The organism is Kribbella sp. NPDC003557 (assembly GCF_040610805.1).
Taxonomy (GTDB): domain Bacteria; phylum Actinomycetota; class Actinomycetes; order Propionibacteriales; family Kribbellaceae; genus Kribbella.
On sequence record NZ_JBEXMY010000002.1, the window covers coordinates 1,164,579 to 1,209,018 of the forward strand.

A 44,440-nucleotide genomic window follows, 5' to 3' on the forward strand; every position below is an offset into this window, starting at 1 on the left:
ACACGTCCGTGCCGCCCGCGCCGATCACCGCACCGGTGTCGGACGTCGAGTCACGCCACGTCATCGGGTCCTCGCCCGGCTTGGTGATCGACGGCGGGGCGTCGTTGCGGCCGGTGCCCCACTTGGTCGGCTGGTCGGTCATCTCGAACTCGATCTTGCCGCCGTTCGCGATCAGGTCGTGCGGCAACGCCGTCGACGTCCACAGCTTCCCGTTGACCCGGACGCTCTTCACGTAGACGTTGCGGGAGCTGTTGCCCGGTGCGCTGACCACCAGCTTCTTGCCGCCGGCCAGCCGGACGGTCGCCTTGGTGAACAGCGGCGAGCCGATCGCGTACGTCGGCGAGCCGACCTGCAGCGGGTAGAAGCCGAGCGCACTGAACAGGAACCACGACGACATCTCGCCGTTGTCCTCGTCGCCCGGGTACCCCTGCCCGATCTCCGAGCCCAGGTACAACCGCGACACCGCCTCACGGACGAGCGCCTGCGTCTTCCACGGCTGACCGGCGAAGTCGTACATGTAGGTGATGTGGTGCGACGGCTGGTTGCTGTGGCCGTACTGCCCCATCCGGACGTCACGCGCCTCGAGCATCTCGTGGATCGTGCCGCCGTACCCGCCGGTGTGCAGCGCGTCCTCCGGCGTGCTGAAGAACTCGTCGAGCTTCTTCGCCAGACCGTCGCGCCCGCCGTAGATCGCGGCCAGGCCGGCCCCGTCCTGCGGCGCCGAGAAGGCCATGTTCCACGCGTTGGTCTCGGTGTAGTCGTGACCCCAGTCCCGCGGGTCGAACGTGCTCGGTGAGTTGCCCCAGACACCGTCCGGGCCCTTGCCCTGGAAGAAGCCGACCGTCGGGTCGTACAGCGTGACGTAGTTGCGGGCCCGGTTGAGGAAGTACTTGTAGTTGTCCAGGTACTCCTGCTTGCGCGGGTCGTTCTTCTTCGCCTTGTCGTACAGCGCCTTCGACAGGTTCGCGATGCCGAAGTCGTTGATGTAGCCGTCCATCGACCAGCTGAAGCCCTCACCGGTGGTGTTGGCCGTGTAGCCGTTGAACGTGGCCAGGTCCATGCCCTTACGGCCGACGTTCTGCGACGGCGGGACGACGGACGCGTTCTTCACCGCGGCGTCGTACATCGCCTGCACGTCGATCCCCTTGATGCCCTTCAGGTACGCGTCCGCGAAGGCGACGTCGGACGACGTGCCGACCATCAGGTTCGCGTAGCCGGGGGAGGACCAGCGGGAGATCCAGCCGCCGTCCTTGTACTGCTGGACGAACCCGTTCACCAGCGCGGCCGCCTCGTCCTGGGCGAACAGCGAGTACGCCGGCCACACCGTGCGGTACGTGTCCCAGAAGCCGTTGTTCACGTACGTCTGGCCGGCCACGATCTTCGAGCCGGTCGTGGTCGGCGTGTCGGTGCCCACCTTCGGCGAGGTCGGCGACGCGTACTTGATCACCGGGTCCTTGGCGGTGCCGGTGTTCTCGGAGCCGTTGTTCGGGTAGAGGAACAGCCGATAGAGGTTCGAGTACAGCGACGTCAACTGGTCGGCCGTCGCGCCCTCGACCTGGATGGTGCTCAACTTGGCATCCCAGGCAGCCTGCGCCACGTCCTTGACCTTGCCGAACTTCGAGTCCGCCGGGAGCTCCTCCTCCAGGTTCTTGCGGGCCTGCTCGGTGCCGATCAGCGAGGTGGCCATCCGCAGCTGGACCTGGGTCACCTTGGGGTCGAAGGAGAAGTAGCCGCCGACGTTGGCGCCGCCGCCGTTCGACAGTTTGCCCGAGGCAAGCACCTTCTGGTCGACCACGCCGTACACGAACAGCCGGCCGGCGCCGGTGGACAGTCCGCTCTTGACGTCGGAGTAGCCCGTGACCACGCCGGTCGCCGGGTCGAGCGTCAGCCCGCCGTTGTTGTTCACGTTGTCGAACACCAGCGACGCCTTGCCGGCCGGGAAGCTGAACCGCAGCAGCGCGGCGTGGTCGGTCGGCGCGATCTCGGCCGCGTTGCCGTTGTCGAACGTGACGCCGTAGTAGTACGGACGCGCGGTCTCGTTGTCGTGGCTGAACGACCAGGCGCGGGCCTTGCGGTCCGCGGTCGGCGTCGCCGCGATCGACGGCATCACCTGGAACGTCTGCCGGTCACCCATCCACGGGCTGGGCTCGTGGCTGATCGACAGCGCCTGCATGGTCGGCCGGTTGGCCTCGTTGTTGCCCTTGGCGTAGTCGTACAGCCAGGAGGTCGACCCGGCGTTCGTGACCGGCGTCCAGAAGTTGAAGCCGTGCGGTACGGCGGTGGCCGGGAAGTTGTTGCCCCGCGAGAAGCCGCCGGTGGCGTTCGTGCCGCGGGTGGTCAGCGCCAGGTCCGACGGGTGCTTGGCCGCGGTCTTCTGCGCCGCGCGGTCCGGGTTGATCGCGGCGGCGATCCGGATGTCGTCGAGCCAGCCACGGAAGTCGGCCGGGCCGGACGGCTTGTCGTACCCGACCAGGATCCGCGTGATGGTCTTGCCGGCGGCCACCTTGCCGAGGTCGGCCTCGACGTTGTTCCACTGGTTCGTGTAGAGCGCCTTGGAGTCGCCCTGGCCGCGCGGGCTCAGCTCGAAGCCGTGGTGATCGCGAGCCTTCAGATCACTCAGGTACGTGCCGTCGTCGAACGCGAGGTCGAGCGCCGCGTACGTGCTCGGGTAGCTGAGGTCACCCTCGACGTGCTCGGGGAAGATCTTGTACGACAGGCGGGTGTCCTTGCCGACCTTCAGGTCGACGTCGGAGATCTTGTTCCACGTGTAGCCGCGGCCCTCGCTCTCCTGGTGCCCGGCGTACCGGAAGGACTTCACGCCGGTGAAGCCGACACGGGCGCGGGCGTTGTAGGCACTGGTCGGGCCGGAGTCCAGCCGCGACTCGGCGACCGGGCCGGGCTGCGGCAGCGGGGCGCCGTTCGACAGGTACCAGTCGGCGAGCTGGACGATGTTCTCGCCGTGGTTCAGCGTGATGTCCAGCTTGAAATACGTGTACGCCGTGTCGTTGGCGAAGCTGTACTCCTTGGTCTGGAACCGGTTCTCGAAGCTCTGGCCGGTCCGGGTGTCCAGCGTGGTCCAGGTGGTGCCGTCGTTCGAGCCGGACACGGTCCAGTTCTGCGGGTCGCGGCCGTCGGCGTCGTTGGCCGAGGTGAGCGCGTACTTCTTGATCACGACCGGGGCCGAGGTCTGATAGACCAGCCAGCCGGTCGGCTCGAACACCAGCCACTTGGTGAACTTGTCACCGTCGGCGGCGTTGGTGGCGATCTCGCCGCCACCGGTGTTCTCGCCGTTCGCGGTCACCTTGGTGACCTTGTCCATCTCGCTGCCGCCGATCCCGGTCGGCGTCGGCCCGCGGACCCCCTCGGCGCGCGGCTTCCCGTCGGCGCCGGTCTCGACGGCGTCGGTATAGCCCGGCTGCGGTTGCCCGGGCTCGAACGAGGTGAAGTACGACGAACCGCTCACCACCGGCTGCTCGGAGGCAGCAGGTGACGCGGCGTGCGCTGGCGTCATGGCAACAGACATTGTCACAACCAGCGCGAGAGACGTGACGAGCCCCAGTGGGCGGCGGAGATTCATCCACGCTCCTTGCACATCCGGCCGGCACCACGGGACGCCCCCGTCCACCGGTGTGGGTACGCGGCCCCGATGACAAGGTTGTCAGCCCGCGTTCGGGGACGATCCTGCCCAGCGATGTCACCGCCGGTCAATAGTTCGTAGCGCACTGTCGACACATGGTGGTGGATCGACACCCCGGAGGTAGGTTGATGGCCATGGACGAACGTGTGCTGGTCACCGGGGCCTCGGGGTTCATCGGGCGGGCTGTGGTGGGGGCTCTGCGGGAGCGTGGGGTGCCGGTAACGGCGGTCGATCGGGAGCCGCCGGATGCTTCGTGGGACGGCGGGGTGCACGTGGTCACCGGGGATCTGGCCGAGCAGGAGACCTGTGTCGCGGCGTTCGAGACGCGGCCCACCAGCGTGGTGCATCTGGCGGCGTTGACGTCGGTGCTGCGGTCGGTGGACGCGCCGATGCAGACGTTCGCGCAGAACGTGACGATCACCCAGGTGTTGCTGGAGTTGAGTCGCGGCAGCGGGGTCGAGGCGTTCGTGCTGGCGTCGACCAACGCGGTGGTGGGCAATGTCGGGACATCGGTCATCGACGTCGACCTGCCGCTGCGGCCGTTGACGCCGTACGGCGCGACGAAGGCGGCGTGCGAGATGCTGTTGTCGGCGTACTCCGGGAGTTACGGGATGGCGACGGCCGCGCTGCGGTTCACCAACGTGTACGGGCCGGGCATGTCGCACAAGGACAGCTTCGTGCCGCGGATGATGCGGGCGGCGCTGAGCGGCACCGGCGTGAAGGTGTACGGCGACGGGCAGCAGCGGCGGGACCTGGTGTTCATCGACGACGTGGTGAGCGGCGTTCTCCGGGCGCTCGACACCAGGTACGACGGCCGCGCGATCATCGGGTCCGGGCGGTCGGTGTCGGTGCTGGAGATGATCGACACGGTGCGGGCGGTGACCGAGCAGCCGGTGCCGGCCGAGCACATCGAGGCGCCGGCGGGCGAGATGCCGGCGGTGGTCGTGGACGTCACCAACGACCTCGGATACGAGCCGACGGTTTCGCTCGAGGACGGTCTGGCTCGGACGTGGCGCTACTTCCGAATGCAGTGAGGAAGCTGCGAGGAGCGGTGCGGAAGCACTGGCTGCTCGCCGTCTTCCTCACGCTGGGTCTGATCCTGCGGGTCCTCGCGACCGTCGCCTACACGCCCGCGATCGTCTACACCGACTCCGTCCAGTACCTGACGAACATGGGCAAGCTGAGCCCTGATCAGCTCAACCCCATCGGGTACGACTTCGTGCTCGGCCCGTTGGTGGCGATCGGCGGACTCACGTTCGTCGTCATCGTGCAGCACCTCGCCGGGCTCCTGCTCGGCGTCGCGATCTACGCGCTGGCGCGCAGGCTCACCGTCTACCGCTGGCTGGCCGCGCTCGCCGCGGCGCCGATCCTGCTCGACGCGTACCAGGTGCAGATCGAGCAGAACATCATGGCCGAGACCACGTTCGACGTGATCCTGGTGGCGATCCTCTGGCTTCTGCTGGGCAAGAGGGCGGCGCCGGGCTGGCGGCGCGCGGCCGTCGTCGGTGTGCTCGTGGGCGCCGCGTTCACGGTCCGCGCGATCGGCATGGTCCTGCTGATCGCCGTCGTGCTGTACCTGGTCGTGGTCGGCAACGCCTGGCGCAAGCGTCGCATGGACGTCGTACGCCGGACCGCTGCCGCCGTGGCCGGTTTCGGTGTCGTCTTCACGGCGTACGCCGGGTACTACCACGCGGAGACGGGCCGCTGGGGATTCACCGGCGCCGAGAACCAGATCCTGTACGGGCGGACGGCCACGGTCGCGAACTGCGACAAGCTTCCGCTCGACGAGGGCACGCGGCTGTTCTGTCCGAAGGAACCGCTCGGCCAGCGGCTCGGCGTCGACAAGTACGCCCACAACCACTACGGCGACCCGAACTGGCCCGGCCCGTTGCCGCCGGGGACGACGAAACGTCAACTGGCGACCGAGTTCGCGCATCTCGTGATCAAGCACCAACCGCTGGACGTCACGTGGGCGGCGCTCAAGGACTTCGCGAAGGGCTTCGCGCCGACGCGCACCAACTCGCCCAACGACGTACCGCTGGACCGCTGGCAGTTCCAGCTCACCTACCCGAACCTCAAGGACCCCAACACCGCGAAGGCCGCGGTGAAATGGGGAGGGTCCGAGCCGCACGTCGCCCATGGACCTGCCGTCGTCCTCCGCGGCTATCAGCTGCATGGCGGCTATACGTCAGGCACACTGCTGGCCCTGTGTGTGCTGATCGCGTTCGCTGCGGTCGCTCGTGCCAAAGAGCTCCGGTCGGCAGCACTGTTCCCGGCTGCGGCCGGCGTGATCCTTCTGCTCGGCTCAGCAGCGTTCGAGTTCTCGTGGCGCTACCAGCTGCCCGGACTGATCTTCTTCCCCTTGGCAGGCGCGATCGGGCTCCGCGCTCTGCTCGGCAAGGATCAGGCGCGGCCTGCGATGGCGGACTACCCGGACGCCGTCGATTCCGAAGCCGTCAAAGCCTTCGAGCACACGGAATTCGCGCCGGTCGTCGTGGTCATCGCGGCGTACAACGAGGCCGGCGGCATCGGCCCGGTCCTCACCGACATGCCGCGTACGTGCGCCGGCCTGCCGGTCGACGTCCTCGTCGTCGTGGACGGCGCCACCGACGACACCGCCGATATCGCCCGTGACCACGGGGCCCAGGTGTGTGTTGCCCCGAGCAACCGCGGGCAGGGCGCCGCGCTCCGGCTCGGGTACCACCTGGCCGCGGAGGGCGGGGCGAAGTACGTCGTCACCACCGACGCCGACGGGCAGTACGACAACGACGAGCTGGAGACCCTGCTGGAGCCGATCCTGCTCGACCGGGCCGATTTCGTCACCGGGTCGCGCCGGCTCGGGGCGGAGGACGCGGACAGCCGGCTGCGGTGGGTCGGGGTCCGCGTGTTCGCCGTACTCGCGTCGATCCTGACCCGGCGGAAGCTGACCGACACGTCGTTCGGGTTCCGCGCGATGCGGGCCGACCTCGCGACGGCCGTCACGTTGCGTGAGCCGCAGTACCAGTCGTCGGAGCTGTTGCTCGGTGCGCTCGCGCTCGGCGCCCGTGTGGTCGAGCTGCCGATGACGATGCGCCGGCGCGGCGACGGGAGCAGCAAGAAGGGACCGGGCGTCGTGTACGGCGCGAACTACGGCCGGGTCATGACGACGACGTGGTTACGGGAGTACGTACTGCGCCAGAGGCGGCGGGCGAGCTCTTGGCGAACACCAGCCGGTCGAACAGCACGAACTTCACGATGAACAGCACCGCGTAGGTCCCGAAGTACGAACCGGTCACCAGCAACGTCTTCAGCGCGTGCGAGTCGACGGGCTGGGCCAGGTGGTCGGTCACCGACGTGACCACGGCGGCCGTGACCGCGGACCCGATCACGATCATTGTGTACGGCAACTTCTGACCGCTGCGGCCCCAGGTCCAGCGGCGGTTCAGCACGTAGTTCGGCACTGCACCGGCCAGCCACGCGACCAGCGTGGCGACGATCGCCGCCGCCCCGAACCAGTAACACAGAGCGAACGCCAGCTGGCTGACCACGGTGGCGATCACGGAAGATGCCGAATACTTCGCCCACAGCAACCATCTGCCGCGGCGAGACCTGATCCTGGTGAGAACGCGCATCGCGGTCTATTCTGCACCTCCGCACCGGCCCGCGGCAGTGCGGAGGAAATTCTCAGGCGATTACCAGCGAATAGGTGGGGCCGGTCACGTTACTGGAGTGGGTACTCGGGATAGGAAGGACTGTGACGACGTTCCCTGACGGAAGGCGGCCGAGCCGTGCGCGTACTCGTCCTTGGCGGTGACGGCTACCTGGGGTGGCCGACCGCGTTGCACCTGTCCGACCGCGGTCACGACACGGCCGTGCTCGACAACATGGCCCGTCGCGGGTACGACCGCGAGCTGGGCGTCCAGAGTCTGGTCCCGATCGAGGATCTCGAGCAGCGGGTCGCGGCCTGGGAAGAGGTGTCCGGCCGGCGGATCCCGGCGTACGTCGGGGACCTGCTCGACGCGGACTTCGTCTACCGGGTGGTGCGCGAGTTCGCCCCGGACGCGATCGTGCACTTCGCCGAGCAGCGCGCCGCACCGTACTCGATGATCGACCGCGAGCACGCCGTCTACACCCAGCACAACAACGTGGTCGGCACGCTGAACCTGATGTACGCGATCGCGGAGACGAACCCGGACATCCACCTGGTCAAGCTCGGCACGATGGGTGAGTACGGCACGCCCAACATCGACATCGAGGAGGGCTGGCTGGAGGTCGAGCACAACGGCCGCAAGGACCGGATGCTCTACCCGAAGAAGCCGGGCTCGTTCTACCACCTCAGCAAGGTGCACGACTCGCACAACCTCGAGTTCGCCTGCCGGATCTGGGGGATGCGCGTCACCGACCTGAACCAGGGCGTGGTGTACGGGCAGCAGACCGACCAGACCGTGCAGGACCCGCGGCTGGCGACCCGGTTCGACTACGACGCCGTGTTCGGCACCGTCCTCAACCGGTTCGTCATCCAGGCCGTGCTCGGCGAGCCGCTGACCGTCTACGGCACCGGCGGGCAGACCCGCGGGTTCCTGGACATCCGGGACACCGTCGAGTGCATCCGGCTCGCGGTCGAGAACCCGGCGGACTCCGGCGAGTTCCGGGTCTTCAACCAGATGACCGAGAGCTACTCGGTGTCCCAGCTGGCCGAGCTGGTCGCCGAGTGCTTCCCCGGCCCGGTGCAGGTCGAGCACTTGGAGAACCCGCGCGTCGAGCTGGCCGAGCACTACTACAACGTTAAACACACCGGCCTCGTCGGCCTGGGCCTCCAGCCGCACCTGCTCTCGGAGACCCTGATCGGGTCGATGTTCGACATCGTCTCCGCCAACAAGGACCGCGTCGATCCGGCCGCTCTCCTACCGACCGTCCGCTGGCAGGGCCACCTCAAGCGGTGAAGAAGCAGAAGATGTGACCGACCGGGTCGGCGTACACCCGGACGTCGGGCTGCGGCTGGAACTCCATCAGCCGCGCCCCGGCGGCCAGGGCCAGTTCGTGCGCCGACTCCAGGTCGTCCAACTGGATGTCCAGGTGCAGCTGCATCTGCTGGATGCTCTGCTCACTGGGCCAGGTCGGCGGCTGGTAGTTCGGCTCGAGCTCCCGCGGGTCGGGCGCGTCCAGCACGACACCTTTCAACGCGTATTTGTGGCTCATCCACGACACGCTAGCGGCGGCCGCCGACAAGAAGCGTCGGCAGCACGGCGAGGAAGCGGTCCCTGCGGCCGCGACCGGCCTGCTCGGCGAGCCAGGTGTCGGCGTCGTCCTGCGTGATCAGGGCCTTCTCGACCGCGGCCCCGGCGGCTGCCTGCAGTTGCGGGCCCATCAGCTCGTAGTCGGTGACGACCTCGGTGTGGACCGCGACCTCGACGTCGTGGAAGCCGGCGTCGAGCAGCAGGTCACGCAGGGTACGGGTCGCGCGCGGCGACACCGTCCGCGACTCGAGGCCGAGGCGGATCACGTCGGTCAGGTCCTGGTCGGAGCTGTCGATCAGGACGAAGCCGTAGTCCTGCCCGCCCACCACGATCCGCCCGCCGGGCCGCAGGACGCGGTGCGCCTCGGCGATCGTCGGCACCGGATCCTCGAGCAGATGGAACAGCCGCAGCGCGCGGTACCCGTCCATCGACTCGTCCTCGAGCGGCAGCTCGCCGGAATGTGCCACGTGAAACATTGCCCCGGGCGCCCGCTCCCGGGCCGCCTCGATCGCGTCGGGATCGCTGTCGATCCCGGTCACCTTCAGGCCCTTGCGCGCCAGCTCCGCGGCCGCATGCCCCGCTCCGCAGCCGACGTCGACGCAGGTCGCGCCCCGTTTCAGCGCCAGCATCCGGTACGACGTCGCGCGCAGCTCCGCCGCACCGGGCCCTTCCTCGATCCGTTCCAGAAACCTCATACCGTCCACGCTGCAACTTCAGGTGGACCTGAAGTCAATCCATCGACACCTTGTCGAAGGTCGTCGTGGTGTAGCGGACGTCGAGGTCGATCACGTCGCCGACCGCCGGCGGGGCCACCGACGACGGCAGGAACAGCATGCTGGCCTGCATGTGCGGCGGCTCGGCGAACCAGCGCTGCTTGCCCTCGATGCTGAACGGCGACAGCGCCATACCGGCCGCGTCCAGGCTGCCCTTGGCCATCGCGATCGCGCGCTGCCGCACGGTCGCCGCCGCGGTCGGGGCCTCCAGGCCGACGCCGTGCGCCGTACCGCCGGAGACGATCAGGATGTGGCCGTCGCCGCTCACCCGGCGCTGCCGGTAGCCGACGCGCTCGCCGCGCCGGACCGAGTGCACGTCGAGGACGGTCGCCTTGACCGACAGCGCGCCGCGGTCGCCGAGCCACAGGCCGGTGCCCATTCGCAGCTTCACGTCCGGACCGATGTCGGCGAGCTTCTGCGCCGGTACGTGCGACACCCACAGCGTGCCCTTGCGGACGTCGAGCGCCGCCTTCGCGAGCTGCTGCGCCTCGCGGAGGTTGGCCGACGTACCGCCGGCGCCCATCGGGAAGTGCAGCGACCAGCCCTCGAAGCGGATCCGGTCGAGCGCGTTCAGCAGCATCGTGTGCCGCAGCTCGCGGGCGCCGATGCCGTGCCGGCGCATCGAGGTCATCACCTCGATCAGCACCCGGCTGCCGGCCGGGATCGAGACCAGGTCGGCCAGCCGGCTGACGGTGTGGATCACGTTCTTGCTCTGCGGCACCTCGAGGAACGGCCGCCACGGCGACAGCACCACGACGTCCTCGCGGGGGTCCGCGGGGACCTCGAAGTACGTGCCGACCGCGACCGTCCGGGCGCCGAGCGCGCGGGCCTCGGCGAACAGCCGGTGGTTGCCGAACCCGTACCCGTTGCCCTTGGCGACCGGGACGATGTCGGGGTTCCACGTGGAACGCAGGTGTTCACGCCATCGATCGGAATCGACGTGCAGGACTAGGGGCATGGTGTCAACGCCGTCTCATGTAGAGGTCGAATGCGGTGTAGAGCGCCTTGTTCAACGGCAGGTCCCACTCACCGACGTACTCGACGGCCTCGCCGCCGGTGCCGGTCTTGAACTGGATCAGCCCGACGTGCGGGTCGTTCGGGTCCAAGGTGTCGGTGATGCCCCGTAGGTCGTACACGGTCGCACCCGCCGCGAGTGCGTCCGTCATCATGCGCCACTGGATCGCGTTCGATCCGCGCACGTCGCGTTTGGCGGTCGAGCTGGCTCCGTAGGAGTACCAGGAATGACCGCCGACCCGGACCCAGATCGTCGACGCGACCAGGTCGCCCTCGTGGTGGGCGTTGTAGATCCGGAAGTCACAGCAATCGGCCGGCTGGTGGGCCATCGCGGCGTACATCTTCTCGAAGTACGGCAGCGGGCGCGGCGTGAAGTGGTCGCGCTGCGCGGTCTCGACGTACAGCGCGTGGAACGCCTTGATGTCCTCGGTCCCGCCCAGCGTCACCTCGACGCCGAGCTTGTCCGCCTTCTTGATGTTGCGCCGCCAGAGCTGGTTCATGCCCTTCAGCAGGTCGTCCTGGGTGCGGCCGGCCAGCGGCACCTGGAAGACGTACTGCGGTTGGCCGGCCGCGAACCCCTCCGCGATCCGGGGCGCCTTCCAGCCGAGCTTGCCGAGCTTGTCGGTGACCGTGGCGCCGGACGGCTCGATCACGTCCGGCCGGACGTCGCCGAGCCGCGGCTGCTGCCCGCCCGCGATCGCGTCCTTGATCGTCTGCGCGGTCCATCGCCGGGTCGCCACCGGCGGACCCATCCGGATGCCGAACGCGCCGCGCTCCTGCAGGTGCGCCGCCAGCGGACGCAGGTAGACACCGAGGTCGATCGCGTCCCAGTCGATCACCGGGCCCTCGGGCAGGTAGGCGAGGTACCGCTTCACCTTCGGCATCTGCCGGTAGAGCACCAGTCCGACGCCGACCAGATTGCCGGGGTTGCCCGGTTCGTACCAGCCGAGCGACTCCGCCTTCCACTCGCTCTTCACCGCCGCCCACCCCGGGGTCTGCAGGAAGCTCGCCGACGGCTGGGCCGCGATGTAGGCCGCATGCTCGTCCGTCGAGATGGTCCGGATGCTCAAGTCACTCACGGTCGGTCAGGTTACCGGCCCAGCGGCGGGAACCGTAGCTGAGCCGGTGCGGTGATCAAACCTGGGCGAGCAGCTGCTCCGACAAGTCCCACAACCGAGTGGCCGACTCCGGATCGAGCGCGTACTCCGCGACGCCGCCGAATTCCTGACCGGTGTTGGGTACCGCCTCGTTGTTGTCCTCGAAGTAGCGGCCGGTGACACCGGCGACCAGCGGCGACGCGGCCAGCAGGACCGACGTCGACGCGCCCTGCTCGGTCGTCTTCCACTGGAACCTGTCCCAGCCCTTCTGGAGCTCGGGGTCCACGTGCCGCTGCAGCGCCGTGCGGATACCGCCCGGCATCAGCGCGTTGGTGACGATCCCGTCACTCGCCCAGCGCTTGGCTGCCTCGACCGCGAACAGCACGTTCGCCGTCTTCGACTGGCCGTACGCCGCCCACTCGTCGTACGGGCGGTTCTCGAAGTGGATGTCGTCGAAGTGCACGTCCGAGCGCAGATGGGCGCTCGAGCTGACCGAGACGATCCGGGCGTCGCCCGCCGCGGCCAGTGCGCCGTGCAGGCCGAGGGCGAGCCCGAAGTGGCCGAGGTGGTTGGTGGCGAACTGGTGCTCCCAGCCCTCCGGCGTCCGGTTGAGCGGCTCGGCCATCACCCCGGCGTTGTTGACCAGGATGTGCAGCGGGCCGTCCCAGGTGGCGGCGAAGGCGCGGACGGAGGCGCGGTCGGCCAGCTCGATCGGGGCGACGAAGACGTGGTTGTTGCCGGTGCTCTCGATGATCTGGGCCGCGACACGTTCGCCGGCCGCGGTGTTCCGGACGGCGAGGGTGACCTCGGCGCCGGCCGCGGCCAGGGCCCGGACGGTCTCGACACCGATCCCGGACGCGCCGCCGGTGACGACGGCCCGGCGACCGGTCAGGTCGACGCCGGCGACGACCTCGGCCGCGGTGGAGTCATGCGTGAAAGGAGTGGTGATCCTGCTCATCAGGTCGGTCCTGTTCTACGAGCTACGCTGTAACCGGAGGGGCCTCCGGTAATTCCAGTTAACCGGAGGTGCCTCCGGTTATCAAGTCCGCTATTTTGTGAGGCCACGGAGGGAGGGGGAGATGAGTACCAGTGAGCGTCCGCTGCGCGCGGACGCCCAGCGCAACCGGGACCAGATCGTGGCGGCCGCGGGACGCGCGTTCACGAAGTGCGGCCTGGAGGCCACGCTGGAGGGGATCGCGAAGGACGCCGGCGTCGGCATCGGCACGCTCTACCGGCACTTCCCGACCCGTGAGCTGCTGATCGAGGCGGCGTACCGCAACGAGTTGGCCGCGGTCTGTGATGCGTCACCGGAACTCCTGGCCAAGCTGCCGCCGGACCAGGCGCTCCGGGCGTGGATGGACCGCTTCATCGACTACATGGCCCGCAAGCGCGGCATGGCGGACGCGCTGCGTGCTGTCTTCGCCTCGGGCGCGAACCCGTACGCCCACAGCTTCGAGCTCCTCGTCGGAGCGGTGCAGCCGCTGCTCGACGCCGGCGCGGCCGCCGGCCAGATCCGCGCGGACATCTCGGCCAAGGACCTGCTGGCCAGCATCGGCGGTGTCGGCGGTGCCGCGGCCGACGACCGTGAACAGGCGGGCCGGCTGCTCGACCTGCTGATGGACGGCCTGCGGTACGGCGCATGAAGGTTGCTCTGGTGACCGGCTCCGTGTCCGGCATCGGAGCCGCGACCGTACGGCGGCTGGCGGCGGACGGCATGACCGTCGCGGTGCACTCGCGGTCCAGCCGCTCCGCCGGGCAGGAATTGGCCGCGGAGTTGGGTGGCTCGTACCACCAGGCTGACCTGTCGGACGACGCCGCGGCCCAGGCGCTCGTACCGGAGGTTCTGCGTGAGCACGGGCGTCTCGACGTACTCGTGAACAACGCCGGCATCAGCTGGCCGGTCCCGCACGCGGACCTCGACGGGCTGACCGCTGACGACTGGCGGCGGTTGCTCGACGTCAACCTGATCGCGCCGTGGCTGCTGTGTACGGCGGCCCTCCCGGCGCTCCGCGAGTCCGGCGGATGCATCGTCAACGTGACCAGCCACGCGGGCGTCCGGCCCAAGGGCAGCTCGATCGCGTACGCCGCCTCGAAGGCCGCGCTCAACCACGTGACGAAGCTGCTCGCCGCTGCGCTCGGACCGGACGTCCGCGTCAACGCGGTGGCCCCCGGCCTCGTCGACACACCGCTCACCGCGTCGTGGACCGACGCCCAGGACCTGTGGAAAACCTCGAGCCCGATGCGTCGCGCCGCGCAGCCGGCGGACGTCGCCGACCTGATCTCGGCCGTTGTCCACAACAGCTATCTGACCGGCGAAGTGATCCTGCTCGACGGCGGCCTGAACCTGCGCTGATTCTGCGCCGATTCTGTCGGTGCCGCTCTCTACGATCGCGGGATGTCTTTGGGTCGAGACTTCCGGCGGTTGTGGGTCGCGTTCACGGTCAGCGCGTTCGGATCGGCGGTCGGGCTCGGCGCGCTGCCGCTGGTCGCCGTCCTGGCGCTGGACTCCAGCACCTTCCAGGTCTCGATGCTCGCCGCGTTGTCCGCGGTGGCCGGTGCGGCGCTCGCGTTGCCGCTGGGCGACGTCATCGAGCAGCGGCGCAAACGCCCGGTGATGATCGCGTCCGACCTGGTGCGGTTCGCGGCGCTGGTCTCGGTGCCGGTCGCGGCGGCGTTCGGCGTGCTGACCTATGCGCACCTGTGCGTGGCGGGAGTGTTCCAGGCGGCCGGGACGATCGCGTTCCAGTCGGCGAGCGGCGCGCATCTGAAGGCGCTCGTGCCGGCCGCGGGCCGCGCCGAGGCGAACAGCCGCTTCGAGCAGACCAACTGGGTGTCCCTGAGTGTGGGGCCGGCGCTCGGCGGTGTGCTGGTCGGTCTGGTGGGCGCGACCGTCACGCTGGCGGTCGACGCGGTCTCGTTCCTCGGGTCGGCGCTCGGCATCCGGCGGATCCGGCAACCCGAGCCGGAGCCGGTGAAGCGGGACGGAAAGCGCGACATCACCGCCGGCTGGCGCTACATCCTGCGGCACCGCGGCCTACGCATCCTGTTCTGGAACTCGCAGCTGTTCGGTGGGCCGGTGATGATGACGTCGCCGCTGCTGACCGTCTTCATGCTGCGGGACCTGGGGCTGTCGGCGTGGAGCTACGGCGTGTTCCTCGGCATCTCTTGCATCGGCGGCGTGATCGGCGCACGGATGGCGCCGCGGCTCACCCGCAAGTACGGGCTGCAGTGGATGCTGCTGGTGTTCGGCGTACTGCGCGCGCCGTGGCTCCTGCTGTTCCCGCTGGCGCCGCACGGGTGGGGCGGGTTCGTGCTGCTCACGGTGGCAGAGACCGGGCTGCTCGTAGGGGCCGGGGCGTTCAACCCGTCGTTCGCGACGTACCGGATGGAGGTGACCGAGGACGGGTTCATGGCGCGCGTGGTGGGGTCCTGGTCGATCAGCTCGCGGTGCGTGCAGCCCGCCTTCATGGCCCTCGGTGGTGTGCTCGCGACACTGATCGGGATGCGCGGCGCCCTGTGGGTCGCAGGCATCTGCTGCACACTCAGCGCCGTCCTGCTGCCGTGGCGCGCGGCTAAACCAGCTGCATTGCCTGAGCCAGTCTGACGATCGAGCCCACCTCTTCGGGCTGACCGTCGAGATACTCGGCGGCCTTCCCGGGCGGCAGCACCAGTACCTCGGTGACCTGCTCGCCGTCCTCGGGGTTGGTCGGCTCCTGCTCGATGACGACGTCCGCGACGTAGTTCGCCCAGTACGACACCGGGTGCGGCAGATGCGGCCGGTACGGCGCTCGGCGGCGGTGGTCGGCGCGGTGGGCGCCGAGCCAGGTGAGCGGTCCGGTCAGCCGGGCGCCGGCCTCCTCGAGCAGCTCGCGGTGGACGAGCTCCTCGATCGTCTCGCCGGGTTCGCGGGTCCCGCCCGGCAGGAAACGCCAGCCCAGATCGTTGGTGCAGACAACGACCCCGCCGGTGGTCCGGCAGACGACGTGGACATTGCTGATCAGCTCGTCCGGCGGTTCGTCGACCGTGTAGCGGACGTCGAGCTCGCCCCACTCCCAGTAGCCCGGTGCGAACAGGTCGGGAAACCGCTCCGCCCAGGTCTGCATAACCTCATTCTGCGCTACCGTCGCTGCCATGGCGCAGTCAGACCCCGAGCCCGAGCCCACCGCGGCCGCCGAAGCCGCAGTGGAAGCCGAGGCTGCCGAGGACAGTGGGGACGACGGGGTCGAGGCCGAACCGGAGCCGGATCCGGAGAAGGCCGAGCGGACGATCGAGCGGCTGATGTGGTCGAGCGCCTGGCTGACCGTGCTGGTCGGCGTGTTCCTGGTCGTGGGTGTCGCCCGGTCCGACAGCCACTACAGCGTGTTCGCCTGGCTCGGTGCGGTGGTGGCGATGCTCGGCCTGCTCGCGCTGGCCGCGACGTACTTCGCCTGTGCCCGCAAGCGCATCACGCTGCGGACCCGCCTGCGTGGTCCCATCGACGTGTTCAAGGGCAGCACCGTGGTCATGGCGATCGTCGTGATCTGCGGCGTACTCGTGCCGACCGACAACACGCCGGCACTCGCAGTACTGCTGCCGTGGGCCGTGACCTACTGGCTCTACGGCCTCGACAAGACCGAGGCCCCTACGCCGTGAGGTGCGCCCGCAGGTAGTCGAGGTCGGCCTTCTGGCCGTTGTCCGCGTTCGGCGTCTCGACGACGACCGGGGCGCCGGCGGCCTGGACGACCGCGACGATGTCGGCCGGGTCGATGTGCCCGTCCTCGAAGTTGCTGTGCCGGTCCGCGCCGGAGCCGAACTCGTCGCGGGACCCGTTGGCGTGCACGAGGTCGATCCGGCCGGTGATCGCCAGCACCTTCTCGACGATCGTCGGCAGCTCCTCGCCGGCCGCGTGGAAGTGGCAGGTGTCCAGGCAGAAGCCGACGTTCTCCAGGCGGTCGTTGCCGGACGCCTGCACCGCGTCCCACAGCCGGGCGATCCGGTCCAGCTGCCGGGCCATCGCGTTCTCGCCGCCGGCCGTGTTCTCGATCAGCAGCGGCACCGGCAGCTCGGCGCGCTCGATGCACTTGCGCCAGTTGTCGAACCCGGCCTCCGGGTCGTCCTCGTCGCCGACGTGCCCGCCGTGCACGATCACGCCCTTGACGTCGATCTCGGCCGCCTTGTCCAGTGTCTGCTGCAGCAGCTTCCGGCTCGGGATCCGGATCCGGTTGTTCGTGTTCGCGACGTTCAGCCGGTAGGGCGCGTGCACGTAGAGGTCGACGCCCGCGGCGGCGGCGCGCTCCTTCAGCGCCTCCTCGCCGTCGGCGTACGCGAGCTTGGGCGCCTTGTAGTCCTGCGGGTTCCCCAGGAAGAACTGCACCAGGTCGGCGCCCCGGTCGGCCGCCTCGGCCAGCGGGTCTTCCTGGTCCACGTGCGCACCGAGCTTCACAGTCATACCCACCACCCTAGAACCGTCCGCCGACAGTTCTGGATACCTCCCCCACCCCACCGCCCCGATCTCCCGGACCCCATCCGGTCGAGCGGGTCACCGTGCGCTGCGCGGCCGCGGGCGGCTGGACCGGGCGGCCCTCGAACTCGGTGGACAGCACGATGTGGGTGTTCATCTCGCCGTGCTCGCCGAGCCGTTCGAAGAGCCCTTCGAGGTGGTGCATCGAGGTCACGCGGACGCGCAGCATCGAGCACGAGCTGCCGCTCAGCTTGTGGATCTCGAGGACCTCGGGGAAGTCCTCGGCGCGGGTCGTCTTGAGCAGGCAGCGGCCCGTCGTGCACCGCATCTGGACGAACGCGGACAGCGGCTGCCCCGCCCTGGCCGGGTTCACCTCGGCCCGGTAGCCGGTGATCACCCCGGCCTCCTCCAGCCGCCGGACCCGGTCGGCGACCGCGGGCGGCGAGAGATTGACCCGCTTGCCGAGCTGGTTGAACGACAGCCGCCCGTCGGACTGCAGCGCCGCCAGGATCTGCCAGTCCGTGGAGTCCAGTTCGCGCTCCTGAAAGGTCATACTCCCAGAACACCTTCGATGTCGATCGTCCACAAGGCCGAACGCCTTACGTCGTGCATTCAGGCGGAGCGCGCACCTTCCTACCGTGGTGGCCATGCTGCTTCCCGTCGTCCTCGCCGCCGCCCTGATGAACGCGGCGATGATCGCCGCGAGCGCGGTCAGCACCATCCTGACCGCCGACGAGCTCGGGCCCAGCCTGGCCGGTGTCCCGAACACGGCAGGCGTCCTCGGCACCGCTGCCGGCGCGATCGCGGTCGGCCGGTGGACGACCCGCCTCGGCCGCGCGTACGCACTCCGCCTCGGGTACGGCGTCGGCGTTGCCGGTGCGGCCTTGACCGTCCTTGCCGCGGTCGGCGCACCGGTCGGGCTGCTGTTCCTCGGCATGTTCCTGCTCGGCGCCGGGAACGCCGCGAGCCTGCTGTCCAGGTACGCCGCCGGCGAGGCAGTACCCGAAGCGCGCCGGGCGTCGGCGATGAGCGCCGTCGTGTGGGCCAGCACCGCGGGCGCCGCGGGCGGGCCGTTCCTGCTGGCGCCGTCCCAGTCCTTCGCTTCCTGGCTGGGGCTGCCCGCCGTCGCGGGTCCCTTCCTGCTCGCTGTCGCGGCGGTGTTCGGTGCACTGGTCGCGTCGACGTACATCCGGACCGTCCACGTCGCCGAGCAGCCGGCCCGTGCGCAGCACGAGCAGACCGCGGCATCCCGGCGTACGTCGGTGCTGCTGGCCGCCGGTGTGATGGTGGCCGGGCACCTGGTGATGGTCGCGCTCATGTCGGCGGTTCCTGTGCACACACACCAGCACGGCGACGGTCTCGGGCTTCTCGGCGTGATGCTGTCCGCGCACACGCTCGGCATGTTCGCCCTGTCGCCGCTGACCGGCTGGTGGATCGACCGGACCGGACCGCGACCGGTGATGCTCACCGGCCTGCTCCTGCTGATCGTGGCCGCCGTCCTGACCACTCAGTCCGGACCGGCCTTCACTCCGGCGCTCTTCCTGCTCGGCTACGCGTGGAATCTCTGCTACCTGGGCGGCAGCGCCCGGCTGCTCGGCACACCGTTCGAGAGCAAGGTCGAGTCGTCGATCTGGGCGATCTCGGCGCTGGCCGCCGCGAGTTCGCCGTGGCTCTACACGCTCGGCGGATACCCGCTGCTGACGGCGATCTCGGCCGTTCTCGCCGTACCGTTGCTGTTGTTCGTGCTGCGGAGTACTGCTGTGCGCGTCACGCCGCGGTGACGGAGAGTCGTCGCAACAGGCCTGTGGATATGGTCAAGTGGCCGTCCGAACGCTGGTACTCTTTTGGATGTGGCCCGGTCCATCGACCGGGCTCGTTGCTTGGCGACGGCGGCAAGTGCCGTCGCGGAGCAGACCGCATCGCCCTCCTGCCACGGAGAGACCGTGGCCGCCAAGTCCGAAGGAGGTGGAGTTCGCGCATGCGTCGTTATGAAGTCATGGTGATCCTCGACCCGGAGCTCGATGAGCGCACCGTGGAGCCGTCCATCGACCAGTACCTGAACATCGTCCGCAAGGAAGGTGGCACGGTCGAGAAGCTCGACATCTGGGGTCGTCGCAAGCTTGCCTATGACGTGAAGAAGAAGTCCGAAGGCATCTATGCCGTCGTCGACCTGACCGCCGAGCCGGCGGTTGTGAAGGAGCTCGACCGTCAGCTCACGCTGAACGAGTCGATCCTGCGCACGAAGGTCATCCGGCCGGACCAGCACTGAGCCTGGGGTCGTCAGCAGTCATCGGAACTGTCGGCTCCGGCCGATACCACTAGCTGCAGACGCAGTCACACCCGATAGCAGGAGGAACGGCAATGGCAGGCGAACCACCCATCACCCTGATCGGCAACCTGACGGGTGATCCGGAACTGCGGTTCACACCCTCGGGCGCCGCGGTGGCCAATTTCACCGTCGCGTGCACCCCGCGGACGCTGGACCGGCAATCCAACGAGTGGAAGGACGGGGAAACCCTCTTCATCTCGTGCGCGGTGTGGCGCCAGGTGGCCGAGAACGTTGCCGAGTCCCTGACCCGTGGTTCCCGGGTCGTCGTGACCGGGCGCCTCAAGGCGCGCAGCTACGACGACCGCGACGGGAACAAGCGGACCGTCTTCGAGTGTGACGTCGAGGAGATCGGCGCCAGCATGCGGTACGCGACGCTGAAGATCTCCAAGACCTCCCGCTCCGACGGCGGCGGTTTCGGTGGCGGCGGCAACCAGGGTGGCGGCGGCTACCAAGGTGGCGGCAACCAGGGCGGCGGCTACGGCGGCGGCCAGGGTGGCGGCCAAGGTGGCGGTCAGCAGAACGACCCCTGGGCGACCCCGCAGGGCGGTGGCGGCCAGTCCGCCCCGCAGAACGACCCCTGGGCCAGCCAGGGCGGCGGCTCGATGGAGGAGCCCCCGTTCTGATCGGCCCGCAATCCAGTCAGTGACCATTCCGGCACCCGTGCCGGGCTCTGGAAATAGGAAGAGAGCACCACAATGGCCAAGATCATTCGGAAGCCGAAGAAGAAGGTCTGCGGCTTCTGCAAGGACAAGGCGACGTACGTCGATTACAAGGACACCGCGCTGCTGCGCAAGTTCATCTCGGACCGCGGCAAGATCCGCGCCCGCCGGGTGACCGGGAACTGCGTGCAGCACCAGCGCGATGTCGCGACCGCTATCAAGAACGCTCGTGAGGTGGCCCTGCTGCCGTACACGAGCACCGCTCGCTGAGGGAGGCGCGGACCATGAAGCTCATCCTGTCTCAGGAGGTCGAGGGCCTCGGAGCCCCCGGCGACATCGTCGAGGTCAAGGACGGCTACGGCCGTAACTACCTGGTCCCGCGCGGCCTGGCCATCGGCTGGACCCGCGGCGCCGAGAAGCAGATCCAGACGATCAAGCGGGCGCGTGACGCCCGGGCGATCCAGGGCAAGGAGCACGCGAGCGAGGTCAAGAACCAGCTCGAGCAGCTCTCCGTCACCCTGGCCGTCAAGGCCGGCGACACCGGCCGCCTGTTCGGCTCGGTCACCCCGGCCGACATCGCCGCGGCGATCAAGTCCGCCGGCGGCCCGCTGGTCGAGAAGCGCGCGATCGCGATCGCGTCGCCGATCAAGACCACCGGCAAGCACCAGGTCGCCGTCCAGCTGCACCCGGAGGTGGCCGCCACGGTCCGCCTCGAGGTCGCGGCCGGCTGATTCCGGCACCGACGCACCAAGGCCCGCGTTCCCCGTTCGGGGGACGCGGGCCTTCGTCGTTTCCGGGGACGCGGTGCCTCAGGGCTTCTCGGGGGCCGGCCACTCCACCGGCTGCGGCTCGACCGGCTGTCCACCGCTGCTCGGCGCCTCGACCGTGGGCCAGTCGACCGGCTCCGGCTCGACGCCGTCGGCGAGCGCCCGGGCCGGCGCCAACAACATGCCGATGGCAACCAGTGCGGTCGCGATCCGCGCCGCGCGACGCGTAGGTCGGCTCATTTCGACGGGTCCAATGCGTAGAGGACGGAGTTGTACACGAGGACGGCGCGCTTGCCGGCCACACCCCACGGCCGCGTGGTGCCGTCGTTCTGCGCGTAGGTGTTCCAGTTCGGCGAGACGGCGGTCAGCTTGCTGCTGATCGTGCCGTAGAGCATCGATCCGCTGACCGACAGCGGCTGGAAGCCGGGCAGGATCCGGGTGTTGTTCTTGGTCAGCGTGAGGTTGACGAGGCACTCACCCCAGGCGGCGAACTTCCGGTTCGGGTCGGGCACCCAGTCCCAGCCGTCGTTGTCGCCCTTGCGGATCGACCCGCAGCTCGCGACCATCTTGCCGCTCGCCGACGAGTGCACCGACGGGATGACCTCTTCCGGGTTCTTGGCGTTGGCCCACAGGGCCTGGACGTAGTCGGGGCTGGCCGAGACCACCTGGATGATGGCGCCCGCACCGCCCGGCGGCTGCAGCTTCACCGGCACCGTCTCCTTGTCCGGCTGCGCCCAGAAGAGCGGGCCGTAGTACTGCGCCATCAGCGTGCGGTCGCCCTCGGCGAGCAGGATGGTGGAGCTCCGCGGCTTCTCCGGAACCGTCTTGAGGACGCCGCCCGAGATCACCATCGCCCCGGACTCGTCGGACAGCATGACCAGCGGCGACTTGCCGAAGAACTGCACCTTGGCGCTGTCCGGCAGCTCGATCGTCTTCGCCTCGGCGCCACCGCCCGCCCAGTAGTACAGGGTGGTCGGTGTGGTGAGCGCCAGCACCAGCTTGCCGTCGACAGTGGTATAGACCGGGCTCTCGGCGTCCTTCGGCACCTTGTCCTGCCACAGCACCTTGCCGTTGCTGTCGAACACGGCGACCTTCTGGTCGGTGGTCAGGATCGCGACCTCGGTGCCGTCGGGCTTGATCGCCGGCGTGCTGTCCTTGGCGATGTCGACCGTCCAGCTCGCGTGCGTCGAGTAGCCGAGCGGCTGGGTCCTCGGGGGGAACTCGTCGGCGTGCACGGGCGGTGCGGGCAGCTCAGGCAGCTTGGGTGACTCGGTCACCTGCGGCTTGCCGTCGCCGAGCTTGCTGAAGACCGTGATGTACAGCGTCGTACCGGCGATCAGGACGACCGCGACGGCCATCGCGACGATGATCGGCCAGATCGGCTTCTTGCCCTTGCGGGGGTCGGTCTCGATCGCCTCCACCTGGCCGTCCGGGTGGATGATCAGCGGCCAGGAGGCGCCGTCGGCCTCGACCGCGGTCGCCTTCACGGCGCGGCCGAGCTGGGCGGCCTGCTCGCTGACGAGCTGGACCGCGGCCTGCCGGGGATCGTGGTGGTTGATCGGGTGGCTACGGCCGGCGATCTTCACCTCGGCGTTGTGGTCGTCGTACAGCCGGATCGTGACCTTTGGCCAGGACGGGATCTTCTCAGCCACGATGACCTCTCATTCCCGCCACAGATCTCCCTCGCTCAACCGGTTACGTCGTCCTCGTTCTAGCATGTCCCCCGCACGAGGCATGCCAGGGATTCCGGGCAGGCAGAAACCACGCGAGCCCGGCGGCTCGACTGACCCCGACAAGGGGGTAGAAACATCCTCGCCTGTGGATGGGTCACGAAAGTACACCCGGAAAGCGAGAGAATACTGTGGGCGACAGCCTGTGACGCACCGCGAGAGGAGGGGCCATGACGCAGAACCCGTGGACACGAGAGCAGTCTCCGGGTCCGCAGCAGCCGTCACCGGGCCCGACTTCTCAGCCGGACATCACCCCGCGGGGGCCGTCCGCGCCCCAGCACGGGGTGCCGGCGCCCGCGGAGGACCAGCGCCTGCCCAAGTTCGCGATTCCGGCGGCCGACACGCTGTGGTGGGTCGGTGTCCACGGCGGCGCCGGCGAGACCACGATGTCGGTCCTGCTCCCCGGCACCAGGGCGGCCAACCATCGCTGGCCGATCCCGCCGCCGCCGGTGCCGACGCCGGTGATCCTGGTTGCCCGGACCCACGGGTCCGGCCTGCGCGCCGCGCAGCGAGCCGCGATCGAGTGGGCCTCGGGTGTCGTCCAGGGTGTCGCGGTGCTCGGCCTGGTGCTGATCGCGGACGCCCCCGGCCGGTTGCCCCGGGTGCTCGACGACTTCGCCGACATCGTCGGCGGAGGTGTTCCGAGGGTCTGGGACATCCCGTGGATCGAGGAGTGGCGCAGAGGGGAGGCTCCCACGCCTGACAACACGCCGGACGAGGTTTTCGAAGTACTTGAATCCATCTACGCACTTCGCGCGTCAAACCCAGCGGACTATCCCGCCCCGTACTGAAAGGCACCAAGACAATGATGTTGCTCCACCTGGTTACCGAGCTCCCGAACACGCTGCCGCTCGAGCCGCCGCCTTCGGAGGTCACGGACGGCCTGAACAAGGTCCTCGGCTGGGTCAAGTGGATCGCGTACCTGATCTGTGCCCTCGGCATCATCATCGCCGGCGGCATGATGGCCATCGGTCAGCGTCGCGGTGAGGGTGGCGAGCACGCCGCCCGGCTCGGCTGGGTCCTCGCGGCCTGCATCGTCATCGGTGCGGCGACCGCCCTCGTCGACGCCCTGAAGTGACCCGGGCGCGCGGAGAGTGGCTCGGAGGCTGATCGTAGGTGGGACTGTTCAGTAGGAACCAGGACTCCGGTGACGATTCCGACGGCGAAAAGACCAGCTTCCTCGAGGAGCGTGGCTTCATCGCGTCGGCGATCGTCATCGGAGCAGTGCTGATCTGCCTGGTGGTCTGGTTCTTGGCGGGAGGCCGTTCGGACACACCGACGGCCGACCCGAGCCAGTCGCCGAGCACGGTCGCTCCTACCGGACAGCCCACCGAGGAAGAGTCCAACGAGCCGCCGCCCGCGTCGCCGACCGAGGTACCGACCGCGACCCGGACCACGCCACCACCGCCCACCAGCACCACCGGTGGCTGCCACGCCAAGAACCCGAACCAGGCGATCCCGCGGCTCGCCGCGCCGCTCGCGGTCTCGTGGCAGTTCGAGGGGAAGATGCTGATCCCCATCCAGGCCGCCTCCGGGCCCGCCGCCACCAGCCCGAGCGGTGTGCGGTCCTGCTTCGCGCATTCGCCGACGGGTGCGGTGCTCGCGGCAATGGTCCTGCTCGGCCAGATCCAGAACCCGGAGGTCAGCATCGCCGCACTGCACAACCGGGTGTACCCGGGTCCGGGCCGGGACGCGGCCATCGCACAGGCCAGGCAGACGGCCAAGACGCCGTCGACGGTGGCCGGTGACGTGCAGTTCGCCGGGTTCAAGATCCTGGACTACCCGCCGAACGCGACCCGCACCATCATCCAGATCGTTGCCGACCTCAACAACAAGGCGTACGGCGCGATGCCGATCACGATGCGGTGGTACCGCGGCGACTGGTACGTCGAGCTGCAGCCCGACGGCAGCTTCAACGGCTCGGTCGAGCCGGACATCCTGACCAGTCTGAGCGGCTACGTCAGGTTCAGTGGTGCGGCATGATCATCCTCGGATGCTCGGGCTGGCCCTGGGACTGGGACGACTGCTTCAAGGAGGGCCTGCAGACCGCGCTGGAGTGGGCCTTCGGCAAGTTCTTCGACTTCATCTTCGAGGCGATCGCCAGGGTCGTCATCCACGCCGTCGAGGCGGTCATGAAGGCCGTCGGCCTGCTCTGGGTCTACATCCCGACCCCGAACATCGCCGAGAACACCCCGGCCGTGTGGATCCAGCAGCACACCAACTTCATCATGGTGTTCATCGCCTCGCTGGCGGTCGTCGTCGGCGCGATCCAGATGGCGGTCTCGCACCGCGGTGAGCCGGCCAGGGACATCCTCAAGTCGCTGGTCACCCTGGTCGTCGTGACCGGGTCGGCCACGGTGTTCGCCGGCACGCTGATCTCGGCCGCGGACGGGTTCTCGTCGTGGATCATCAACGCCGCGCTGAAGAAGGACGACCACAACTACGCGAAGAACCTGCTCGACGTGATGGACGAGCCGTTCGGCTGGTTGCTGGTCATCTTCGTCGGCATCCTGATGGTGATCACCGCCATCATCCAGCTGGCGCTGATGATCGTCCGGTACGGAATGCTCGTGCTGCTGGTCGGGGTACTGCCGCTGACCGCGGCGGCGACCAACACCGAGATGGGCATGATGTGGTTCAAGCGGGCCCTGGCCTGGCTGGCCTCGTTCATCATCTATAAACCGGTGGCCGCGATCATCTATGCCACCGCGTTCAGCCTGATGGGATCGGAAGGCACGAACCACATCCTCAACGTGATCATGGGCGTGACGCTGATGATCGTGGCAGTCGTCGCACTGCCGGCCATCCTTCGATTCGTCTCACCGAGGACATCCTGACGTGATTCCGCTCGATGTGATCGACTGGGCGATCGACCTCATGAAGAAAGCCCTCGAGGTCGTCTTCGCCCCTGTCATGGAACTGGTGATGAAGTTCGTGTTCAAGCCAATCCTCGAAGCCATCGGCTCGGCGGTCGGAACTCTGATGAGCACGATCGCCACGTTCTGGGTCTACGTTCCGACGATCTCGGTCGGAAACGATCAAGGCAAGCCGGCCAACGGCACCGTCGACTGGGTGTGGCAGCACACGCAGTTCATCGCCCTGTTCATCGCCGCCATCGGGCTCATCGTCGGCGCCATCCAGATGGCCTGGACGCAGCGCGGTGAGTCGGCCCGCGAGCTGCTCCGTTCGATGATCACGCTCGCCGTCGCCGCGGCGTTCTCGATCGCTGTCGCCCAGGCGCTGATCACCGCCGGCGACATCTTCTCCAGCTGCATCATCAGCACCGCGCTGGACTCCAAGAACGCCGGCTGGGTCGACGGCTGCCAGAACATAGCCTCCGGGGACTCACAACACTTCGGCGAGGTGATGGGCGCGGTCCTCGGCTTCGGCGCGGTCGTGGCGATCGCCGGCTCACCGCTGCTGATCGGGATCATGATCGCGGTCGGCATCCTCTGCGTGATCGCCAGCCTGATCCAGATCGTGCTGATGGTCGTCCGCAGCGCCATGCTGGTGCTGCTGCTCGGCGTCCTGCCGATCGCGGCCGCGGCGACGAACACCGAGATGGGCCGGACCTGGTTCAAGCGAATAATTTCCTGGCTGCTCGCCTTCATCCTGTACAAACCGGTGGCCGCGATCGTCTACGCGACGGCGATCCGGCTGGTCTCGAACAACGGCGACCCGCTGCACTTCGACGCCAGCAACCCCGACGACATCGGCAGCCTGGTGATGAACGTGGTCACCGGTCTGACGATGCTGGTGCTCGCGCTGTTCGCGATGCCGGCGCTGATGCGGTTCATCGTGCCGATGGTCGGGGCCACGGCAGGTGGCGCCGGTGCCGGCATGATCGCGGCCAAGATGGTCGGGGCCGACAAGGTCGGCGACATGGTGAGCAAGGGCGCCGAGCAGGGATCCGACGGCGGCGGTGGCGGCGGCGACGGTCCGTCCGGTGCGCAGAACGTCGGCCGCGCGTCGCAGCAGGCGCCGAGTGGCGGCGGTGGCGGCGGAGGCGGCGGTGCTCAAGGCGCGGCGGCCGGCGGTGAGGGCGGTGCCGCAGGTGCCGCTGGTGGAGCCGGTGGTGGAGCGGCCGGTGGCGCGGCAGCCGGTGGCGGCGGAGGCGCGGCCGCGGGCGGTGCGGCCGCCGGAGGTGGAGCCGCGGCTGCTGCCGGGCCGGCCGCCGTCGCGGTGGTCGCGGTCAAGGCCGGCGTCGACGCGACCAAGGCCGTCGGCCAGATGGCCGCGTCCGAGACGATGGGCAACGACGAGATGGACCAGGGCTCCCAGGGCGGGGGCGGCGGAGGCGGCGGTGACGGCGGCGGCCCCAGCGGCAGCGGCGGGGGCGGCGACCTGAGCCGCGAGCGCGACCGTGCGCCGCGCGACTATCGCGACGACGACCGCGACAACTACCAACCACCACCACCGGACGGACCAAGTGGCAGCAGCTGAGAACGTACGACGCGCTCCTCGCACCTACGGCAACTGGCGCCGGCCCGCCTCGGCCGGCATCGCCGGCCTGGGCATGCTCGGCACCGGCATCATGATGGGTGGCCTGCTGCTCGTCGTGATCGCCACGATGGCGGGCGGTATCAAGGCCGCCCTCATCAGCTTGCTGATCGTGGGCGCGGCACTCGGCCTGCTGGTCACGAAGGACAAGCACGGGTACTCCACGCTGCAACGGCTCTCGACCCACATTGGATGGCAACGAGCAAAGATGGCTAAGCACAACATTTACCGCTCCGGACCGCTCGGCCGGACCGCCTGGGGCAAGTTCCAGCTCCCCGGGCTGGCCGCCGCTTCCCAGTTGAGCGAGTACCAGGACTCGTACGGACGGCCGTTCGCGCTGCTCTACTACCCGAGCACCCGGCACTTCACCGTCGTCATCAACGCCGAGCCCGACGGCGCCTCCCTCGTCGACGAGGAGCAGGTCGACGTCTGGGTGGCGCACTGGGGCCAGTGGCTGGCCTCCCTCGGCCACGAGCCGGGCATCGTCGCCGCGTCGGTGACGGTGGAGAGCGCCCCCGACACCGGGATCCGGCTGCGCCGCGAGGTCGGCAACAACATGGTGGACGGCACCCCGGCGATCGCCCGGGCGATGCTCACCGAGGTCGTCCAGACGTACCCGGAGGGCTCGGCGCTGGTCTCGGCCCGCGTCGCGCTGACCTTCAAGGGCACCGACCGCAGCGGCAAGCGCCGCAAGGAAGACGACATGGGCCGCGAGCTCGCGGCCCGGCTGCCCGCGCTGACCCAGAGCCTGAACGCGACCGGTGCGGGCGCCGCCCGGCCGGTCAGCGCCCAGGAGCTGTGCGAGGCGATCCGGATCGCGTACGACCCGGCGTCGGCCGCCCTGATCGACGAGGCGCGCGCCCAGGGCATGCCGCCGGAGCTGCAGTGGACCGATGTCGGCCCGGCCGCCACCCAGTCGTTCTGGGACAAGTACCGGCACGACTCCGCCTGGTCCGTGACGTGGCAGATGTCGCAGGCCCCGCGCGGTGAGGTGTTCTCGTCGGTGCTGTCCCAGCTGGTCGCGCCGCACCCCGACATCGACCGCAAGCGCGTGACGATGCTCTACCGCCCGCTCGACGCCGGTACGGCGGCCCGGATGGTGGAGGCGGACAAGCGCAACGCGTCGTTCCGCGCCACCGCCTCCGCCCGGCCGAGCGCACGGAACCTGGCCGAGGCCCGGGCCGCCGATCGTTCCGCACAGGAAGAAGCGCGGGGCGCCGGCCTGGTCAACTTCGGTATGGCCGTCACCGGCACCGTGATGACGGCCGAGCAGATCCCGGACATGATCGCCGCGATCGACAACCTCGGCGCCACCGCGCGGGTCCTGCTGCGGCCGGTGTACGGCTCGCAGGACTCGGCGTTCGTCGCCGCGCTGCCGCTGGGCATCGTCGTCCAGAACCACCTCGCGGTTCCGGCGGGGCTGCGGGAATCCCTATGATGAGTCTTCGCACAGTGACACCTGGGGGGTCACAGTGAGCAAGAAGCAGAAGAAGCCGGTCGACCCGAGCCGCCGCGGCCGGCGGCCGATGCCCCGTGGCTGGCCCGGGATGGGCGCGGGCTACTCGACGTACCTGCAGGCGCCGCAGGAATGGCGCGGTACGACGGTCCAGGTCTGCGGCATGTGGCCGTTCTCGGCCGGGACCGGCAGCCCGATGGTCGGCGTGCCGATCGGCCGGAACATCCTGTCCGGCGCGACCATGTGCTGCGACCCGATCAGCTGGTTCATGCGGGCCAAGCTGATCTCGAACCCGTCGATGTTCGTGCTCGGCAAGCCGGGTCTGGGCAAGTCGACGATCACCCGGCGGATGGCGCTCGGCATGGCCGGGTACGGCGTGATGCCGCTGGTGCTCGGCGACCTCAAGCCCGACTACAAGGACCTGATCGAGGCGCTCGGCGGCCAGGTCATCCAGCTCGGCCGCGGCCGCGGACACCTGAACGTGCTCGACCCGGGCGAGTCCCGGGAGGCCGCGCTGCGGCTGACCGGCAAGGCCCGTGAGGCGATCCAGGCCGACGCGCACGGCCGCCGGCAGACGATGGTCTCGGCGCTGATCGCGATCATGCGGAACCAGAACCCCAACGACCGCGAGGAGACCATCCTCGACGAGGCCCTCAAGGTCCTCGACGAGCGGTTCCAGGGCACGCCGGTGCTCAAGGACCTGCTGCAGGTGATCCAGGACGCGCCGGACCGGGTCCGCAACGTCGCCCTGGACCGCGGCAGCCTGGACCGGTACCGGCAGATCACCGAGGGCCTGGAGGCGTCGCTGATCGGTCTGGTCGGCGGTGGCCGGCTGGGCGAGATCTTCTCCGCGCCGACCGACAACCCGATGCAGATGGACCGCCCGGTGGTGTTCGACGTGTCCAACGTCGACGACTCCGAGACCAGCCTGCAGGCCGCCGTACTGCTGGCCTGCTGGTCGTACGGGTTCGGCGCGGTCGCGGTGTCGCAGGCGCTGGCCGACGCCGGCCTGGAGCCGCGGCGGCACTACTTCGTCATCCTCGACGAGCTGTGGCGGGTGCTGCGGGCCGGCAGCGGCCTGGTCGACCGGGTCGACGCCCTGACCCGTCTGAACCGGCAGCGCGGTGTCGGCATGGCGATGATCTCGCACACCATGTCCGACCTGCTCGCGCTGCCGAACCCCGAGGACCGGATGAAGGCGAAGGGTTTCGTCGAGCGGTCCGGCATGGTCATCTGCGGCGGTCTGCCGCGGGCCGAGATGGACAACCTGACCGAGGTCGTGTCGATGTCCATGGAGGAGCAGAACATGCTCGTCGGCTGGCAGGACCCGCCCGCGTGGGACCCGTCCACCGGCAAGGAGGCGGCACCGCCCGGCCGGGGCAACTTCCTGATCAAGGTCGGTGGCCGGCCGGGGATCCCGGTGCACGTCGGGCTCACCTCCGTCGAGCGCGAGATCAACGACACCAACAAGCTGTGGACGACCGGCAACGACGGCAAGCCGCAGAAGGTCGAGGTCGCGGCGGACGGCACCCAGGAGGTCGTCGGCGAGTACAGCCTGGACGACCCGATGCTGCTGCCGCCGCCGGACCCGACCACGCGCGTGGGGAGCTGAGTCATGGCGCAGGGCAGGAAGAGCACCGGTCCGGGTGGCATCTCACCCGAGGCCGTCCTCATCTTCGTGATCATCGGCGTGGTCGCGCTGGTCGTGTTCTCGATGTGGATCGCGCTGAAGGTCGCGTCCGCGATCAACGGCTCACGGACGCCCGGGAACCCGTTCGACGCGATCGTCGACCTGTCGAAGGGCAACCTGGAGTGGTCCGGCGCGGCCACCGGCATCCTGGTCGTCGAGGTCGTGGTGCTGCTCGGCCTGGCCGCCGGCGGCTGGATGCTGTTCCGCAACCGGGAGCGTTCGATCGGCCGGGTCGACCGCCAGGCGCAGCTGATGTCGAAGCGGTCCGAGATCTACAAGCTGACCCGCGAAGGCGCGCAGGAGAAGGCCAACCAGCTCGGCGCCGGGCACGCCGGCCCGGGCATCCTGATCGGCCGGACCGTCCGGGACAACCTGGAGGTGTTCGGCAACTGGGAAGACATGCACGTCGACATCTGGGGTCCCCGAACCGGTAAGACCACGTCGCGCGCGGTGCCGGCGATCCTGGACGCACCTGGCTGTGTCGTCGCCACCTCCAACAAGCGGGACATCGTCGACGCCACCCGCGGGCCGCGCTCGGAGAAGGGCCCGCTGTGGGTGTTCGACCCGCAGGAGGTCTGCGAGGAGCCGCCGAACTGGTGGTGGAACCCGCTGACCTACATCACCGACGAGACCAAGGCGCGTGAGCTCGCCGAGCACTTCGTCGCCTCACAGCGCCAGCAGGGTGCCCAGACCGACGCGTTCTTCGACGCCGCCGGCACCGACCTGCTGGCGGGGCTGCTGCTCGCGGCCGCGGTCGCCAAGCGGCCGATCACCCAGGTGTACACCTGGCTGGCCGACCAGCGGAACGACGAGCCCGAGCGGATCCTGCGCAACACCCCGGGTCTGCAGCTGTCCGCCGACGCCCTGTCCGGTGTCATCAACGCGCCGGACAAGCAGCGCGCGGGTGTCTACGGCACGGCCCAGCAGAGCGCCCAGTTCCTGGTGAACCGCAAGGTCACCCGCTGGGTCATCCCGAACGGCCCGAACGACAACCGTCCGCAGTTCAACCCGCACGAGTTCGTCCGCAACGGCGGCACGCTCTACAGCCTGTCCAAGGAAGGCGCCGGTACGGCGGGGCCGCTGGTCACCGCGCTGACCGTCGCCGTCGTGGAGGCCGCCGAGCAGTATGCCCGTGGTTGCCCGATGGGCCGGATGCCCAGCCCGCTGGTCGGTGTCCTCGACGAGGCCGCGAACGTGTGCCGGTGGAAGAACCTCCCCGACCTGTACTCGCACTTCGGGTCCCGCGGCATCGTGCTGATGACGATCCTGCAGTCCTGGGCGCAGGGCCAGGAGTGCTGGGGCGACCACGGCATGCAGAAGCTGTGGGGTTCGGCCAACATCCGGGTGTACGGCGGTGGCGCCGCGGACGCGACCTTCCTGGAGAACCTGAGCAAGATGATCGGCGACTACGACATCAGCTCGAGTTCGGTGTCGTACAACGAGGGAAAGCGCGGCACCAGCCAGCAGGTCCAGCGGCACAACATCATGGAGGTCTCCGACCTCGCCTCGATGCCGCCCGGCCGCGCGGTCGTGTTCCCGTCCGGTATCCCGGCCACGCTGGTGAAGACCGTCCCCTGGTTCACCCGGCCGGACGCCGGTGCGGTGAAGGCGTCGCTGGCGAAGTACGATCCGGGAGCGGCAGCGAACGTCCCGGTGAGCAACAACCCCTGGGTGGCGTCTCAGCAGGCACCTCTGCCGCAGCGCGGTCCTGAGCGGCCGGTCTGGGAGCAGAACGAAGGGGACAACCGCGGTGGATGGTGAACAGGAGCTCTTCTACCCGCACGTCGCGGCGTTCGTCGAGGACCGGTTGATCTACCTCTACACCCGCCGGCTCGGGCAGCAGTTCATCTGGTGCCCCGAGTGGTACCGGCATGCGGAGGCGCTCAGCCGGCTCGACTCGATCTGGCGTGCCTGGGAGCACCTGCGGCTGGACCCGGCGACCGGTATGTCGGTCTGGTGGCGTGACCACGCGGACCCGCACATGATGGCGCTGCTGGACCCGGACGGCCCGTTCGCCGCCTGCCGGAACAACCAGCACACCGACTACCCGATCCCGCCGCTCCCGGTCCAGGAGCCGCCGGCGGGCCTGTTCTTCGACCAGCGCCAGCCCAACATCCGCGGGATCTGACCGATGTGGAGGTGGGGCAACCTGCTCCTGGCGTTCCTCGCCGAGCTGGTTGCCCTGGGCATCTTCGCGTACTGGGGCTGGCAGACCGGCGGTACGACGCTCGACCGCTGGGTGCTCGTGGTCCTGCTGCCGCTGGCGACAGGTGTCATCTGGGGGCAGTTCGCAGCGCCGACCGCACCCCGCGGGACTCCGGCACGGCATTGGACCGTGAAGGTTCTGGTGTTCGGCCTGGCGGGTGCCGCGCTGTGGAGCCTGGGACACCCGCTGCTCGCCGTCGGATTCGGCGTCGTGGTCGCGGCGAACCTGGCGATCATCCACCTCCAGAAGCTGGAGCCAGGGAAGCCCGCCTAGATCTCGAGGTCGGGTTCGCTCGATCGGTTCGGCTTGATGACCTTGCCCTGCTTGTTCCGGACCCGGCCGGGTCCGCGCCGGTGCAGGCGGGCCTGGGGGAGCTGGGCCTCGGGGGCCTCCTCGGGCGGCCTGCGGACCGCCTCGGACGGGTTCGGCTGCGCATCGCGGGCCTCTTCGCGGTGCTGGCGCGCAGACGCGTCGTACTTCTCGGCGACCTGGTACTCGCCGGTGGACCGGCGCTCCTCGATGGTGGCCAGGTTCTGGAATCGCCGGCCTTCCGCGGCGAGCCCGGCCGAGCCGACCTCGTCGGGGTGGGCGGCCGCCTCGTCGAGCTCGTGCCGTCCGTGCGCCCGGTCGGCGAGGCCGCGTTGCTTGTCGTTCGCGGCGTACTGCCGGTGCTGGTCGCGGGCCTGCTCGTCGGAGTACGCGAGCTGCATGGCCCGGGTGGTCTCCGCCGTCGCGTCGAGCAGCTCCTCGCGGCTGCGCCGCTCCGTGAGCTCCTGCTGATCCTTGGCGACCCGCTCGTCGAGCTGCTCCGCGCTCGCCGCCGCGTCCTTGTCCCGCTGCGCCCGCTCGTCGTCCTCGTCCCGGCGTTCGGACGCCTCCTCCGCCAGGTCGTGGGTCGGATGCTTGCCGGCCTTGGCGCGGGCCTGGGCGGCACGCCGCTCACGCGCGGCCTCGGTGTCGTCGTCGCCCTGGGCCCGCTGATCGGGCTCGAGCTCGACGGACTGGTCGTCGTCGGTGTCGGGCATGCCGCTCCTTTCCTCCGGTTCCACGATGCCGCACCGCAGGGTCAGCGGGTAGCTCCGGTGACCAGCCAGGCGTCGCGCCGCTCGCGCGTGGTCAGGGTGAGGAATCGCAGCAGCATGTACCCGCCGAACGCCCACCACAGCGCGACGATCCCGCCGTCGAGCCAGAGCACCGCGAGCGCGAGCGGGACGTACAGCGCGAGCGCGACGATCCCGGCCAGCGCGAGGTACCGCCCGTCGCCGGCGCCGATGAGGACGCCGTCCAGCACGAACACGACGCCGTTGATCGGCTGCCACAGCGCGGACACGATCAGGATCGCGGCGAGCGTCCGGCGTACCTCGGGATCGCTGGTGAACCACGGGACGTAGACGTTGCGCAGGCCCCAGAGCGCGAGGCCGCCGACCAGGCCGGACAACAGGCCCCACCACATCATCCGGCGGGTGATCGCACGGGTGCCCGCCACGTCACCGGCACCGAGCGCGCGGCCGGTCAGCGCCTGCGCGGCGATCGCGATCGCGTCCAGGGCGAGCGCGAGGAACGACCACAGCGTGAACGCGACCTGGTGCGCCGCGACCGACGTCGTCCCGAGCGCGGTGGCGACGAAGGTCAGCAGGATGATCGCCGCCCGCAGCGTCAGCGTGCGAATGACCAGCGGCACCCCCATCTGCGCGGAGGCCAGGATGCCGGGACGATCCGGGCGGAGCTTGGCGCCGTCCCGGCGCGCGCCGCGCACCACGACCACGACCAGTGCCACCCCGGCTCCGGTCTGTGCCAGCGCCGTCCCCAGGGCGGAGCCGGCGATGTCCAGCCGGAGGCCGTAGACGAGCAGGACGTTCAGCCCGATGTTGGCGAGGTTGGCGGTGATCGCGACGACCATCGGCGTCTTGGTGTCCTGCAGCCCCCGCAGTACGCCGGTGGCCGCGAGCAGGAGCAGCATCGACGGGATGCCGAAGCAGGAGATCCGCAGGTACGTCACGGCGTGGTCGGCCACCTCCGGCGACGGGTCGAACGCCCCGATCGCCTGCGGCGCCAGCGCCAGCCCGAGCAGGGCGAGCACGACGCCGAGCAGCAACGCCAGCCAGAGCCCGTCGATGCCTTGGGCAAGGGCACCCTTGTGGTCGCCGGCGCCGATCCGCCGGGCGACCGCGGAGGTGGTGCCGTAGGCAAGGAAGACGCAGATCCCTACCAGTGTCTGCAGGATGGTGCCTGCGACCCCCAGCGCGGCCAGCTGCGGCGTGCCGAGGTGACCGACGATCGCGGAGTCCGCGAGCAGCATCAGCGGCTCGGAGACGAGCGCGAAGAAGGCCGGGACGGCGAGCCGGAGGATCTCCCGGTCCTGGTCGCCCACCCATCGTCGACGTCTCACCGGAGCGAGGTTACCCAGGCGTGGCGGGTGTGGCGGAAATTCGTCTCAGACTTTTTCTCCTCCACAGTTGTGCATTAGAGAAATCGCAGGTCAGGGGCCGGTTGTGGGTTCTCGTCCGCAGCTATCCACAGGGTTGTGCCCAACCTGTGCACAGCCCGTAGCGGGGTTATCCACGATTCGTCCACAGGGGGTGTGGACGACCGAGTGGCCAACGGCGCGGCGACCGGCGTACGGTCGCGAGGCCGCTGTCAGGAGCAGCTCCGGAAACTGTCGGTGGGCCGTGGCTATGGTTCGAGCAGGTGTTCGAACCCGGTCCGGTGGTGGCTGGGGCAGCGGCGGGACGAGGAGGTCGGACGAAGTGAGCGTGGCGGAGTTCCGCGGGGGCCAGGACGGCGGCCACGAAGAGCGCCGGCCGGAGATGGGCTTCGACCGCACCCCTCCCCAGGATCTCGCGGCCGAGCAGTGCGTGCTCGGCGCGATGATGCTGAGCAAGGATGCGATCGCCGACGTGATCGAGAACCTGCGCGGCACGGACTTCTACCGGCCGGCGCACGAGGTCGTCTTCGACGCGGTCACCGATCTGTACGCCCGGGGTGAGCCGGCCGACGCCATCACCGTCGCGGCCGAGCTGACCAAGCGCGGCGAGATGACCCGGATCGGCGGCGCGCCGTATGTGCACACCCTGGTCGCGTCCGTCCCGCTCGCGGCCAACGCCAGCTACTACGCGCACATCGTCCGGGAGAAGGCGATCCTGCGCCGCCTGGTCGAGGCCGGCACCAAGATCGTCCAGCTGGGGTATGCGGGTGAGGGCGAGGTCGACGACGTCGTCGACGAGGCGCAGGCCGAGATCTACTCGGTCACCGAGAAGCGCACCGCCGAGGACTACGCGCCGCTGAAGGACATCATGGAGGGCGCCCTCGACGAGATCGAGGCGATCGACTCCCGCGGTGACGCGATGGTCGGCGTGCCGACCGGCTTCACCGACCTCGACGAGCTGACCAACGGCCTGCACCCCGGCCAGATGATCATCGTCGCCGCCCGGCCCGCGATGGGGAAGGCGCTCGCGCTCGACACCCCGCTGCCGACGCCGACCGGCTGGACGACGATGGCCGAGGTCGCGGTCGGCGACCAGTTGCTGGACGCCGACGGGCTGCCGACGACCGTGGTCGCGGCGACCGAGGTGATGGTGGACCGGCCGTGCTTCCGGCTGTCGTTCTCCGACGGCAGCACGATCGTCGCCGACGCCGAGCACCAGTGGCGCGTCGAGGACGGCGGCCGCCCGGTGGTCTGCACGACCGCCGACCTGTTCACGGCGATGTCGGCGAGTCCCGGGCTGACACCGCCGATCCCCGGGTCGGCGCCGCGGCAGATCACCGGGCACGGCTTCCCGGCCGCGCTGCACGGCGAGGGCGAGCGGCGGCTCGAGTGGGTCGACCCGGTCGACAGTGTGCCGGTGCGCTGCGTCGAGGTCGACAACGCCGACCATCTGTATCTGGCCGGCAAGACGATGATCCCGACCCACAACTCCACCCTCGGCCTGGACTTCGCCCGGTCCTGCTCGATCAAGCACGGCCTGACCTCGTGCATCTTCTCGCTGGAGATGAGCCGCAACGAGATCACCATGCGACTGCTGTCGGCGGAGGCGAAGGTCCCGCTGCACCACATGCGCAACGGCAAGATGACCGACGAGGACTGGGCCCGCCTGGCCCGCAAGATGGGCGAGGTCTCCGAGGCCCCGCTGTTCATCGACGACTCGCCGAACCTCACGATGATGGAGATCCGTGCCAAGGCCCGCCGCCTCAAACAGCGCCACGACCTCAAGCTGATCGTCATCGACTACCTGCAGCTGATGACATCGGGCAAGAAGGTCGAGTCCCGCCAGCTCGAGGTCTCCGAGTTCTCCCGGTCGATCAAACTCCTCGCCAAGGAACTCGAGCTCCCGGTCGTCGCGATCTGCCAGCTGAACCGAGGCTCCGAACAACGCTCCGACAAACGCCCCATGGCCTCCGACCTCCGCGAGTCGGGCTCGCTAGAGCAGGACGCCGACGTCGTCATCCTGCTGCACCGCGAGGATGCGTACGAGCGTGAGTCGACCCGTCCCGGTGAGGCGGACTTCATCGTCGCCAAACACCGGAACGGGCCGACCGCCGACGTGGTGGTCGCGTTCCAGGGGCACTACTCACGCTTCGTGGACATGGCCCACGACGGCTGACCCGGTCAGAAACGCTGGACGGCGACGAAGAGCGCCAGGGCGAGGAGGACGGCGTTCACCGCGACGGTCGAGAACTCGGAGCGGCGGGCGTGGGTGATGATCGCGCCGGTCATGACGACGGCCAGGCCGATGGCCGCGGCCGGGACGAGCCAGGTGGCGACGTCGAGGACGCGGGGGAGGATCAGTCCGGCGGCGCCGGCGATCTCCGCGATGCCGATGACCTTGATCAGTTCGATCGGGAACGGTGCCGCCCAGCCCATCCGGGGGTTGCCGGCCAGCGACGCCTTCGTGGCCGGCACCTTGGTCACGCCGGACAGCAGGAACAGCGCGGCGAGCAGTCCGGAGACGATCCAGACCGCGACGTTCATGCGGCGACCGGTTCGGCGACGCGGATCTGCTTCAGGGCGGCAGCCCACGCCTCGAGCTGGTCGAACAGGACGGTGGCCTGGTCGGCGTACTGCGGGCCGGGCTTGAAGGTGCTGAAGTTCTCGAAGTCGGTGAACAGGGAGAAGGACAGCTGCTGCCGCACGTCGGCCAGCTGAAGCTCCGCGCTGATCGCGCGCAGGTGCTCGATCGCCCGCGCCCCGCCGAGCGAGCCGTACGACACGAAACCCGCGGCCTTGTTGTTCCACTCGCCGTACAGGTAGTCGATCGCGTTCTTCAGCACGCCGGACGTGGAGTGGTTGTACTCCGGCGTGACGAACACGAACCCGTCGTACGCCGCGATCTTCTCCGCCCAGGCCTTGGTGTGGGCGCCGGCGTACTGCCCGGCCGCCGGCGGCATCGCCTCGTCGAGGTGCGGCAACGGGTAGTCGAGCAGATCGATCAGCTCGTACGTCGCACCGCTGCGACGCTCGGCCTGGGTCAGCACCCAGTCGGCCACCGCCTTGCCGTTGCGTCCGGGCCGGGTGCTGCCGAGGATGACCGCGATCTTCAGGTCGCTCATGATTCCTTCACAGGGTTGACTTGAATGTTCATGTCATCACCCACGATAGGCCGACTCACATGAACGTTCAAGTCATTGCGTCGGTGGCTATGCTGCAGCCATGGGGAGCGAAGCGACCGAGCCTCGCTGGCTGACGGCCGACGAGCTCGAGACCTGGAAGACGCTGCAGCTGATGATGGCGCTGCTCACGGGCGCGCTCGGTGAGCAACTGCAGCGCGACTCCAACCTGAGCTTCCTGGAGTACTACGTGCTGGCCGGCCTGTCCGACCAGCCCGACCACACCATGCGCCTGAGCCAGCTCGCGGTCCTCACCAACTCCGAGCTCTCCCGGCTGTCACACCTGATGCGCCGCCTGGAGAACCGCGGCCTGGTGCGCCGCGAATCCGACCCCTGCGACGGTCGCTTCACGAATGCGATCCTCACGCCCGACGGCTACGCGGAGCTCGTGAAGGCCGCGCCGGCGCATGTCGAGCTGGTGCGCCAACTGGTCTTCGACCCGCTGACCGAGACCGACCGCCGCGCGCTCCAGAAGGCGCTGTCCAAGCTGCTCCCGGGGTTGCTCGGCGAGTGTTAGCGGTCCTTCCAGAGGTCGGCCGAGATGGATTCCTGCGCGAGCAGGCGCAATGACGCGATCAAGGTCTCGCCGAGGATCGTGCCGATCACGACCGACTCGGCGAGCTGGTCACGGGTCGGGTTCTTGGTGACGCCCTCGATCTCGATCCGGGCGAAGCGTTCGACCGCGTCCGCGTAGTCGTCGAGGTGCGCGACCAGACCCTCCTGTCCGAGCGTGCGGAGGGCCGCGACCGTGTCGACGAGCGTCGCCAGGGCGGGAGCATCCGCCTCCACGGACCAGCCGCGGGCCGCGATCAGGTCGCGGACCTGGGTCGTCGCTGCGGTCCGGGCCTCGTCGGTGGCGGACAGGCGGCGGGTGGGGGTGAGGGCGCGATGGGCGCGCCCGATCTGCTCGTGCAACGGCTCGGTGTCGGCGTCGAGTGACTCGAGGATCTCCTTCACGGTGGCGACCGGGACCTGCGCGAGCTCGATCAGGGCGCGGATCAGCCGGAGCCGGCGCAAGTGCGCGTCGCCGTACGACGCCTGGTTCGGGCTGCTGAGTTCGCCCGCGGGTAGCAGGCCTTCGCGCAGGTAGTACTTGATCGTCGGCACCGGGACGCCGGTGGCCTTGCTCAGTTCCCCGATTCGCATCGCTTGCCTTCCTGTTGTCTGTGATGGATAGTATCAGTATCCATAAGCGGATACTCCCACTATCCATAAGGAGGCGAGTCGGTTGATCCCGCTCGTACTGATCCTGGGCACCCTCGGGTTCCGGGCGCTGGGCGCGCTCGGCGTCCGGCGGTTCCGCACCTGGCCGGTCGCCGCCGCGCACGCGATGGCGGTGATGCTGGTGCTGACCGCGAGCGCGCACTTCGTCCCGGCGAGCGTGACGGTGATGCCCAACCACGCCGACATGGTGCGGATGGTCCCGCCGTTCCTGCCGTACGCCGGCGCGCTCGTCTACCTGACCGGCGTCCTCGAACTGCTCGGCGCCGTGGGCCTGGTGGTCGCAGCAACCCGCCAGGCCGCCGGCTACGCACTGGTCGCGCTGTTCGTCGGCCTGCTGCCGGCCAACATTCACGCCGCCGTCGCCGACGTGCCGTTCGCCGGCGGGGAGGCGACGCCACTGTGGCAGCGCATCCCCGAACAGATCCTGTATCTCGCCGTTGCCCTCTGGGTAGCGCGCAGCTCCCGCGCAACCGCGCCCGTGAAGGAAGAGGTCTACGCATGACCGACGCGTCCCGCGTCATCGCCGGTGTCATCCTGCTCACGATCGTGACGATCCAGTTCGGCGGCTACTTCATGACCAAGATCGTCCGCGGTCAGGTGCCGATGACCGGGTTCCAGAAGTCGTTCGCCCGGGCCGGTCACGCGCACGCCGGCGTCCTCGTCATCCTCAGCCTGGTCGGCCTGCTGTACGTCGACCAGACCGGGCTGAGCGGATTCTGGCTGTGGGTCGCGCGGCTCGCGATCCCGATCGCGGCGATCCTGATGTCCGGCGGGTTCTTCGCCTCGTCGGCCGGCAAGGACCGCACCGAACCGAACCAGTTCCTCTGGGTGCTGTGGCTCGGCGCGGCCTCACTCGCCGTCGGTGTGCTGACCCTCGGCGTCGGCCTGATCGTTGCCTAGCGCAAATGCTCGGGCGAGGCGTTCGCCGGCCGACGTGATCAGCGCGGACGTCTCCGGGGTCGCCCGGTCGACGGTGAACGGGCCGAGGGCGGCGATCGCGGCGACCTGGGTCAGCAGGAGGGCCGGGGTGTCGGCGCTGAAACGGACGGTGCACGATGCGGGCCCGAGCGGCTCGACGATGCCGCGGACGACTCCTTCGAAGGTCGAGGTGACCGCGTCGGCCGGCGCCTCGACCGTCAGTTCGACAGTGTGCTCGTACTGCGCCGACACGAAGGACTCCAGCAGGTAGGACGGTCCGTCCAGCACCCGCGGCGTGAAGCGATGCAACGCCGGCGTGACGGAGCTGATCCGGTCCACGCGGAAGATCCGCCAGTCGTCGCGCGCCGGATCGAACGCCAGTAGGTACCAGCGCCACGACAAGGTCAGTAGCTGATGCGGCTCCACCCGCCGCCGCGTCGGACCGCGTTGCCGGCCGTGATAGTCGAAGGCAACGATCTCGTGGTTGCGGCAGCAGCGCGCCAGGACGGCGAGCACGCCCGGATCGACCTGCGGGACGCCGGGCCGCGGGATCGCCTCCGCGGCCGAACTCACCGCCGCGAGCTGGGGCCGCAGGCGCGCGGGCAGGACCTGCTCCAGTTTGGCCAGCGCGCTCATCGAACTGTCGGCCATCCCGCTCACGCCGCCGCCGGCCGCGCCGACCAGTCCGAGCGCGACCGCGATCGCCTCGTCGTCGTCGAGTTGCAGCGGCGGCAGGTGCGTCCCCGAGCCGAGCCTGTACCCGCCCGCGGTCCCGGTCGTGCCGGTGACGGGGTAGTCCAGCGAGCGCAGCCGCTCGACGTCCCGCCGTACCGTTCGCTCGGTGACACCGAGGCGGTCGGCGAGCTCGTGGCCCGACCACTCGCGACGGCTCTGCAGCAGCGACAGCAGCCGGAGCATCCGGCCAGGCATCTCCTTGCGGGCGCTCATCGACACATCATCCCTTGCGGACAAGATGTGTCCGCAAGGCCCTCTAGCGTGATCTGCATGATGCTGACGACGACGAGCAAGGGGTACGACGAGGCGCGGCTCGGGTTCCAGCGGCGGGATCCGCATCGACCCGAGGTGGTCTTCGCGTTGACGAGCGCGGCCGAGGTCGAGGAGGCGGTGCGGTACGCGATCGACCACGACCTGGGGATCGCCGTGCAGGCTGCCGGGCACGGTCTGACGCGGGGGATCGACGGTGGCGTCCTGATCGCGACCCGCGGGTTCAACGGCGTGACGGTCGACGCGCAGGCCAGGACCGCGTGGGTCGAGGCGGGTGCGACCTGGCGGGACGTGCTCGACGCGTCCGCGCCGTACGGCCTCGCGCCGCTGTCGGGCAGCGCGCCGGGCGTCGGCGCGATCTCGTACACGCTCGGCGGCGGGCTCGGGCTGATGGCCCGCCGCTTCGGGTACGCCGCTGACCATGTCCGGCGGATCGAGGTGGTGACCACGGACGGCGTACGGCGCGACGCAGGGGAGGACCCCGACCTGTTCTGGGCGCTCCGCGGCGGTGGCGGGAACTTCGGGGTCGTGACCGGGATCGAGGTCGACCTGTTCGATGTGCCGACGCTGTACGGCGGCAGCCTGTACTTCGACCTCGCCGAGCACCCGACGGTGCCGGAGGTGTGGCGGGAGTGGACCCGGACCGTCCCGGAGGAGGTGACGTCGGCGATCGCGATCCTGCCGATGCCGGACATCCCGCAGGTGCCGGCACCGCTGCGCGGCAAGTATGTCGGCCAGGTGCAGCTCGCGATCCTCGGCGATCGCGGCGAGCAACTGATCGAACCGCTACGCGCCGTCGGCGAACCGCTCCTGGACACCGTGGGCGACCTGCCGTACGTCGACTCCGGGCGGATCTTCGCGGAGCCGGAGCGCCCCGACAGCTACAGCTCCTGCAATGTGCTGCTCAAAGATCTCGACGCACTCGACACGTTGCCCGGGCTCGCCGGGCCGGGCGCGTCCCGGATGTACGTGATCGGCATCCGGCACCTCGGCGGCGCCCTCTCCCGGCAACCCGAGATCCCGAACGCGGTCGGTCACCGCGACGCGGCGTACTCGCTGACCGTGCTCACACCGGGCGACGGTGACGCCGGTCGGGAGGTGCTCGAACCCTGGCGCGCGTCGACGATCGGCCGGGCGCTCAACTTCACGTTCGAGCACCTGACAGCCGAGGAGGTCGCCGAGGCGTACGACGACTCCAGCCGGCTCGCGAAGCTCAGGCGCCGCTACGACCCGGACCGCCGCCTCCAGCCGAATCACCAGCTCTAGCGATCAGCTCCTCGACCAGGGCGCCCTTGCCGGAGACGTACGCCGTCCGGTCGGTGGTGAGCAGGTGCGCCAGCTCGCGCTTGCGGGCGGCGTACCGCTCCCGGTCCGCGGCGTTCGCCCGCAGGTGGTCGCGGAGCAGCACGTGGTCCTGGTACGCCTCGTTGCCTTCGACAACGACGTACAAGTGGTGGTAGTGCACGGCGTCCGGGGGCAGCGCGAAGGCTTCCCGGCCGGGGATGCCCAGGTCGCCCTCGTGGCGATAGCCGGCCGCCTCCAGCCGGGCGATCGCCGTCGGCACCAGCTCGGCGGACGCGACGACGACGTCGACGTCGATGATCGGCTTCGCCGCCAGACCGGGCACCGCCGTACTGCCGACGTGCTCGACGGCGACATCGGCGACATCGGCGATATCGGCCAGATCGGCGAGGTACGGCGTGAGTCGCGCGCGGATCTCCTCGAACCACAGCGGCCAGTGCGGGTCGTAGTCCACGACCTCGGCCGGGACGATCACAGCGCAGCCGTCACGTCGATCTCGACGAGCTGCCCCGGGAAGCCGAGTTGGGCGACGCCCAGCAGCGTGCTCGCCGTGGTGAAGGCGGGCGCGAGCGGCGACGCGTTGAGTTGGGTCCAGACCGCGCTCAGCTCTTCGCGGTTCGGGCTGGCCACGTAGATCACCGTGCGGACGACGTCCTCCGGTGTGGCACCCGCGGACTTCAGTGCGGTCAGGATGTTCGCGATCACCTGCTCGGTCTGCCCCTCGAGCCCGCCTCCGGCCAGTTCGCCGGACGGTTGCAGGGGACACTGCCCGGCCAGGTAGATCAGGGTGCCGGCCTGGACACGTGTCACGTGGTGGTACCCGGGCGTGGCATGCAGTCCGTCCGGGTTGCTCCGCTCGATCGTCACGCCTCGACCCAACGCGATTCCTCAGCTCCGGGTCAACAGATTTAGCACGTACCGGCGCTGCCACGGCGTCTCCACCGCGTGCTTGTCGAAACGCTCCCGGACGTAGCCGACGGCCTGGTCCGCGGGCACACCGTCGAGGACGGCGAGACACGCGAGCGCCGTACCGGTCCGTCCGCGCCCGCCGCCGCACGCGAACTCGACCCGGCCGGTCGCGGTCCGCTCCAGCGCCTCGCGGAAGACCGTCAACGCCTGGGCGCGGTCGGTGGGCAGCCGGAAGTCCGGCCACTTGATCCAGCGCGTCTCCCACGGCACGTCCGGCGGTTCCTTGCCGAGCAGATACACGCCGTACGTCGGGTACGGCTCTGCCGCCGGGCCGTGCCGCAGACCGCGTCCGCGGACGAGCCGACCCGACGGCAGCTCCATCACTCCTGGTGTGTCCTTCTCCCAGTGACCCACAAGGTCAAACTACAAGGCGATCCTCGGTCGAGGTGGAGAACAGGTGCAGCTTCTCCGGGTCCGGCGCCAGGTGGACGACGGTGCCCTTGTCGTTGTGCAGCCGGGTGCCGATCCGGGCGATGATCTGGTCGCTGGTGTGCTCGGCGGTCCCGTACAGGTACGCGTCCGAGCCGAGCTCCTCGATCACCGAGACCTTCACCGGCAGGCCGTCGTCGGCGAGGTGGAACGCCTCCGGCCGGATGCCGATCGTCAGCGTCTTGTCGTCGCCGGCCTTGGCCAGCACGTCGCGGGCGATCGGGACGACGTAGTCGCCGACCTTCGCGCCGCCGTCGGTGATCTCGGCGGTGATCAGGTTCATCGCCGGCGAGCCGATGAAGCCGGCCACGAACTTGTTCCGCGGGCGGTCGTAGAGGTTCAGCGGGGTGTCGACCTGCTGCAGCACGCCGTCCTTCAGGACCGCGACCCGGTCGCCCATCGTCATGGCCTCGACCTGGTCGTGGGTGACGTAGACGGTGGTGACACCGAGCCGGTGCTGCAGCTCGGCGATCTG

General features: G+C 69.4%; 49 protein-coding genes (1 of these 49 running past the window's edge). 27 read left to right on the plus strand and 22 right to left on the minus strand.

The window, feature by feature from the left end:
* A protein-coding gene (locus ABZW60_RS11590; RefSeq protein ID WP_355475752.1) for a GH92 family glycosyl hydrolase crosses the window boundary here: on the minus strand, positions 1-3,511 show its 5' portion. 440 nt of this gene lie to the left of the window's left edge; only the first 3,511 of its 3,951 coding nucleotides appear in the window; the start codon lies at positions 3,509-3,511; the stop codon falls past the left edge of the window.
* A gap of 260 nt (positions 3,512-3,771) precedes the next feature.
* Here ABZW60_RS11590 and ABZW60_RS11595 point away from each other — a divergent pair, with 260 nt between their 5' ends.
* Positions 3,772-4,671, plus strand: coding sequence for an NAD-dependent epimerase/dehydratase family protein (locus ABZW60_RS11595; protein ID WP_355475754.1), 900 nt, complete (start codon positions 3,772-3,774; stop codon positions 4,669-4,671).
* Positions 4,672-4,688: 17 nt separating this feature from the next.
* A complete protein-coding gene (locus ABZW60_RS11600; RefSeq protein WP_355475756.1) occupies positions 4,689-6,875 on the plus strand; it encodes a glycosyltransferase family 2 protein in 2,187 nt (728 codons plus the stop codon).
* On the opposite strand, the gene ABZW60_RS11605 is transcribed toward ABZW60_RS11600, so the two are convergent.
* Complete coding sequence (locus ABZW60_RS11605) at positions 6,775-7,248, minus strand: GtrA family protein (protein ID WP_355475758.1); 474 nt, start codon at positions 7,246-7,248, stop codon at positions 6,775-6,777. The two genes, ABZW60_RS11600 and ABZW60_RS11605, sit on opposite strands and share 101 nt — an antisense overlap.
* A gap of 156 nt (positions 7,249-7,404) precedes the next feature.
* Here ABZW60_RS11605 and ABZW60_RS11610 point away from each other — a divergent pair, with 156 nt between their 5' ends.
* Complete coding sequence (locus ABZW60_RS11610) at positions 7,405-8,559, plus strand: NAD-dependent epimerase/dehydratase family protein (RefSeq protein ID WP_355475759.1); 1,155 nt, start codon at positions 7,405-7,407, stop codon at positions 8,557-8,559.
* Here the strand turns inward: ABZW60_RS11610 and ABZW60_RS11615 are convergent.
* From ABZW60_RS11615 to ABZW60_RS11635, 5 genes are read right to left on the minus strand one after another with little or no spacing between them, the layout of a single operon-like run.
* Complete coding sequence (locus tag ABZW60_RS11615; RefSeq protein ID WP_355475761.1) at positions 8,549-8,815, minus strand: VOC family protein; 267 nt, start codon at positions 8,813-8,815, stop codon at positions 8,549-8,551. The two genes, ABZW60_RS11610 and ABZW60_RS11615, sit on opposite strands and share 11 nt — an antisense overlap.
* Before the next feature lie 10 nt (positions 8,816-8,825).
* Complete coding sequence (locus tag ABZW60_RS11620; RefSeq protein ID WP_355475763.1) at positions 8,826-9,548, minus strand: methyltransferase domain-containing protein; 723 nt, start codon at positions 9,546-9,548, stop codon at positions 8,826-8,828.
* Positions 9,549-9,582: 34 nt separating this feature from the next.
* Positions 9,583-10,584 carry an alanine racemase gene (locus ABZW60_RS11625; RefSeq protein ID WP_355475765.1) on the minus strand — a complete coding sequence of 334 codons (1,002 nt, stop codon included), beginning with the start codon at positions 10,582-10,584 and terminating at the stop codon, positions 9,583-9,585.
* Between the two features lie 4 nt (positions 10,585-10,588).
* A complete protein-coding gene (locus ABZW60_RS11630; RefSeq protein ID WP_355475767.1) occupies positions 10,589-11,719 on the minus strand; it encodes a peptidoglycan bridge formation glycyltransferase FemA/FemB family protein in 1,131 nt (376 codons plus the stop codon).
* Between the two features lie 55 nt (positions 11,720-11,774).
* On the minus strand, positions 11,775-12,695 hold the full coding sequence (locus tag ABZW60_RS11635) for an SDR family NAD(P)-dependent oxidoreductase (protein ID WP_355475769.1): 921 nt from the start codon (positions 12,693-12,695) through the stop codon (positions 11,775-11,777).
* A gap of 121 nt (positions 12,696-12,816) precedes the next feature.
* Between ABZW60_RS11635 and ABZW60_RS11640 the strand changes: the two genes are divergently transcribed.
* From ABZW60_RS11640 to ABZW60_RS11650, 3 genes are read left to right on the plus strand one after another with little or no spacing between them, the layout of a single operon-like run.
* Complete coding sequence (locus ABZW60_RS11640) at positions 12,817-13,380, plus strand: TetR/AcrR family transcriptional regulator (RefSeq protein WP_355475771.1); 564 nt, start codon at positions 12,817-12,819, stop codon at positions 13,378-13,380.
* Complete coding sequence (locus tag ABZW60_RS11645; protein ID WP_355475773.1) at positions 13,377-14,090, plus strand: SDR family oxidoreductase; 714 nt, start codon at positions 13,377-13,379, stop codon at positions 14,088-14,090. The genes ABZW60_RS11640 and ABZW60_RS11645 overlap by 4 nt, the downstream gene beginning before the upstream one ends.
* Positions 14,091-14,132: 42 nt before the next feature.
* Positions 14,133-15,341, plus strand: coding sequence for an MFS transporter (locus ABZW60_RS11650; protein WP_355475774.1), 1,209 nt, complete (start codon positions 14,133-14,135; stop codon positions 15,339-15,341).
* On the opposite strand, the gene ABZW60_RS11655 is transcribed toward ABZW60_RS11650, so the two are convergent.
* A complete protein-coding gene (locus tag ABZW60_RS11655; RefSeq protein ID WP_355475776.1) occupies positions 15,310-15,840 on the minus strand; it encodes an NUDIX domain-containing protein in 531 nt (176 codons plus the stop codon). The genes ABZW60_RS11650 and ABZW60_RS11655 overlap by 32 nt on opposite strands.
* Before the next feature lie 28 nt (positions 15,841-15,868).
* Here ABZW60_RS11655 and ABZW60_RS11660 point away from each other — a divergent pair, with 28 nt between their 5' ends.
* Positions 15,869-16,369 carry a hypothetical protein gene (locus ABZW60_RS11660; RefSeq protein WP_355475778.1) on the plus strand — a complete coding sequence of 167 codons (501 nt, stop codon included), beginning with the start codon at positions 15,869-15,871 and terminating at the stop codon, positions 16,367-16,369.
* Here the strand turns inward: ABZW60_RS11660 and ABZW60_RS11665 are convergent.
* Together ABZW60_RS11665 and ABZW60_RS11670 are read right to left on the minus strand one after the other, a co-directional pair.
* On the minus strand, positions 16,359-17,165 hold the full coding sequence (locus ABZW60_RS11665) for a deoxyribonuclease IV (RefSeq protein WP_355475780.1): 807 nt from the start codon (positions 17,163-17,165) through the stop codon (positions 16,359-16,361). The genes ABZW60_RS11660 and ABZW60_RS11665 overlap by 11 nt on opposite strands.
* Positions 17,166-17,175: 10 nt before the next feature.
* Positions 17,176-17,730, minus strand: coding sequence for an Lrp/AsnC family transcriptional regulator (locus ABZW60_RS11670; protein WP_355475782.1), 555 nt, complete (start codon positions 17,728-17,730; stop codon positions 17,176-17,178).
* Positions 17,731-17,824: 94 nt separating this feature from the next.
* Here ABZW60_RS11670 and ABZW60_RS11675 point away from each other — a divergent pair, with 94 nt between their 5' ends.
* From ABZW60_RS11675 to rplI, 5 genes are all read left to right on the plus strand, one after another.
* Positions 17,825-18,958, plus strand: a complete 1,134-nt coding sequence (locus ABZW60_RS11675; protein ID WP_355475783.1) for an MFS transporter — start codon at positions 17,825-17,827, stop codon at positions 18,956-18,958.
* Between the two features lie 197 nt (positions 18,959-19,155).
* Entirely contained in the window at positions 19,156-19,446 is a 291-nt protein-coding gene (rpsF, locus tag ABZW60_RS11680) for a 30S ribosomal protein S6 (protein ID WP_130386399.1), read from the plus strand.
* 92 nt (positions 19,447-19,538) lie between these two features.
* Entirely contained in the window at positions 19,539-20,129 is a 591-nt protein-coding gene (locus tag ABZW60_RS11685) for a single-stranded DNA-binding protein (protein ID WP_355475785.1), read from the plus strand.
* 72 nt (positions 20,130-20,201) lie between these two features.
* Positions 20,202-20,435, plus strand: a complete 234-nt coding sequence (rpsR, locus tag ABZW60_RS11690) for a 30S ribosomal protein S18 (protein WP_012924539.1) — start codon at positions 20,202-20,204, stop codon at positions 20,433-20,435.
* Positions 20,436-20,449: 14 nt separating this feature from the next.
* Positions 20,450-20,896, plus strand: coding sequence for a 50S ribosomal protein L9 (gene rplI, locus ABZW60_RS11695; protein WP_355475787.1), 447 nt, complete (start codon positions 20,450-20,452; stop codon positions 20,894-20,896).
* Between the two features lie 78 nt (positions 20,897-20,974).
* Here the strand turns inward: rplI and ABZW60_RS11700 are convergent, their stop codons facing one another.
* Together ABZW60_RS11700 and ABZW60_RS11705 are read right to left on the minus strand one after the other, a co-directional pair.
* Entirely contained in the window at positions 20,975-21,172 is a 198-nt protein-coding gene (locus ABZW60_RS11700) for a hypothetical protein (RefSeq protein WP_355475789.1), read from the minus strand.
* Positions 21,169-22,584 carry a hypothetical protein gene (locus tag ABZW60_RS11705; protein ID WP_355475791.1) on the minus strand — a complete coding sequence of 472 codons (1,416 nt, stop codon included), beginning with the start codon at positions 22,582-22,584 and terminating at the stop codon, positions 21,169-21,171. The genes ABZW60_RS11700 and ABZW60_RS11705 overlap by 4 nt, the downstream gene beginning before the upstream one ends.
* Positions 22,585-22,832: 248 nt before the next feature.
* Between ABZW60_RS11705 and ABZW60_RS11710 the strand changes: the two genes are divergently transcribed.
* From ABZW60_RS11710 to ABZW60_RS11755, 10 genes are read left to right on the plus strand one after another with little or no spacing between them, the layout of a single operon-like run.
* Positions 22,833-23,453 (plus strand): DUF6668 family protein, encoded by a 621-nt coding sequence (locus tag ABZW60_RS11710; RefSeq protein WP_355475792.1) that lies wholly within the window; start codon positions 22,833-22,835, stop codon positions 23,451-23,453.
* A gap of 14 nt (positions 23,454-23,467) precedes the next feature.
* The gene (locus tag ABZW60_RS11715) at positions 23,468-23,740 is read left to right on the plus strand and encodes a TrbC/VirB2 family protein (protein ID WP_355475793.1); all 273 of its coding nucleotides are present in this window, start codon (positions 23,468-23,470) and stop codon (positions 23,738-23,740) included.
* Between the two features lie 38 nt (positions 23,741-23,778).
* Positions 23,779-24,645 (plus strand): hypothetical protein, encoded by an 867-nt coding sequence (locus tag ABZW60_RS11720; protein ID WP_355475794.1) that lies wholly within the window; start codon positions 23,779-23,781, stop codon positions 24,643-24,645.
* Positions 24,642-25,499 carry a hypothetical protein gene (locus ABZW60_RS11725; RefSeq protein WP_355475796.1) on the plus strand — a complete coding sequence of 286 codons (858 nt, stop codon included), beginning with the start codon at positions 24,642-24,644 and terminating at the stop codon, positions 25,497-25,499. Before ABZW60_RS11720 ends, ABZW60_RS11725 begins: the two co-directional genes overlap by 4 nt.
* A gap of 1 nt (position 25,500) precedes the next feature.
* Positions 25,501-27,105 carry a hypothetical protein gene (locus ABZW60_RS11730; RefSeq protein WP_355475797.1) on the plus strand — a complete coding sequence of 535 codons (1,605 nt, stop codon included), beginning with the start codon at positions 25,501-25,503 and terminating at the stop codon, positions 27,103-27,105.
* A complete protein-coding gene (locus ABZW60_RS11735) occupies positions 27,092-28,600 on the plus strand; it encodes an SCO6880 family protein (protein WP_355475799.1) in 1,509 nt (502 codons plus the stop codon). Before ABZW60_RS11730 ends, ABZW60_RS11735 begins: the two co-directional genes overlap by 14 nt.
* A gap of 34 nt (positions 28,601-28,634) precedes the next feature.
* Positions 28,635-30,230, plus strand: a complete 1,596-nt coding sequence (locus ABZW60_RS11740; RefSeq protein WP_355475801.1) for an ATP/GTP-binding protein — start codon at positions 28,635-28,637, stop codon at positions 30,228-30,230.
* 3 nt (positions 30,231-30,233) lie between these two features.
* A complete protein-coding gene (locus ABZW60_RS11745; protein ID WP_355475803.1) occupies positions 30,234-32,069 on the plus strand; it encodes a TraM recognition domain-containing protein in 1,836 nt (611 codons plus the stop codon).
* On the plus strand, positions 32,059-32,436 hold the full coding sequence (locus tag ABZW60_RS11750) for a DUF4913 domain-containing protein (RefSeq protein WP_355475804.1): 378 nt from the start codon (positions 32,059-32,061) through the stop codon (positions 32,434-32,436). Before ABZW60_RS11745 ends, ABZW60_RS11750 begins: the two co-directional genes overlap by 11 nt.
* A 3-nt stretch (positions 32,437-32,439) precedes the next feature.
* On the plus strand, positions 32,440-32,787 hold the full coding sequence (locus ABZW60_RS11755) for a YrdB family protein (protein ID WP_355475806.1): 348 nt from the start codon (positions 32,440-32,442) through the stop codon (positions 32,785-32,787).
* Here ABZW60_RS11755 and ABZW60_RS11760 read toward each other — a convergent pair.
* Positions 32,784-33,539 (minus strand): hypothetical protein, encoded by a 756-nt coding sequence (locus ABZW60_RS11760; protein WP_355475808.1) that lies wholly within the window; start codon positions 33,537-33,539, stop codon positions 32,784-32,786. The genes ABZW60_RS11755 and ABZW60_RS11760 overlap by 4 nt on opposite strands.
* 41 nt (positions 33,540-33,580) lie before the next feature.
* Positions 33,581-34,903, minus strand: a complete 1,323-nt coding sequence (locus ABZW60_RS11765; RefSeq protein ID WP_355475810.1) for an MATE family efflux transporter — start codon at positions 34,901-34,903, stop codon at positions 33,581-33,583.
* Positions 34,904-35,321: 418 nt separating this feature from the next.
* On the opposite strand from ABZW60_RS11765, the gene dnaB reads away from it, so the two are divergent.
* A complete protein-coding gene (gene dnaB, locus ABZW60_RS11770; protein WP_355475884.1) occupies positions 35,322-37,115 on the plus strand; it encodes a replicative DNA helicase in 1,794 nt (597 codons plus the stop codon).
* Positions 37,116-37,120: 5 nt separating this feature from the next.
* On the opposite strand, the gene ABZW60_RS11775 is transcribed toward dnaB, so the two are convergent.
* Positions 37,121-37,483, minus strand: coding sequence for a DoxX family protein (locus ABZW60_RS11775; protein ID WP_355475812.1), 363 nt, complete (start codon positions 37,481-37,483; stop codon positions 37,121-37,123).
* Positions 37,480-38,061: an NAD(P)H-dependent oxidoreductase gene (locus tag ABZW60_RS11780; protein ID WP_355475814.1), complete on the minus strand. Its 582-nt coding sequence runs from the start codon at positions 38,059-38,061 to the stop codon at positions 37,480-37,482. Before ABZW60_RS11780 ends, ABZW60_RS11775 begins: the two co-directional genes overlap by 4 nt.
* Before the next feature lie 100 nt (positions 38,062-38,161).
* Between ABZW60_RS11780 and ABZW60_RS11785 the strand changes: the two genes are divergently transcribed.
* On the plus strand, positions 38,162-38,635 hold the full coding sequence (locus ABZW60_RS11785) for a MarR family transcriptional regulator (RefSeq protein WP_355475816.1): 474 nt from the start codon (positions 38,162-38,164) through the stop codon (positions 38,633-38,635).
* Here the strand turns inward: ABZW60_RS11785 and ABZW60_RS11790 are convergent.
* On the minus strand, positions 38,632-39,264 hold the full coding sequence (locus tag ABZW60_RS11790) for a MerR family transcriptional regulator (RefSeq protein WP_355475818.1): 633 nt from the start codon (positions 39,262-39,264) through the stop codon (positions 38,632-38,634). The genes ABZW60_RS11785 and ABZW60_RS11790 overlap by 4 nt on opposite strands.
* 82 nt (positions 39,265-39,346) lie before the next feature.
* Between ABZW60_RS11790 and ABZW60_RS11795 the strand changes: the two genes are divergently transcribed.
* Positions 39,347-39,844: a hypothetical protein gene (locus tag ABZW60_RS11795; protein WP_355475820.1), complete on the plus strand. Its 498-nt coding sequence runs from the start codon at positions 39,347-39,349 to the stop codon at positions 39,842-39,844.
* A complete protein-coding gene (locus ABZW60_RS11800; protein ID WP_355475822.1) occupies positions 39,841-40,242 on the plus strand; it encodes a hypothetical protein in 402 nt (133 codons plus the stop codon). Before ABZW60_RS11795 ends, ABZW60_RS11800 begins: the two co-directional genes overlap by 4 nt.
* Here the strand turns inward: ABZW60_RS11800 and ABZW60_RS11805 are convergent.
* Positions 40,192-41,208 (minus strand): WYL domain-containing protein, encoded by a 1,017-nt coding sequence (locus tag ABZW60_RS11805; RefSeq protein ID WP_355475824.1) that lies wholly within the window; start codon positions 41,206-41,208, stop codon positions 40,192-40,194. The two genes, ABZW60_RS11800 and ABZW60_RS11805, sit on opposite strands and share 51 nt — an antisense overlap.
* A gap of 57 nt (positions 41,209-41,265) precedes the next feature.
* Here ABZW60_RS11805 and ABZW60_RS11810 point away from each other — a divergent pair, with 57 nt between their 5' ends.
* Positions 41,266-42,531 (plus strand): FAD-binding oxidoreductase, encoded by a 1,266-nt coding sequence (locus tag ABZW60_RS11810; RefSeq protein WP_355475826.1) that lies wholly within the window; start codon positions 41,266-41,268, stop codon positions 42,529-42,531.
* Here ABZW60_RS11810 and ABZW60_RS11815 read toward each other — a convergent pair.
* The 4 genes from ABZW60_RS11815 to ABZW60_RS11830 form a co-directional block, all read right to left on the minus strand.
* Positions 42,479-43,042, minus strand: coding sequence for a GrpB family protein (locus tag ABZW60_RS11815; protein WP_355475828.1), 564 nt, complete (start codon positions 43,040-43,042; stop codon positions 42,479-42,481). The genes ABZW60_RS11810 and ABZW60_RS11815 overlap by 53 nt on opposite strands.
* Positions 43,039-43,434: a RidA family protein gene (locus ABZW60_RS11820; protein ID WP_355475830.1), complete on the minus strand. Its 396-nt coding sequence runs from the start codon at positions 43,432-43,434 to the stop codon at positions 43,039-43,041. The genes ABZW60_RS11815 and ABZW60_RS11820 overlap by 4 nt, the downstream gene beginning before the upstream one ends.
* A 21-nt stretch (positions 43,435-43,455) precedes the next feature.
* The gene (locus ABZW60_RS11825) at positions 43,456-43,890 is read right to left on the minus strand and encodes a protein-tyrosine phosphatase family protein (RefSeq protein WP_355475831.1); all 435 of its coding nucleotides are present in this window, start codon (positions 43,888-43,890) and stop codon (positions 43,456-43,458) included.
* Positions 43,891-43,894: 4 nt separating this feature from the next.
* Positions 43,895-44,440: TOBE domain-containing protein (locus ABZW60_RS11830; protein WP_355475833.1), on the minus strand; the 546-nt coding region annotated here is incomplete at its 5' end.

What these genes read in the sequence shown, in the direction of transcription:
- ABZW60_RS11595 (WP_355475754.1), top strand. Translation starts at nt 3,772, where the DNA reads ATGGACGAACGTGTGCTGGTCACCGGGGCCTCGGGGTTCATCGGGCGG.
- ABZW60_RS11605 (WP_355475758.1), bottom strand. Translation starts at nt 7,248, where the DNA reads ATGCGCGTTCTCACCAGGATCAGGTCTCGCCGCGGCAGATGGTTGCTG.
- ABZW60_RS11615 (WP_355475761.1), bottom strand. Translation starts at nt 8,815, where the DNA reads ATGAGCCACAAATACGCGTTGAAAGGTGTCGTGCTGGACGCGCCCGAC.
- ABZW60_RS11620 (WP_355475763.1), bottom strand. Translation starts at nt 9,548, where the DNA reads ATGAGGTTTCTGGAACGGATCGAGGAAGGGCCCGGTGCGGCGGAGCTG.
- ABZW60_RS11625 (WP_355475765.1), bottom strand. Translation starts at nt 10,584, where the DNA reads ATGCCCCTAGTCCTGCACGTCGATTCCGATCGATGGCGTGAACACCTG.
- ABZW60_RS11635 (WP_355475769.1), bottom strand. Translation starts at nt 12,695, where the DNA reads ATGAGCAGGATCACCACTCCTTTCACGCATGACTCCACCGCGGCCGAG.
- ABZW60_RS11640 (WP_355475771.1), top strand. Translation starts at nt 12,817, where the DNA reads ATGAGTACCAGTGAGCGTCCGCTGCGCGCGGACGCCCAGCGCAACCGG.
- ABZW60_RS11645 (WP_355475773.1), top strand. Translation starts at nt 13,377, where the DNA reads ATGAAGGTTGCTCTGGTGACCGGCTCCGTGTCCGGCATCGGAGCCGCG.
- ABZW60_RS11650 (WP_355475774.1), top strand. Translation starts at nt 14,133, where the DNA reads ATGTCTTTGGGTCGAGACTTCCGGCGGTTGTGGGTCGCGTTCACGGTC.
- ABZW60_RS11655 (WP_355475776.1), bottom strand. Translation starts at nt 15,840, where the DNA reads ATGCAGACCTGGGCGGAGCGGTTTCCCGACCTGTTCGCACCGGGCTAC.
- ABZW60_RS11660 (WP_355475778.1), top strand. Translation starts at nt 15,869, where the DNA reads ATGGCGCAGTCAGACCCCGAGCCCGAGCCCACCGCGGCCGCCGAAGCC.
- ABZW60_RS11665 (WP_355475780.1), bottom strand. Translation starts at nt 17,165, where the DNA reads ATGACTGTGAAGCTCGGTGCGCACGTGGACCAGGAAGACCCGCTGGCC.
- ABZW60_RS11670 (WP_355475782.1), bottom strand. Translation starts at nt 17,730, where the DNA reads ATGACCTTTCAGGAGCGCGAACTGGACTCCACGGACTGGCAGATCCTG.
- ABZW60_RS11675 (WP_355475783.1), top strand. Translation starts at nt 17,825, where the DNA reads ATGCTGCTTCCCGTCGTCCTCGCCGCCGCCCTGATGAACGCGGCGATG.
- rpsF (WP_130386399.1), top strand. Translation starts at nt 19,156, where the DNA reads ATGCGTCGTTATGAAGTCATGGTGATCCTCGACCCGGAGCTCGATGAG.
- ABZW60_RS11685 (WP_355475785.1), top strand. Translation starts at nt 19,539, where the DNA reads ATGGCAGGCGAACCACCCATCACCCTGATCGGCAACCTGACGGGTGAT.
- rpsR (WP_012924539.1), top strand. Translation starts at nt 20,202, where the DNA reads ATGGCCAAGATCATTCGGAAGCCGAAGAAGAAGGTCTGCGGCTTCTGC.
- rplI (WP_355475787.1), top strand. Translation starts at nt 20,450, where the DNA reads ATGAAGCTCATCCTGTCTCAGGAGGTCGAGGGCCTCGGAGCCCCCGGC.
- ABZW60_RS11700 (WP_355475789.1), bottom strand. Translation starts at nt 21,172, where the DNA reads ATGAGCCGACCTACGCGTCGCGCGGCGCGGATCGCGACCGCACTGGTT.
- ABZW60_RS11710 (WP_355475792.1), top strand. Translation starts at nt 22,833, where the DNA reads ATGACGCAGAACCCGTGGACACGAGAGCAGTCTCCGGGTCCGCAGCAG.
- ABZW60_RS11715 (WP_355475793.1), top strand. Translation starts at nt 23,468, where the DNA reads ATGATGTTGCTCCACCTGGTTACCGAGCTCCCGAACACGCTGCCGCTC.
- ABZW60_RS11725 (WP_355475796.1), top strand. Translation starts at nt 24,642, where the DNA reads ATGATCATCCTCGGATGCTCGGGCTGGCCCTGGGACTGGGACGACTGC.
- ABZW60_RS11745 (WP_355475803.1), top strand. Translation starts at nt 30,234, where the DNA reads ATGGCGCAGGGCAGGAAGAGCACCGGTCCGGGTGGCATCTCACCCGAG.
- ABZW60_RS11755 (WP_355475806.1), top strand. Translation starts at nt 32,440, where the DNA reads ATGTGGAGGTGGGGCAACCTGCTCCTGGCGTTCCTCGCCGAGCTGGTT.
- ABZW60_RS11760 (WP_355475808.1), bottom strand. Translation starts at nt 33,539, where the DNA reads ATGCCCGACACCGACGACGACCAGTCCGTCGAGCTCGAGCCCGATCAG.
- dnaB (WP_355475884.1), top strand. Translation starts at nt 35,322, where the DNA reads ATGGGCTTCGACCGCACCCCTCCCCAGGATCTCGCGGCCGAGCAGTGC.
- ABZW60_RS11775 (WP_355475812.1), bottom strand. Translation starts at nt 37,483, where the DNA reads ATGAACGTCGCGGTCTGGATCGTCTCCGGACTGCTCGCCGCGCTGTTC.
- ABZW60_RS11780 (WP_355475814.1), bottom strand. Translation starts at nt 38,061, where the DNA reads ATGAGCGACCTGAAGATCGCGGTCATCCTCGGCAGCACCCGGCCCGGA.
- ABZW60_RS11785 (WP_355475816.1), top strand. Translation starts at nt 38,162, where the DNA reads ATGGGGAGCGAAGCGACCGAGCCTCGCTGGCTGACGGCCGACGAGCTC.
- ABZW60_RS11790 (WP_355475818.1), bottom strand. Translation starts at nt 39,264, where the DNA reads ATGCGAATCGGGGAACTGAGCAAGGCCACCGGCGTCCCGGTGCCGACG.
- ABZW60_RS11800 (WP_355475822.1), top strand. Translation starts at nt 39,841, where the DNA reads ATGACCGACGCGTCCCGCGTCATCGCCGGTGTCATCCTGCTCACGATC.
- ABZW60_RS11805 (WP_355475824.1), bottom strand. Translation starts at nt 41,208, where the DNA reads ATGAGCGCCCGCAAGGAGATGCCTGGCCGGATGCTCCGGCTGCTGTCG.
- ABZW60_RS11810 (WP_355475826.1), top strand. Translation starts at nt 41,266, where the DNA reads ATGATGCTGACGACGACGAGCAAGGGGTACGACGAGGCGCGGCTCGGG.